Here is a 57,671-nt window from a genome sequence, read left to right on the forward strand (position 1 = left end):
TAGCTAAAATTTTACGTCTAAAATGTTCTGAATAACTCATTGCACCATTGTATTGGTTTTATAATGATTTGACTATATTTCAGCATTAAAGATCTATTGAATATCAAACAAGTATTATCTAATCAGATGCCTGAAACAGCCGGAACTTCTCGTTTTCAGTTTTGCTATGAAGGACAGCAATGGCGATGGTCTGAAGAGATTAACTTTAGAATTCTGGCACCCCGGCAGCAGCAGTTAAACACATCAAACTTCAATAAAAATGACCGCTCTTGTGTGGTGTATCTGCAAGTCAAAAATGCCGGACCGTATCAAAACTTTTTATTGATGGGAGATGCGGGCTGGGAGACTGAATATCAGCTGCTTCAAGACTATCCCGAACTTCAGGTCGATGTGCTGGTACTCGGCCATCATGGCAGTCAGCACAGTTCAGCCTATCAATTTTTACAGGTTTTGCAGCCTAAACTGGCGATTGCATCGGCTGGGAAATTTAATCGCTATGGTCACCCAAGCCAACTGACTCAGCAACGGTTAAAAGCTCTTAATATTCCTTTATTGACCACGGCAGAACAGGGCAGCATGCACTTTCAGCAACAAAACTCAAAGCTGGTGCTTTCTACCGAACGACATGGATGGCAATGGCTATATCGTCAGCCTTTAACTGAATGATTCTATTACAGATGAAGCTTCATGAGCATCAGTATCTTGTGTTCTTAAGGCATTTACTTTGCTCAAGGCTTGTTCATGTTCAAGTTTATAAAGATTGCCTAAATCTTGATGTGCGTTAAAGCGTTTATAACTCCAGTGATAATGTTCAGGATGGCGACGAATTAAATTTTCAATACTATTAATAATAACTTGGGTACCCTGATTGGCATTACCACTATAAATTTTTTCATCAACCGTTTCGATAAAGATATCAAATCCATCATCAGTATTACGTAGAGCATATAAAAACAGGGCACGCGCTTTGGTCTTTTGGATCAGCTTAGCACTCAAATTACTCGTAGCCAAGGGTACACCGAAATAGGGAATATATTCACCGCCAATATTCGGAGTATGATCAGGCAGGATCACAGTGGTACCCCCCTGTTTTAAGGCTTTAAAAATCTGACGGACGCCTGATTCATCGGTTGGTACCAAATGTGCTTTTTCCCGGCTACGGGCGGCACGTACAAATTGATCCGCAGCCTGATTTTTCACAGGTTTGTACATGATGGTCATCGAAGTAAACTGGGCAACATAGGCATTCATAATTTCCCAGGTGCCAAAATGCGGCACAATTAATACCAAGCCTTTATTTTGTGCCAGTGCATCATGAAGTAAATCTTCACCAATCACGCGATGAATGCGTTTGATATTTTTTTGATTGCTTGAGCCCCAAATGGTAAAGAACTCGAAATATGACATTAATTCATTACGCACTGCAGCACGGTTAATCTGTTCACGTTCCTGATCGGGCAGGTCGGAGAGACTGATTTCAAGGTTCAGGCGAATAACTTCCGAAGTTTTAGTGACTTTAAAACTGTTCACAATAAAGGCCAGCATACGGGCCATCCATCGAGAAACCGGAAGCGGTTGGCGGCTAATATATTTGAGTAAACCGTAAGCTGAATTCCGTGAGCCCTGTTTCGTCATTGATTTAGTCTAAGTACAAAAAAAGAGAACAAAATTTATTATAGGCGAAAACGTTTTGTTTAGACAGAATTACCCGATTCAGTGTATATAATGGGTTCAATATAAATCAATTTATTGGATTATTTATGTCCGATTGGCCACCAAAACCTGAAAATCAAATACAAAATACGCAACAGCCAATTCAGCCGACTGGTCCTGAGTGGAAACTACTGGAAAAAGCAGTTTTAGCTTCGGTTGAAGAACAGCGTCGTGCACGTCGTTGGGGGATTTTCTTTAAATTTCTGACGTTTGCGTATCTACTTGTCGTTATTCTGGCATTAGGTAAAAGCTGTAGTTCTGTTTCTTCAGATGCCAGTGCTGGTGCAGGTTCTCATATCGCAGTCGTGGACATTGTGGGTACGATTGCAGCCGACAAACAGAGTGTGAACAGTAGCAATACCATTAAATCACTGAAAAAAGCCTTTGAAAATAAACAAAGTAAAGCGGTGGTGCTGAATATCAACTCACCTGGCGGCTCACCGGTACAGTCCGATGAAATCTGGCAGGAAATTCAGTATCTTAAAAAACAGCATCCCGGTAAAAAGCTTTATGCTGTGATCGGTGATACCGGTGCATCAGGTGCCTATTATATTGCCTCGGCTGCAGATGAAATTATTGTCAATCCTTCCAGTTTGGTGGGTTCTATCGGTGTCATCATGCCAAATTATGGTGTGAGCAATTTAATGAAAAAACTTGGTGTTGAAGACCGCACCATGACTTCAGGCGACAATAAAGCCTTGCTGTCGATGACCCAGCCGATTGATCCTGCGCAAAAAGCACATGTACAGGGTGTTCTGGATGATGTACATCGTCACTTTATTAATGCCGTGAAAGAGGGCCGTGGCAATAAGTTGAAATCAAACGACCCTGCGATTTTCTCTGGCTTGTTCTGGACGGGCGATCAGGCAGTAAAACTTGGCATTGCTGACCGGATCGGAAGTTTAAATACCTTGAAGCGTGAACTTAAAACGGATAAAGCCTTGAATTACACGATTGAATATAGTCCATTCGACTCAGTACTGGGCCGTATGGGAGCATCGATTGGTAATGGAATTGCTACTTCGGTTGCACAGAAACTTCAGTCAGAAAACAGTACGACACTGCAATGAAACCATTGATTCATTTCGCGCACGCCAATGGCGTGCCATCAAAAGTCTATCAAAAACTATTTGATGGACTGCAAGAGAATTACGATATTATCTATGTGCCGTTATTAGGGCCTGATAAGCGTTATCCAATTGATAATCATTGGAAAAGCCTGACCCAGCAAGTGATCGATAGTATTGTACGCCAGTCTCAAGGCCGACCCGTGATCGGTTTGGGACATTCGTTGGGTTCCGTATTAACGTTTCAGGCTGCTTTACAGCGTCCGGAACTGTTTTCACAAATGATCATGCTGGACCCGCCGATGATTATGGGCAAAGAAGCCTTTGCCTTGCATATTGCAAAGACTTTTCGCTTAAAAGCATTGGATAAAATGTCTCCGGCCGGTCTGTCCAAACGCCGCCGTGATCATTGGGACTCACGTGAGCAGGCAGCGGAATTGTTGCGCCCTAAAGGCTTTTATCAGGATTTTGATGCGGATTGCTTCCAGGCTTATATTGATTATGCCTTGCGGGAAGATCCCATCCGGGGTGGCGTAGAGCTTACTATCCCTAAAAGGGATGAGGTCGCAGTCTTTAGAACCAATCCGTCACTCTGGTGGTTGCCTCAGGCCAAACCAAAAGTCCCGGTGCATCTGGTCGTTGCCGAGAAAGGTCCATTTCTGGCTCGCAAGTTCCCACAGCAAGTGCAAAAGAAATTTGGTATTCCTTTTACTGTGGTCGATGGGGGGCATATGTTCCCATTAGAACAACCCAATCAAGTAGCGGACTTGGTCAAACAGCTAATTCAGCAACAGTCTGCCTGAGTCATTGGGGTATTTTGGAAATAAAAAAACGCATCCGAGGATGCGTTTTTTTATATCTAATTTTTTTTTAGAACTTGCAGAATTGAACAGGCGCTTGCATTTTCTCATTCCGATACAGTACACCATCGTCAGTATGTTGGATCGTACCGCTACAAATCCATTCTACAACTTGTGGATAGATTACATGCTCGAGATTATGCACACGCATTGCCAAACTTTCTACCGTATCATGGTGAGAAACCTTGAGAACACCTTGAGCAAGCGCTTGGCCTGCATCAAGCTCAGCCGTGACATAATGCACTGTACAACCGTGCAGAACATCACCGGTATTGAGTACACGCTGATGCGTATGCATGCCTTTATAATGAGGCAATAGGGAAGGATGAATATTCAACATTTTCCCTTCCCAGGCTTTCACAAACTTTTCACTTAAAATTCGCATAAAGCCGGCAAGTACCACCAGATCTACATCCCAGTCCAAAAGCTGTTGATGCATCACATCATCAAAAGCCTCACGATTTGGATATTGCTTGTGTTCAATAATTGCAGTCTGAATGCCTGCATGCTGTGCACGTGTTAAAGCAAAGGCTTCAGGTTTGTTGGAAATCACGCCCACAATTTGCCCCGAAAGATTGGCATCAATCAAGGCTTGCAGATTTGATCCGCTACCTGAAACAAGTACAGCAATTTTAATCATGCGAAATTACGCGAAGATCACACGAATTTTTTCGTCTGCACCTGCAACCGATTCAGCATTGTCTTGAATCTGACCCATTGCCCATGCTTTTTCGCCAAGCTTGTTGAGTAATTCAACAGTTTTGTCTGCATCAGCTGCATCAACAACCAGTACCATACCAACGCCACAGTTGAAAGTACGATACATTTCAAACTGTTCTACGCCGCCTTCACGTTGTAGAAGCTTGAATAGCTCAGGCCATTCCCAAGAAGATTCATTTACCAGCGCTTGAGCACCGTTTGGAAGTACGCGCGGTAAGTTACCTGGTAAACCACCACCGGTGATGTGTGCCATCGCATGTACATCAACGTGTTTTAACAGTTCAAGAATTGGTTTTACATAAATGCGTGTCGGTTCCATTGCAACATCTGCAAGTGGGCGACCATCCACGATTTGATTTAGATCAACGTTTTTTACGTCCAAGATTTTACGAAGCAGTGAGTAGCCATTTGAGTGTGCACCTGAAGAGGCCACACCAATTAAAACGTCACCCGCTTTGACTTTAGAGCCATCAATAATTTTGCTTTGCTCAACAACACCGACACAGAAACCTGCAAGATCGTAATCTTCGCCTTCATACATGCCTGGCATTTCAGCAGTTTCACCGCCGACCAATGCACAGCCCGCAAGCTCACAACCAGCGCCAATACCAGTAACTACATTGGCAGCAACCTCAACATTTAAATGACCAGTTGCGTAGTAGTCGAGGAAGAACAGTGGTTCAGCACCACAAACAAGAAGGTCATTCACACACATTGCAACCAGGTCTTGACCAATCGTGTCATGACGGTTCAAATTCAGTGCCAGACGTAATTTTGTACCAACACCATCTGTGCCAGATACGAGAACAGGTTCTTCATAACCTTTAGGAATTTTACAAAGTGCACCAAAGCCACCTAGACCGCCCATGACTTCAGGACGTGAGGTACGCTTGGCGACAGATTTGATACGATCGACTAACGCGTCGCCCGCCTCAATGTCGACACCTGCATCTTTGTAGCTTAAACCAGTGTTTGGGGTAGAAGTTGAGTTGCTCATAATGAAGTCTCCGCATTCGCGGGTGCGATTATAACCTGAATATGTAAAACTCTTATGGTATTTGTGGCCTAAAATGCTATCTTTATTAAAATATTTTAATTTTTATAATGATTAATAGAGAAAAGGCGAAACTTTATGGTAGATCGCACATTGCGTCGCGTGTTTATCCTGGCTGGGATAGCTTTATTGCTATGGATTTTATATTTACTAAAACCCGTTGTAATTCCATTTGTTGCAGCATTTTTAATGGCGTATCTGTTCAGTCCTCTGGTAGATAAACTGCATGATATGGGTTTGCCGCGCTGGCTCTCTATTAGTATTGTTTTTATCGGGATCGGGGTTATCCTGACCCTGGCGACCTGGTATCTGATTCCGCTAATCTGGCAGCAGCTGGTGTATGCACGTGACAATATATCCGCGATAATTGGATGGATTAATTCAACCTTTTTGCCTTGGTTGTCTCATACTTTTAATGTCGTCGAAATGGAAATTGATACCAATCAGATTTCTGATGTAGTCATGGATTATGTACAAACCAATTATAGTGCAGACAGTATCCAGACATTCTTGCTACGTCTTGCGCAATCTGGCATCAACTTTCTTCAGATTGGCGGTACAATTGTCTTAATTCCGATCATTGCCTTCTATTTCCTGCTGGATTGGGATCGTATGCTGGAAAGCTTGCGTCGCCTGATTCCACGTCCTTATGAAGAAAGCACCTTAAGAATTGTAGGTGAATGCCACAGTGTGCTGGGCGCCTTTGTCAAAGGACAGTTTCTGGTGATGATTCTGCTGGGAATTGTTTATGCAGTGGGCTTACAACTGATTGGTCTTGAAGTCGGTTTGATTATCGGTATGGTGGCAGGCCTGGCCAGTATTATTCCTTATCTGGGCTTTGCTGTCGGTATTATTGCGGCTGTGATTGCAACTTTCCTGCAGTTTGGGATTGACTGGTGGCAACTGGTTCTGGTGGGTGTGGTCTTTATGGTCGGTCAGGCTGTAGAAGGTTATGTACTGCAGCCATTCCTGCTTGGCGATAAAATTGGCTTATCACCAGTAGCGGTTGTATTTGCGGTACTGGCGGGTGCTCAACTGGCGGGTTTCATGGGGATGCTGATTGCATTGCCGGTTGCAGCCGTCATTGTGGTTCTATTGCGACATGCACGTGAATATTACGAACACACACACTTTTATGGAAATCAGGCTGTCATTATGAATGATCCGGCAACGGGTTCGATCAGTGTAGAAACAGAAGACTTAGATGTTGATATTGAAATGAAAAGGCCAAGAGTAAAACCCCTGCAAGAGGAAGAGAAATCCAGTAAGATTCATGATCCTCATCGTAAAGACTGATAAGGTCCAAGAATTCCTATGCGTCAATTACAGTTAGATATAGAACCTCAGCTTGATGCCCGAATCAGTGATTTTTCAGGGCCGGGCTGGGGACATGTGATTGATGCTGTCCGTCAATTACATGCAGGGCTGATCAGCCGTTTTTATGTCTATGGAGGAGCCGGTACAGGTAAGAGTCATTTGTTGTCTGCCATTTGTGACTCTTATTTGGAAGTAGGTAAATCTGCGATTCAGGTATCCTTGCTTGAACTTCTAGATGCACCGACCGAGGCGATTACTTCGCTGGATCGTTTTGATCTGGTCGCACTTGATGATATTGAGGCAATTAGTGGGGTACCACATTGGCAACGCGCCGTCTTTCACCTGATTAATTATAATAATGAAGGGGGTGGCCAGTTGGTATTTTCCTCACGCTTTGCCCCTATCGAACTGAAGCTTGAATTACCTGACTTGCAATCCCGCCTCACTCAGGCGGTTAGTACCCGGGTTCCGAGCGGCAGTCTGTATGCTGATCGTTATGCCTTGATTTCATCAGTTTTAGATCGTCGTGGTATTCATCTAGATCCTCAAATTTTTGATTATTTACTGAATCATGGACCACATCAAACTTCGGTACTTTTACAGAGATTAGAGCAGATTATTCAATTGCTTAAAGGGGAAAAACTGAAGGTCAGCAATGCCAATTTGCGACAGATTTATGCCTTGATTGACGAATATCGGTAAACTATAAAAAATCTTGAGTAATTACTCAGTCTATGCCACAGTAAGGCAAAATAATTCGTTGTTGCAAGGATTCTGCAACTTTAGAAGAAAAAGAAAGAGATAAAAATTAAGGAGAAGGTTATGCTCAAGAAGAGCATAGGCATAGCTTTGCTATGTATAGCGGGGCAGGCATATAGTGCAGATATTATTGTAACTACTACAGAAGATATTGAAAAAGATGACAAGGAATGTTCACTTCGAGAAGCGATTGAATATGTTAATCGTGGCTTAGCCAAAGCCGGTTTTATGGGGTGCGGCGGGGAAAACTCATCCAGTACTATTATTTTAAAAGAAAAAAATACCTATGTGCTAAACAAGCATATTGCGATTAAAAAATCTCTTACAATCCGTGCGCTCGCAGAAGTTGATGGGGAATTCAGTACGGAAGAAAAAGCATTAGGCTTACATAATGCTCATATTCAAATGAAAGGGACTGATAACCTATTTAGGGTCAACAGTACAGACACACTGATTCAGTTAAACTTGAAAGAACTGGATCTTGAAGGTTGTGGGAAGGCCAGTTGTACTGAACAAGGCGGCTTGATTTATAATAAAGGACAGTTGATTTTAGAATATAGTCGTCTTTTTAATGCTGCTGCCAACTTGGGTGGCGCAATTTATAATGCTGGAAAGTTTGGCCAGAACCTAACCAGCCGTGTAGAAATTAAAAACAGCCTGATCGAAAATAATAAAGCGCAACGAGGCGCGATCCTGTATAGCGAACTACCGGCATTCCTTATTTCTCAAAGTGTACTTAAAAATAACCAGACACTAGATAATTCAGCGACCAATATTTTTAGTGCTGGACAATTTGCTAACACCAGTAAAGAGCAAAGTATTAGTGGAGAAGTATTAAGTAGCACCATACTCAAAAATAAAGGGATACTCATCAATGTCATGGATGGAATGGGGCTAAATAATCTCACCATGGTTGACAATGAAGATACTGCTTTGCGTATCTATGCCCCGAATGGTAGAGCCTATGTCGCTAACAGCATTATTTTAAGAAATGGCACACAGGATTGCCAAATAATAAATGGTGATAAGGCCTTGTTGCAAAACAATCTTCTAAGCTCATCCTGTGGTTTGGGGGATGCCGTGGCACCGAATCAGTTCTGGAATGATAGGCAACTTTTTGCGGAGTCTTCGGATAAAAGTGAAGGTATGTGTCAAACCCTGAATGAAAATAGTACAGCTATCCTTTGTCCATATAGCGTGCCTAAAGGACAGTTTCTCGGATATATGCGTCCCCGAATTTTATTGAACTATATTCTTGTGAACGAATCACCGATCGTAAATAGAGGCACAGTACTGAATCTGGCAAATCCTACCGTTGCATGTGAGGCTGCTGATCAACGCGGGATCAACCGTTTGATGGATAATTTATTTTGTGATCGTGGAGCTATTGAAATCACGATTCCAACCTCGGGCAGTCTGGTTGGACAAGACCTGTTAAAGGGAGAAATTGCCAAGTTTTCAATTGAACCTTATCTGGGAGATAGTGATTTAATTCCAAAACAGTACTGTAATGCGATTGTGGGGCAGAATCCTGATGATCAATCTTGGCAAGATGGCTGTTTGAAAATCATACCAACCACAACAGTGGCTAAGGGTAAAACAGTCATCGATATTCATGGCAATGTTGTTTATACCCCGGATTCTACCTGGCATGGGGCAGATATTTTTGAAATGCAAGTGGTGACCTCATCGACACGGTTTAATAAAAGTAAACCTTATTTGACCATTACTACTCAAGTTGTTCAGGCGCCAAAAAATGAAATGGAAGACAAAGCAGTCAAAACGTCAGGCGGCTCATGGGGGGTGGTGGACTGTTGATATTACTCGGCTTAATGGGTTTACGCCGTAAACTAAAAGATTAAGGAAAAATCATGAAAAATTATAAAAAAGGACTGCTTGCGGCCATGATTTTATCTGCCATGAGTTTGATGGCAGCCGAAGATAAAACAATATATGTCACTACTTTTGTCGATGAAGACGGCGAGAATAATGAAGCCTGTTCTTTACGAGAAGCAATTAAAACTGCAAAACTGGATAAATCTTATGGTGGCTGTAACGTAGGACGTACGCTTCGACTGGACGGTTCGGCCCCAGATGTAATTCAGCTTGAAGCAGGTGAGTACAAACTGGATCGAGAGCTTATCGTAGAGTCTGCCCTCAAAATTTATGGAAAAACACCATTTAGCTATACCCGTCGTAGTCCGATTACGAATTTATACCCAACTCGAGAAGCTTTAAAAACTACAATTTCAGGCCAGAAAAAAACCCGATTATTTAATAGTATGGCCAGTCAGTCTAGCTTGGAGATTCATCATCTGATTTTAAAAGATGGCTATGCAGCAATAAATGGATTGGATAAAGGCAATGGTGGTACTTTCTATGTAGCGGGACCTCTAAGCATTAATACCAGTGAAATAGTGAATTCCCGAGCAGCCGCAGAAGGGGGAGCTATTTATAGTGTGGCAATGAATACAGAAAAAAATATTACCATTCAGGATTCTTTGATTCACCAAAATCAGGCGAATTCATATGGTAGTGTTCTGGCGATGGACTGTCAGGCAAATTTAGGTGCGACTCAAACCAATGTGAAAATCAATTCTAGTAGTATTACTCGAAACGGTTCAAGTCTTACGAACAGTATTCTTGATTTTTGTGGCTATGCGACAGTAGAAATGGTGAACTCAACTATTGCGAAAAATACTGCGAGTGCCACTGGACATATTGTGCGTATGACGAATCAGGTTAATCGTCCGCTCAGTGCCTTTTCCAGTTTAACAGCCGCGAGTAATACCATTGTCGAAAATACAGCCAAATCTACGCTATTTTATGACAATGTAGGCTCTAAAGTTTTTGGGTTTAATGTCCTGGCATTCAATCAGGGCTTATCTTGCGAATATGGCTTGAATCAGGGGAATCCAACCAAAGAACAACAAGTCAAATTTTACACAACACAAAATGCAATTCAAAGCACTGGCCCTTCGCGTTGTGTACTACCTCCCTTAGAAGAAAATGCCACTTCAAATAATCTGGATGTCTCGAGTAGTACGTTCAGCAGTTTATTAACCGATTATCTTGAGCCTGCGATTGATAATCGCTATTTGGGGCTGTATTACCCGCGGGATAATAAGACGGCAACAGATTTGGTAGATATTGGTGAAAGTGGCTGTATCGAACAAGACCAGCGTGGTGTTGATCGTGTGATTGGTTCCACATTAACATTTGATCCAGATGCAAAAAATACCTGTGAGATCGGCTCAGTTGAAATCCGACGTTTAACGGCCGCAGATATTACCGATTTGAAAAATACAAATTTGGTGGGACTTAATGATTTTTATCAAACAAATATAGATGATATTAAGAAAATTATTGCAGATAAAAATACACCGACAGATGAGTTGCCCGGATTAAAGGAAGAATTAAAAGAGTACGAAGACCTGCTTAAATATACCAAGCAATATCAGAAATACCGTGCAATTTATATCAATCCATTTGTTTTGGCTATGCCGCAGGAAACCTTATCTGGCAATATCATTCAAACTAAAATATTTAACTCAAAAAATTATGATATTAGTGTGAGAGCTCTGGGTGTAGGTAAATTAACTGGTACTGGTAATTCGGCCAGTGTAGAGGGAAACCCAAATGATCCAAATCTTAAGTGTGAATGGAAACCAGATTTGAACCGGATCATGATGTATCGTACTGATGCTAAGGACACCAGCTCGGTGGATATGGAGTTCTGTAATTATACTCTTAAAGACCGAGCAACGGGTGCGAGCAGTACAGGTCTTTTAAGAGCAGCTTTTACCAATATTGCACCTATTGTAAAGAATGATGAATACCAGATTAGCCCAGAGAATAATCTTACGGTGACTGTAAATCCGCTTGAAAATGATAGTGATGACGGGGACGGACCATTACCATCAGGAAAGTCGGCTTTTTATCATGATAAAGATGGTAAAGAGATTCCGATTCGTATTCTCAAGCTTCCTGCAGGAGTTTCACTTAAAGCTGAGCGACAAGGAGCTTGTCCGGATCCCTATCAGAACCAGACTTGTTATGGTGGAAAGCTGACATTTAGCGTGAGGAATAACTTAAGCCAGGCAAATTACAGCATGGAGTATGCAATTTTTGACGCAGATGCAAAAATCTCAGAAACAGCCACGATCTTGTTACGTAATACAGTTAAAAATACCAATACTTCCTCCAGTGGTGGGGGAGCAAGCGGTATTTGGGCGCTACTGGGATTATTGGGACTGGCAGCTTATCGTCGTTTAAGAAAATAAAATACGATTGAAGTTATAAAAAAGCCTCTATTCTATATGGAGGCTTTTTTTATCTATATCGCTTAATGTGAGGGAGGTTGTTGAGTCACTTGCTGATATTTGAGAATGTATTCTTCCCGAATGGCGAGACGCTCTTCCGGTGTCGCTTTTTGCATACGTGTACCCAGTTCCTTACGCTCTTGGCTGCTCATCATTTGCCAAGTTTCACGCATTTTTTGTTTTTCTGCATCAGGAAGTTGGGTAAACCAGTCCATACGCTGCTGTAAGCTGACACGTTGTTGTTCTGGGATTTCTTTTAGGGATTGATAACGTTTAATGAGTGCCAGTTGTTCGGCATCAGAAAGATTATCCCAAGTATCGGTAACTTGGGAATTAGCATCTTTGGAAAATAGCCAAAAACGTTCAAATCCTGCAAAGCTAGTTTGTAGAAAGCCGAGTGCACAAAAAACAATTGCCAACTTTTTAGCTGCCATGTGGAACTTTGTCCTCACCTAAAACCATTAACATTTCTAAATCTTCAAGCATTTGCGGAGACAGTTTTGGTACTGAAACCATTTGAGTTTGCGGCTCGTTGTGGTCCGAAAGATTCGGTAACACTACCACGCCTGCAATCGCAGCTGCCAACGCAAATCCGGACATTTTTAGAAAGGCAAAGCGTGAATGTTTTGCATCCTGAATTTCTTCAAGAACATGATGCATGACCACAGGTTTATCTTTATGTTGCTGTGCCAGCCCGTCAAGTTTGGAAGTTACTTGTTTTAAGAAATCATCTTGATTCATTCTGATGACCCTCCCAGATATGGATTTAAATGTGCTAAAGAGGCACGTAAGCCTTGAATGGCACGGTGATAATGGGTTTTTACACTGCCTTCGGTGCAGTTCATAATTTGTGCGGTGGTATGGGTGTCGAATCCTTCCCAGGCTCTTAGCATAAATGCCTGTTGCTGACGCACTGGCAATTTTGCAATCGCTTCCTGGATTTCTTCAGCAGTCACTGCCTGATCGAGAAATTCCAGAGGTGTAGGTGTTGATTCATCGACAACATCATCAAATTCAATTTCGTCATCATCGAGGCTGACTTTTTTGAAAAATGAAAACATTTGACCACGTCGTGCTTCTTTGCGACGCCAGTCCTGTAACTTGTTGTTCAGGATCGTATAAAAAAGCGGATACCATTCTTCAGTCGTCTTTTCTGCATAGGATTTATGCAAGGAAATGAAGGCTTCCTGAACCAGATCCATGGCAATACCATGCTGACCTTGGGTTGCACTTTCCATCATCACCAAAGCCCGTCCCGTCACATCCTGCATGAAATTCTTCAGACGTGCTTCGGCCGTACTCTTTAGAATACTTACATCCTGTGACTGCAACTGTTTTGGTGCTAAATCCATAGAGATGGAAAATCCTGTCATTGGACACCCACCATTATTCCCAAGTTCATGATCACATAACGTTGGGAGTAACGGTTTGGTTGACAATTAAGTTTATTATTTTTGTAGTTTAATCTATTTTATACACGGGCAGGGTCGTATTAAAACACTGTAACCTAAATCCCTAATTAGATACGTTGACGAACCATTTCAAAGAAGCAGATCGAACCTGCAACAGCGACATTAAGCGATTCCTGGCCCCCTGGTTGCGGAATCGTCACAGCTTCAGCATGCTGCATGGCATAATCCGATACACCTTGACCTTCATTACCCAGGATCCACACACAAGGTTTACGTAAGTCTTTTGAATACAGGCTTTCAGCGCGATGTGAGCTGGTTACATAAACCGGGATCTGAAATTGCTCAAGAATTTGTTCGAGGGCAATATTTTCAAAAGTTTGCAGTGTGAAGTGCGCACCCATGCCGGCACGTAAGACTCTTGGAGACCAGAGAGACGCAGAGCCTTTGGTACAAACAATCTGTTCAATACCGGCTGCTGCTGCAGAACGAAGCAGAGTTCCAACATTTCCTGGATCCTGTACATTTTCCAGAATCAAGGTATCTGCCTTGAAATCAAGAGCGTAGTTTGCTGTGGGTAGAGTCACCACAGCCAAACAGGCCAATGATGTTCCTAAAGTACTTAAATCTTTGTACAAGGATTCGCCCAGAACAAAGACTGTACCTGTATATTTTGCAAGAATTTTCTCGAAATCAGGGTGGGAAAGTGCTTGTTCAGTGGTGAAAATCGAATCAATTTTACGGTTTTCATGCAGCCAGGCGAGAGACAGATGTGTACCTTCCAGGACAGTCTGGCCCTGTTTTTTACGATAGGTATTCTGTTCAATCAAACCACGTAAGTGTTTAATCTTCGGGTTGTCTTTAGAGTCAAGAAAAAAAGTTGCCATGGGAGATATAATCCACGGCAGCCGATTCAATATCAGCCGCCGCTATAAAAAATTAGTTGTGGTAGCTGGTCACAAGATCAACTTCGTTTTTAGAACCAATGATCACAGGAACACGCTGATGTAAATCAGTCGGTTCGATCTCAAGAATACGCACGCGACCTGTAGTTGATGCACCGCCAGCCTGTTCCATCAGCATACTCATTGGGTTAGCTTCATACATTAAACGCAGACGGCCTGCTTTAGCCGGATCTTTAAGATCATATGGATACATGAAGATACCGCTACGGCAAAGAATACGGTGAATATCGCCCACCATACAGGCAACCCAGCGCATATTGAAGTCTTTTTCACGAGGACCGGTTTTACCAGCTAACAATTCATCAATATAACGCTGTACTGGTGCTTCCCAATGACGTTGATTCGACGCATTGATCGCATATTCTTTGGTATCTGCAGCAACCTGAATACCTTCAGAAGTCAGCAGGAATTCTTTGGTTTCAGGATCAAAGGTAAAGAACACTACGCCTGCACCTACTGTTAATGCCAGCATGGTAGATGGACCATAAAGCACATAACCGGCAGCCACTTGGTTTACACCAGCCTGCATGAAATCTTCTGCCTGAGTCACAGCATTTTTCGCAGGAAGAATCGAGAAAATAGTGCCGACACACATATTGATGTCGATATTGCTAGAGCCGTCTAGTGGATCGAACAATACCAGAAACTGGCCATTTTCTTGTGCCGGGGTGAATTCATCCAGTTCTTCTGAGGCTAGACCGCCCACATCTGGATGTTGCTGCAGGGCATCAATCAGATAATCATTAGAAATGACATCCAGTTTCTTTTGCTCTTCGCCTTGAACGTTTTCATGCTGTGCACTTCCCAATACACCAGCCAAAGCACCTTTTTGCAATAACTGATCGATATCTTTGCAAGTATTTGCAATCGTTTCAATAACTTGTGAAAGTTCTGGGGTGAGGTTTCCGCTTTGTTGTTGTAGAAACTGGGATAAAGTGCGGTATGACATAGGGGGGAAACTCCAAGACTTAAAATCGGGAAAAAATGATCAAAACGATATGCGGCTATATTTTAGATGAGAACGTCTGAAAAGGACAATTAAACTGGGTTATTTGTTGTGATTTTGCCCTTGCAACTCCTGTGGAAAGTGCTATGTTGAATGCAATGGAACAGTAAAAATAGGAGCACAGAGATGACAACATTGAAGTTTGATGCGACTCCAACCCCAAGTGAAGCAATTAATCTCGATGAAATTTCTGAAGACAAGATGAAAGAAGCGTGGAAGGATTACGAATCTAAACCTGAATACAAGAAATTCAATAAACACGACATGATTGAGTCGATGCAAGCTCATGAGGAAGGTGAGGAGAAGGAATAGATTATTCCTTGCACTTTCAAAATTTGCTCATAAAAAAGCACTCAAATGAGTGCTTTTTTATGAGCAAATTATTGTTGAAGCAATTATTTATTTCAACAATGGTGGAACTGCTTCATAATTGATTTCTACACGGCGATTTTCTTTCCACGCGTTTTCATCGTGGCCCGGGTTAATCGGCATTTCTTTACCATAGCTGACAGCTTCCAGCTGACCTGCATTGACCCCTGAAGTGGTCAGGAAACTTTCAACTGCTTTAGCACGACGTTCGCCAAGTGCCATGTTGTATTCGCGTGTACCACGTTCATCCGTATGACCAGTTAAGGCTACCCGTGAATTGGCATTGGCCATCAGGAACTGGGCATGTGCCTGCAAAGTACGAATATCATCATTGCTCAATTCGCTACTGTCATAGTCAAAATGAACCACACGTTTTGCCAGATAGGCCTTATTTTCTGCAGTAACACCTTTGGCTGATGCGCCCGCCAGGTTTTGTGCATTTAATGCTGCATCTTCGCTCAGACCCTGAGTGTTAACCGTAGTCGTACCGGTCGTATCCAGATTACCCGTCTGAACTTCAGCAGCAGGTTTACGGCTGGCGCAACCTGTCATGACCACAGCGGCTGCAAGCAAAGGCAATGCAAATAATTTTACTTTGTTCATTCTTCATCTCCATGAAGTTGATTATGGGTTAAAGCGGTTTTAAGTATTCAACTATTATTTTGGTGCCCAAGCGGGTTCACGAACTTCACCAGTTTCGCTTGGCAGATTCATACGGAAACGACCATCTAACGACATAATGGATAATAATCCACGATTACCTTCGCGTGTGGCATAGACCACCATCTGACCATTTGGCGAGAAGCTTGGTGATTCATCCAGGCTGGTCGGAGTCAGGATGTTGGTCACACCTGAGCTAATATCCTGTACGGCCACTTTATAATTACTGCCACTTGGGCGATGAACCAGTGCAAGTTTCTTGCCATCTGCGCTTAGAGTCGCACGGGCATTGAAGGCACCGCGGAACGTCAAACGTTTGGTACTTTCACCATTAAAATCATAACGGTAGATCTGTGGAGAACCACCACGATCTGACGTAAAAATAAAGGATTTGCCATCTGGTGAATAACGCGCTTCGGTATCAATGGCACTGTCATTGGTCATGCGTTTTAACTGGCGTGTCTCCAGATTCATCTGGTAGATCTCCGGGTTGCCGTGCATGGAAGCAGTAAACAGCATGCTCTTGCCATCTGGCGAGAAACTCGGTGCGCCGTTTAAGCCACGGAAACTGGCCAGCTTTTCACGTTGACCGGTCGCCAGATCCTGTACATAAATGGCTGGACGTTTGGTTTCAAAAGATACATAGGCAATCTTTTTCGCATCCGGTGTCCAGGCTGGTGATAAAATCGGATCACGGGAAGTCAAAATTGTTTTTGGCTGTTCACCATCCGTATCGGCAATCTGTAGGGTATAACGTTGCTCAGGGGTTGCCGGGTTACGCAGCACATAAGCAATCCGACCGCTAAAATCTCCAGGAATACCGGTTAATGCCTGATAAATGGCATCACTGATCATATGCGCTGCCTGACGGGTGCGCGAAGCCGGCACAGTCAACAGTTCATTGAGCAGATACTGTCTTTTTTCCACATCATACAGTTGATACTGAATACTAAAAGAGCCATCGGGATTGGTCTTGGAAGAACCGGTCACTACATAGGGAACACCTGCGCTTGCCCATGCTTCTGCATTCGGAGTATTCATTGCGGCAGTAGCAGGCAGATTTTTTGAAGCGCTGGTAAATCTGCCAGAACGATTCAGGTCATTTTCTACAATAGGGTAAATACTCTGGTCCTGGCTAAAAGGCACAATGGCAATTTTCGGCGCAGCTTCCGGCGCTTTGGTAATTTCCAGATGTAGCTGAGCCTGTGACTGGGTAGTAATGATTATGCCCAAGCTGGTTAGGACTGCAAGGCAGAGCAGGTGTTTGCGAGTTTTTTCCATCATTCGTTATTTACTCAAATCAACGGAGTTATTCTATAAGTGATCGGGCTACATCATCGCATGAATTGATACGAACAAAACCCAGAATTTCTCACTCAACTGTTATGACACTATGAAAAGTGAATATTGTTTAAGCTATTTCAATTGAAGTTTAACTTAAAAAATCAGCCATAACACCTGTTCTTGATGACGGCTGGTTTTTTTATTGAGCTGTAAAGGTTGAAGTAAAACTTCGTGCTTCACGGCGGGCATCCGGATCGGAAGGCATTGGATAAGGAGCAGCAGCACGTACTGCAGCTTCTACACTGGCTTTCATGTCCGGGTCACTCGAATTCACGATGACAGAAACCACAGAACCATTATCGCTTAGGGTGACACGAGCAGTCGCTTTCTGACCTGAAGAACCTACTGGCGTATCCCAGGCACGTTTGATTTTATTTTCAAAATCACGTTTTGCGGTGGATGCAATCCGTTTCGATTCCGCTTTTTTCTGTGCCGCTTCTTCAGCAGCCTGTTTGGCAGCGGATGCTTTGGCCTCTGCATCTGCCTTGGCTCGCGCATCGGCATCCGCTTTAGCTTTGGCTTCTGCATCTGCCTTACGTTTAGCGTCTGCGTCGGCTTTAGCTTTTGCAGCGGTATCCGATTTGGCCTTCGCATCAGTCTCTGCCTTACGTTTGGCATCCGCGTCAGCTTTGGCTTTAGCTGCTGCATCGGCTTTGGCTTTCGCATCAGCGTCCGCTTTGCGTTTCGCCTCTGCATCATTTTTAGCCTTAGCTGCCGCGTCAGCTTTGACTTTTGCCGCTGCATCGGCTTTAGCTTTAGCGGCTGCATCCGCTTTGGCTTTTGCATCAGCATCTGCTTTACGTTTCGCTGCTGCATCATTATTGGCTTTTGCTGCAGCATCGGCCTTACGTTTGGCCTCAGCCTCTGCTTTGGCTTTCGATGCAGCCTCTGCTTTTTGCTTGGCAGCTAAATCGGCTTTTTTCTGTGCTTCCAGTTTGGCTTTTTGTGCAGCATCGGCTTTGCGCTGTGCATCCAGTTCAGCTTGGCGTGCAGCTTCGGCTTCCGCCTTGGATTTTTGCGCTGCCTCTGCTTTAGCTTTGGCTGCTGCCTGTTCAGCGGCTTGGGCACGTTTTGCTGCTTCAGCTGCTTGCTGCGCAGCCTTGGCTTGTGCTGCCTCTGCCGCTTTCAGTTCCTGCTGGGCTTTTTGTGTATCGACTTTTGGCGCAGGTGGAGTCACAGGTACAGCAGGGGCTGCAGTTGGAATGACAGGAGCGGGTTCTATACTGGGTTCTGCCGTTTGAGTGATTTCTTCTGCAACATTGTTATGGACAGTCTCCTCAAATTCAGTTTCTTCACGAGTGACCGGCTTGAGGTCCTCTGGCTTGATCAGAACAGTTTTAATCTGTTTCGGTGGTTCAGGGGGTTTACTCATCCCTAGAAAAAGCAGGCCCACCAAAGCCACTGCATGGATGCCGAGCGTAAATCCAATCGCAATTGCTTTTTTTTGAAAGGGAGGTTTCTGATAATTTTTCATACTTTATTCTAGGGGTTTGGTCAGTAAACCGACCTGAGAAAGGCCAGCATCTTGCAGGCTCGACATCAAGGCCATGACCTCACCATAAGGACGGGTATTATGGCCATTGATCACGACATTCAGCACCTTGTTTTCATTTTGTGCCTGGGTTTGTGCATCAACAAGCGTACGGGTTAATTCTTCCAGTGTGACCGGACCAGTCGCCTGATTTTTATATTCTAGATAATATGAACCATCTTCTTTGAGTGTGACAATTGTCGGCGCATCCTTGGATTCGATCGGCAAACCGTTGGCCTGAGGCAAATCGACCTTGATGCCGCTGGTAATCATCGGGGCCGTGACCATAAAGATCACCAGAAGTACCAACATGACATCGATATACGGCACCACATTCATGTCACTTTTCAGTGGCTTTTTAATACGCTGAAAGCGTCCTGAACCTTGAATCGCCATTAGTCTTTGTCCTGAGTTACGCCCACAGACTGACGTTGCAATAGCGCTACCATTTCTTCGGCAAACAGCGCACGGTCAGAGTAGACCGTTTCACCTTTGGCCGTAAAATGGTTGAAAGCCAATACCGCTGGAATAGCTGCGAACAGACCGATCGCTGTTGCAATTAGTGCTTCGGCAATACCGGGTGCGACTGTGGCTAGCGTTACCTGATCGACATCTGCCAGGCCAATAAAGGCATTCATAATGCCCCAGACTGTACCGAACAGACCGACATAAGGCGCGACCGAACCAATACTCGCCAATGCGCCCAGACCTTGTTCCAGATGACCTTGGTCACGGCTTAAACCGACACGCAGAATACGTTCTGTTCCTTCAATCGACTGGGCAGTTGGCGCATGGCGTTTTTTCAGTTTCAGGAATTCGCCCAGACCCTGATAGAAAATATCTTCAAGGCCGGTACGTTTAGAATTAAGTTGTGCATTGTTATACAGAGTATTCAGTTCAGCACCAGACCAGAAGATTTTCTGGAAATGTTCATCATCGGTCTGGGCTTTTTTATAACTCATGTAGAGCCTGGCAATCAGATACCAGCTATATATTGAGGCTAACAGCAGAGAAAGCATCACCAGTTGTACGACAGGGCTTGCTTGTAAAATAAGATCTGAAACTTGAAGAGATGATTCTAACTGAGTCGCCATAGTTGTTACGTGTGCCAATAAATTTTTTTAGTCTTGTTCCAATTCTTTTTGAATTAGTTCGCGGATTTCATCCGGGAGTCGACGTGGTCGCATCTCTGCACTGATACATGCCAACTCAACCTCACCTGATGCAAGCATGATTTCACCACGATAAATATTTTGTTGCAATACAAATGATGAAGCTTTACATGAAATAACACGTGCTGTAACAGTAATTAAGTCATCCATCAGGATCGGACGCATATATTTAACATTAATTTTATGCACCACAAAGTTGTAGTCTGTCTGATGCCAGTAATGGCTCACTCCAGCGGCACGTAACCATTCGGTACGGGTACGTTCCATATAGCGAATATGATTGGCGTGATAGACAATGCCACCCGCATCAGTATCTTCAATATAAACGCGGATATTGAATTCAAAGTGATTCGCCATAGTTTTGTTCCATGCAGATTTTCGAAATTTTTGCTTGTTTTTTTAGATGCAGGAGGAGGCTTAGAATTTGCCGGATTCCTGCCAAAAGTCAAGCAATTTAGCGGCTCAAAGTTTAGCATTGTGAGTTTTGAGACCAATGGCACAAGATGTCAAATCTGGATGAAAGTGGGTAAGTTAGGGTAGAGCGCAATTAACAGCTCATTTATGAAACAGCAGCAGATACTAAAATGCGCGAGTCTATTGAGCCGCGCATTTTTTGTAGCAGAGGATTAACTTTTATCTTTCTGTTTCCAGTTGGCCTGAACCTGCTCGGCCACTTTTGGATAGTCCAGAATAAAACGGATATGGCTTTCGACACCGGTTTTCAAGGTCGCATCATCGACAATGAAATTCGGGTTGTGGTTCGGTGCGGCTTTTGCCTGATCCTGATCTGCTGGCGTGGCACCGACAAATACGAAGAGCGATGGCATAAGCTGGCCATAGTAAGCAAAGTCTTCACTGGCGCTGGCATTGTTATCTAAAACATGCAATTTATCTTCACCATGCACGCTCGCCAATGTCGGGCGCATTAATTCAGTCAAGGTTTTATCATTGGTGGTTACCGGTGCATAAGGTGCAATTTCGACTTTCACCTTGACGTCATTGGCAGCGGCATTGTGTTCCAGCATTTTTGGCAAGTCTTTTAAAATGCCCTGACGCACATCTTCACTATTGGAACGGATGGTACCGACCATATTGACCTGATCTGGAATGACGTTACCGGTGGTGCCACCCTGAATACTACCGATACTCACCACCCCCATCCCTTTGGTCAGGTCAGCTTTACGGCTGATCAGACTTTGTAAATTGGTCACCATCTGGGCAGAAGCGTAAATCGGGTCTTTACCTGCCCAAGGCATGGAACCATGTACCTGACTGCCATTGACCTGAATACGTAGATGATCGGCACTATTCAAAATCGCACCATCTTTGTAGAAGATATTGCCACTTGGCATGCCTGCCATTACATGCATCCCGAAAATCACTTCAGGTTTTGGACTGTTCAAGGCACCATCGGCAATCATTTTGCGGGAACCAATCTGATCGCCATGAGTAAAGTTATCAATATCTGCACCACCTTCTTCAGCCGGCTGGAATACAAACACCACTGTACCCGCAATTTTATCTTTATTGGCGGCCAGCACTTTGGCTGCACCCAATAACATGGCGGTATGCGCGTCATGGCCACAGGCATGCATCACATAAGATTCTTTGCCTTGATAAATCGCTTTTTGTTTACTGGCGAAAGGCACGGGTGCAGTTTCTTTAATTGGTAAGGCATCCATATCTGCACGTAAGGCTATCACAGGGCCGGGTTTTGCACCTTTTAATACACCGATTACACCGGTTTTGGCATAGCCTTTACGTACTTCAATACCGTAGGATTTTAATTCTTTTTGGACCAGTTCCGAGGTTTTGAATTCCATGTTGCCCAGTTCAGGATGCTGGTGGATATGCTGGCGTAATTTGATGGTGTGTGCTTCAGCAGCTTGTACAGCATCATCAATCCAGTCGGCCAGGCTGAACTGGCTACAGAAAAGAAGAGGGAGACAAAAGGAGATCTGCTTATACATGTTCATACTTCGGGAGAACCTTAAGAATTTTAAACGGTTAAAGTGATTCTTTAGGATGGCATACTGATCTAAATTCAAGCAAAACCCTCTAAGTATTTTTTGATACTTTAAAGGTATTCTGGATGTTAATAGCTGTTCTCAAAGAGCTTTATTTGCTCTTTTACATTGTAAAGATATGTATCCAAATTGATTTTTTATATTTATAAGGTATGAGACTAATAAAAATAACCACATGAAAAATGATTAGGAAAAAGAAAAAATGATTCCATTTATATCTATAGCCTGGATGAAGTGAAGATTTTTTAACGTCTTAAAATAATTTTGGCATTTAGATTGCATTCACTCTTCCGTAATATTTTTTATGACGGAAATTGAACACATGTTAAAACCTTTGGCTTTATCTCTGGCAGTGGCTTCAAGCTTAAGTTTTATTTCGACAAGCATATGGGCTGAAGACTTTAAAATACTAAAACAGCTGGAAAATAAACCGACATTACTCAAAAGTGGTGAATATAAAGGTCATTATTATGTGCCGAGTACCTTGAATACGATTACGTGGGGTTATCTGCCAAATAAAGATGCAAAACCTGTTTTAACTGTCCCTTCAGGTAGCACAGTTACTTTCGATACAGTTTCACATGAAGGGCTGCTAGAGGATCAGGGCCGTAATGCAGAGAAATATTTCACCTCAAAAGGTGTCAAGCCTGAGCATGTATTGGACGAAGCCAAGCTGATCACGAATTCCAAGTTAAAACATGATTTCCATAAAGATGGACCACACATTATTACCGGGCCTGTCTATGTAGAAGGGGCAATGCCGGGCGATATTCTAAAGGTAGAGATTCTAAAAGTTGAACCGCGTGTGCCTTATGGCGTGATTTCAAACCGTCATGGCAAAGGAACCTTACCCGAATTTCCGAAACGTCAGAAACATGAGCATGCATCTCCAGCCAATCCTGAGGCTTATGGCAACGTGTCCATTTTTACCCCAATTGAGAAAAATGCTGATGGCGTATGGGAAGGCGTTTTAAAAACTGAATCTGGCAAAGCGATACGTTTCCCGCTGAATCCGTTTATGGGCACGATGGGCGTTGCACCAAATACCAGTGAGCCTGTGCACTCTGTGCCGCCATCATTTTATGGCGGGAATATCGACATTAATGAATTAGGAGCAGGGGCTACGGCTTATTATCCTGTACAAGTGCCAGGTGCTTTATTCTATACAGGCGATAGTCACTTTGTACAAGGCGATGGCGAGGTGGCTTTAACTGCCTTGGAAGGATCGGCGCGTGCGACTTTAAAATTCACTTTGCTTAAATCTGGAAAAGACAAAATTCCGGGTGCAGAGATTAAACAGCCTCTGGCTGAAAATGCTGAATTCTGGATCACACCGGGTCTGGATGAAGATTTGGACGAAGCTATGCGTAAATCCACCCGTGAAGCGATTCGTTTTCTGGTCAATGAATATGGCATTTCTGAAGAAATTGCCTATGCCTACTTAAGTGCAGCGACTGATTTTGAAGTGTCTCAAGTGGTCGATCGAACCAAGGGTATTCATGCGATGATTCGTAAAGCGGACTTTAAGGAGTTTAAGGAAGACACAAAATAAGTCTAAATAAAACTTAGAAAAAATAGAGTTGTGCTTTTGCCAACTGATTTAGACATGGTCAGTTGGCTTTTTCTTTTGTAATGATTTGAAAATGTTTAGAATGCGAGGGGTAAATAGTCGATTTAAAACAAGAAGGGTCAATTGTGGCAGTAGAAGAAAAACAAGCAGTCATTTTAGAACAGCCTAAAGATCAGAAAGTATATTTAGATTTACAACATTCGACAGATTGGGTTGTTGCAGCTTCAGTTTTTGTATCGGGTTTAATCAGTCTGTTTGGTTTTATAGTGACGGTTTATGTGGTGAGAAAATCTACAGAAAGTCAAATTAAATCTACTGGGGATTTAATAGAAAGCCAAAGAGATCATTTGGAAAAAGAGTTAGCATTTAAAAATAAACAACTTATAACTCAAAATATTATTCAGTATGCTTCCAAATTTATTAGTGGGCAAACTAATCTCATTATAAAGATAAGGGACTTTGGCGTGTTTTATGGATATGCTGATCAGAAAGACAAGTTAGATAGAGCTTCGCATGTAGGCCAGTTATATCAAGAATTAAGAGGTATCTCAAACCAAGTATTACAAGACTATCATGTCTTAGAATTATTTTTACTGAGTAAAGGTAGAGCTATACCAAATCTAGAAGTGAAAAATAGATTATTTTTTAACTTCTTGTGGAGATATTTGGAGCTTTTATTAGATCAAGTTGGGTCAGAGACAATGTTGAAAAATCAAGATACAACAATAGTAGAAGTGTTAGAACACAGCGAGTTTAAAAATATAGGCCTAGAGCTTAAGAAGGCTTTGGGCGAAGATAACCTTACAATCTACTTAATTTTAAATGAACTTAATAGACAGATGAGTAAGATGATTAAAACTGAAATAAAAAAAGCAGCCTAAGCTGCTTTTTATTTATTTATCTTTAGGCTCAGGCGGCGTCATCCCAAACTGCAAATACGCCATATTGGTGGCAATACGACCACGCGCGGTTCGCATCACATAACCTTGCTGAATCAGATATGGCTCAATGACATCTTCAAGCGTGCCTGAATCTTCCGCCATGGCAGCAGCCAAGGCTTCAACACCGGCAGGACCGCCATTAAAACGCTCAAGCAACATCGACAAGTAACGACGATCGAGTGTGTCTAAACCATCTTTATCGACTTTGAGCATATCTAAAGCACGTTGGGCCATATCCTGATTGATTTCCCCCGTTCCTTTGACCTGAGCGTAATCACGAACTCGACGTAACAATCGGTTAGCAATACGCGGTGTACCTCGTGAGCGACGGGCAATTTCCTTTGCGCCATCTCCAGTCATCGGTACATCCATCAAGTTGGCTGAACGTTTGACAATATGGGTTAAATCTTCAACCGAATAAAACTCTAAACGTTGTACGATTCCGAAACGGTCACGCAGTGGAGAGGTGAGTAGACCAGCACGTGTAGTTGCAGCTACCAAGGTAAATGGCGGTAAATCCAGTTTAATCGAACGGGCTGCAGGGCCTTCACCAATCATGATATCGAGTTGATAATCTTCCATCGCCGGATACAGGATTTCTTCAATCACGGGTGAAAGACGGTGAATCTCGTCAATAAACAGGACATCGCCTTCTTCCAGATTCGTTAGCATGGCTGCTAAATCACCGGCACGTTCTAGTACCGGGCCAGAGGTTGACTTGAGATTGCCCCCCATTTCACGGGCAATAATATTGGCCAATGTCGTTTTACCCAAACCTGGCGGGCCAAAAATCAAGGTGTGATCGAGGGCTTCTTCACGGCCACGGGCTGCACCAATGAAAATCTCCATCTGCTCACGGACCACTGGTTGACCGATGTAGTCATCGAGGGATGTCGGGCGGATGGCACGATCAAAATGATCTTCGGGTTTTTCAGAACCACTGATAAGACGGTCTTGCATATCTATTAACTTAATCTCTTTATCGAAGCTGTTTGATGCTGCGGAAACAGCCTCAAATAATGATTTGTGTTTAGCTGCCATTGAGTCGGCATGCTCTTACTTTTGACTGGGCAAAAGTAACAAAACCCATTTGTTAAACTGATGCTACGTCCTGATCGCACAGTTTAGAAGGCGACATCCATGTCGCTAGGCAGATTCTGATACTGGCATAAATTCTATATCCAGTATCTGTGCTATTACTTATTCATCGACTTTAATGCAGCGCGGATAATATCGCTGGCTTCAGTAAATTCACCTTTGGCAGCATTCACCAGTTTTTGTGCTTCAGCAGGTTTATAGCCCAACGACTGTAATGCTGCTTCCGCTTCAGCCACGGCTGAATTACTCATAAACTGAATTTGTGGTGCAGTTGAATTACTTGGTGCAGCACCTGAAGCCATGGCTTTAAAGCGGTCACGTAATTCAATCATCAGGCGTTCTGCAGTCTTTTTACCCACCCCCGGAACCTTGACCAGAGTATTGATATCTTCATGTTCAACGGTGTGGATCAGCATTTCCACACTTAAAGTGGAAAGGATACCAAGCGCCATTTTCGGACCAACGCCGTTCACCTTTAATAAGGTACGGAAAATGGTTTTTTCTTGCGCATTGATAAAGCCATAAAGTAACTGGGCATCTTCACGAACAGCCAGATGGGTCCACAGGGTAATTTTCTGGCCTTTTTGCAACTGACAGAAAGTGGTTAAAGGGGTGTCAATCTCATAACCTACGCCGTTCACATTTAATAAAACAGTCGGTGCTTCCAGCGCCAGCACTTCCCCAATCAGGCATCCAATCATTTTTTATATACTCAAATTTAATACAGGCATAGTAGTCAGCATTTTTGATAAAGGCAAAACTCTATCAGTTAAAAGCAGTGATTTTGCTGAGATTTTCATCAGGCGCTCGTTCGCATTAGAGTAACCCGGCTTTATTGCCATGCAGTTCCTGCGCCAGATTATAAGCCTGATGATCCGAGAACTTGGAGACAATATCTAGCACCTGCATAATGTTGTCATAATGATCAGCGCTAAACTGCGCACCCGAGCGTTTTAAAATAGCCATTAAACGCTGCTCTTTAAAGCTTAAAGTTTTGTGCGGCGTGGTCAGTGGAATAAAGGCATCCAGAATCGTTTGCAGACTTTGATGCGCGATAATTTCCAGACCGGCTTTTTGCGGATGTTCGAAGATCTTGTCTCGCGCCAGTTCTTTGGCCCGGTTAATGCCAATCTCAATGTCGGCACTACAATAACCCAGCAATGAGCCTTGCAATTGGCCCATCAGAATTTCCTGCTGATGTCGGGCAAAGGCTGTGGTGACTTCATCTACCAGACGTTTCATGACCCGACCACGTAAGGCGGCAATTTTTTGTTGCCAGGTGGTATTAGGCAGATTGATTTCTTCAGGTGTGCCATATTCTCCCAGCAAGTTCAGGAAAACTGGCTCGACTTCGGTGTAACTGAGCATATTCAGGCTAATACCATCTTCCAGATCAATCAGGGCATAGCAGATATCATCCGCAGCTTCTAGAAGATAGGTCAGCGGATGACGACAATAATGATATTCACCAAGCTGGATTAATCCTAGCTGTTCAGCAATTTCCTGCAAAATCTCTTTTTCAGACTGGTAACAACCAAATTTAGGACGTCGGCTGGCAGGGGTGTTGCCAGTCGGGTCAATCGCCTCAGAGAGCCACGGATATTTAAGATAGGCACCGAGCGTGGCATAGGTCAGGCGCATGCCGCCATCATAAGGATGGTAATCGATCTTGGTCAGCAGGCGCAGGCCTTGGGCATTGCCTTCAAACTGGCGTACATCGGCTTCCTGTTCAGGACTCAAATCTTTTAAAAAGTCGGTATGAGATGCATCGTCAAACCATTCCCGAATGGCGTATTCACCGGCATGCCCAAAAGGTGGATTACCGATATCATGTGCCAGACAGGCGGCCTGAATGATGGCACCGACATCAGCCGGAGAAATCCAGGCAGGTAAATTATCTTTGATTTTCTCTGCAGCCAGCATACCGAGTGAACGGCCAATACAGGAGACTTCTAGCGAATGGGTCAAACGGGTATGAATACCATCATGCTGGGTCAGTGGATGGACTTGGGTTTTGCGGTTTAATTGCCGGAAGCTTTGCGAAAAAATAATACGGTCATAATCTTTATGAAACGGGCTGCGTGCCAGTTCAGTGCTCTGCTTTTTACTACCAATCCGAACTGTCGAAAGCAGTTCTAACCAACGCATTTGAGTCATTTATCATTATTCAGTGATCCACTATTTGCATCATGCCAAAAAACTGGTTCGGGCACTAGGGCAGTGCGACATGAATTGTCATGCTGCATATGGTTATTTTAGCCAGCTGTAAAAGACTGAGAATTAAAAATTGAAACTATCAAATGAACAATAAAAAAGCAGGCTATTAAACCTGCTTTTTATACGGTAAAGAATCAGATTAGCTCTTTACCATTCTTCTTGGCCTGTTGTGTGTCTTTATAGACATTCAGGCAAATCGTGAACAGGACCAGGCTTGCCACCAATGGCCAAAAAAGTACATATAGGGTCAATAATTGACTTGTCATCTGAACTCTCCTTATTTACTTTTCTCAGATAGCTGGTGAAATTCAATCACCATCTTATTGATTTGTTTAAAATCAAATCGTTCTTTACTGTAGACCAGCGTCAACACAGTACATACCAGCGCACTACTGCCATACGCTGTCAGTGAGCTTAACAAGGTGCCGTATTCACGCAGAAAACCGATGGTCCATGGCATGAAGCCAATACTGGCCAATATGCCAACGACCAGACCCACTTTCTTGCCAAAGAAACCAAAGGTCATCAGACCCAGCACTACACCAATCCCTAGGGTCGCAACGAGTTCAAAGCCAAGTGCGATCATTCCCTGAATCGGAAGCCATTCAAAACGTACAATCAGAAAGCTGAAAAATGCGAGGCCCACTGACCAGTTAAAGGCCCGGGCATTCACCTTGTCCCAATACAGGCTGACAATCACAGGGAATACAATAGAGCCCCAAAGCGCACCCACAAAAATCAGCATCGATAAAATGTCAAACTTCAAGGTGGCAATCAAAATTCCAAGCATGGTGGCAACGATCATGGTCATACGGCCAATAAATAGCATTTTCTTTGGATCAGGGCGGTTTTTCGCAATCTGTTTGCCATAAATGTCCGTCATGACAATCGCAGACAGAGCAGACAGATCCGAGTCAGCGGTAGAAGACAGGGCTCCAATCACCATGATGAATAACAGCGCGACCATAAATGGCGAAAGATAAGTCGCTGCCATTTGTGGAATCAGGTTATTCAGGTTGCCATCAATGGGTTGAATACCTGCAAATAGTGCCAGTAATCCAAGCATGCCTAGACCAATGACAATTGCAGCATAACCAATGGTTGCAGTGATAAAACTCGGTTTGATCAGGTCTTCACGGACTGCAAACAGGCGCTGGGCAATGGTCTGATTACCAATCGCATAGGCCAATACGGCAACAAAAAATGGTGCGCCTTGTTCCAAAAAGGCTGTTTTAGAGAAAAAATCCAGCTGTTCCGGTTGCAGGTGATGAATTCCGCTTTGAAACAGGGATGGCCCACCTAAGGTAAAGAATAAGGTTGGAATAATAATCACAGCCGCGACAATCATTGCCACCAGTTGACCAAAATCGGTAAAGACTGAGGAACGGAACCCCGACCAGAGGGTATAGGACAGTACACCGATACCAGTAATCAGCACGCCATGGATAAAGCTTAAAGGAGATAAAATTTCAACCAGTGCCCCGGCAGCGGTAAAGTTCACCATCAGGCTGATCACGCTACCCACAATATTGGAACCTGCCAGAATCATCTGACTTTGATTGCCATGCCGGGCATGCATGATTTCTGCCAAAGTATGTGCATTAGGTGCCAGTTCACGAAAGCGCTTGCCAAAGGGATAGATAAATAAAATCATCAGCGCACCCCACAAACCATAGTGGAGGGCACCAGACACGCCGTATGTATATCCGGATGAAGCTGCTGCATAAAACGAGGCAGCCCAGATCCAGGTGGCGGTCATACTGGCAGCAGACATTCCAAATCCGATGGAGCCATTCGAAACCATGTAGCCATCGACATTTTCATTTTTCTGTTTAATGCGTAACGATAGTAGAAAGGTGATGCCATAGAAAAGCACCATCAATAGTACAGTTGCTGTACTAGTGAACTGAAACATACATACTCCTTAAGCGGGTCACCTTTTGTTTTTGAAAGTTAAATCATTGGTGACAGATTAAGGCTCTAAAATAGACAGAGCAGTGAAGCTATAGAACATCAAAAAGTGAGTGTCCGAATATAGAATTTATATTCATCTCTACAGCAGAAAGGAAAAACCATTGCCAGGCCCGGAATTTGGACGTTTTCTCAGCAATGGAGCAAGAGCCTAACATAAAATCATCAAATTTACTGATGAAGTATCTATTTTGTAAGATTTCTGGCTGATATAGAGATGTAAGCTCGTTACTCTTACCTTTGAATAAAAAAATATTTTTTTGTCATTTTTTTAGCAATTACAAATATTTATTTTAAAATTTTTGAGTTAAATAAAAACTGAGAATACGGATTAAATAAAAAAGGTAACAAAATTTTATTATTAATCATTTCTTCATTATTTTTTTAGATAGTCCTCATAATTACTGGTAAATTTTTTCATAAATACGAGTGGTGTTTTGCTATTTATATTGTGCTTTTTACGCATAATAGAACTAATGAATAAGTGATGAAATTTCAAAATATTGGATATGATGGGGTAATTTTATCGATATAATCTTTGGTCTTTTAGATCAGTAAATTTTACTTAATTATGATCTAAGAAGATAAACATCAAATATGAAAAAATAAAAGGATCAAATAAGGAATTTTATTTTTATTCTTTTAGAAGATGAGAATAGATGTTCGGTTTTTGTTCTGAAGATTATATTAAATTAAAATACCACTCAGTATTAATTATTCGTTTATAGAGGGTGGTAATTTGCCTCTAGTGCCCTAATGGAGGAGATGGGCAGAGAACTGTTCCTTGTAGTGCAGAACGGCAGAAGACCTTTAACCAATTTTCTAATCTTGAGGGTGAAAGGTGAGAGTCAATCAAAATAATTAAAAACAGCGTGCAAAAATAGAACTTCATGAAAAACCTGGTTCTTAAGTATTTTATTCTGTTTTATACAGGAGTTTTGGCAAGTTATAGCCATACAATCTGAACAAGAATTTGTCATGATTGTTGTTGAAAAATAATACAATTTTTATATATAAAATTATTCTGAACTGGTTTTGATTTTTCTTTAAAAAAATGTGATAACCTGTGCGACTACATTCAATTTTCCTGACTGAAAATAAACAAAATTTTTTAAAAGTCCAGGGTATTTCAGCTATAGTTTTCTGATTTGGCATCTAGCCGATTTCCTTATTTCACAGTAGAATATGCGCTCTCTCAAGTCACATTGTGGCATGGTTGTTCAGACCATCCCGTGGAGCCAAAATCAGCATGTTTATCGTTGCCGGTGCACCCGCACATTCTTCTTTTAAGAAAACTCAACTATTATCGCGTTTGACGTCAATTAGTTCTGTTCAATCAATTGAAAGTCAATGGGTCTACCTCTTTGACCAAGCGCTCAGCGAGCAACAACAGCAATCAGCTTTACAGCTTCTCAACGATGGTCAATCTTTTGAATTGCACCAGGCTGCAAGTGATGAAATCCAGATTTTAGTCACACCGCGCGTCGGCACCATCTCTCCTTGGTCCTCTAAAGCAACGGATATTTTCAAAAACTGTAATACGCCGGTTCATCGTTTAGAACGCGGCGTTTTATTTACTTTGAAAGGCACAAAAGAGCTTTCCAAAGAGGCTCTACAGGTACTGCACGACCGTATGACTGAAAGCGTATTCAACGCGATTGAAGATGCAGCGGTATTATTTGTGGAAACGGCGCCAAAACCATTGAACTCCATTGATATTCTGGGGGAAGGTAAAGAGGCGCTGGTAAAAGCCAATAATGAATTTGGTTTCGCATTATCAATGGATGAAATTGATTACCTGACTGAAGCTTTCATCAAGCTGGGTCGTAATCCGAATGACATTGAACTGATGATGTTTGCACAAGCCAACTCTGAGCATTGCCGTCATAAAATCTTCGGTTCAGAATGGACGATTGATGGTGAAGTTCAGCCATTGTCATTGTTCCAGATGATCAAGAATACGTATAAAGAGTCACCAACAGACGTATTGTCAGCTTATAAAGACAACGCTTCAGTGATTGTGGGTTTTGATACGCAACGTTTCTATCCAACCCTGGAAAATAGTGGACAACACGTTTATAAGTACAAGAGTCAGGCTGCACATATCCTGATGAAGGTAGAGACGCATAATCACCCGACTGCGATTGCACCATTTGCCGGTGCTGCGACAGGTTCAGGCGGTGAAATCCGTGATGAAGGCGCAACTGGTCGGGGTGGTAAACCAAAAGCAGGTTTAACAGGTTTCACTGTTTCTAACCTGAATATTCCAGGCTTTGAACAGCCTTGGGAAGAAAACTACGGCAAACCATCTCGTATGGCATCTCCACTTCAAATTATGATTGAAGGCCCATTGGGTGGTGCAGCGTTTAACAACGAATTTGGTCGTCCTGCATTAAACGGTTACTTCCGTACCTTTGAACAAAACGTCAATGGCGATGTTAAAGGTTTCCATAAGCCAATCATGATTGCCGGTGGTTACGGGAATATCCGTCCGGATCACGTTGAAAAAGATCCGATTCAGCCGGGCGATTTATTGATCGTTCTTGGTGGTCCAGCCATGCTTATTGGTTTAGGCGGTGGTGCAGCGTCTTCTGTAGACAGCGGTAAATTGGGCGAGAACCTGGACTTTGCTTCGGTACAACGTGAAAATCCGGAAATGGAACGCCGTTGCCAAGAAGTGATTGATACCTGCTGGCGCATGGAAGATCACAACCCAATCGTGTCGGTGCATGATGTAGGCGCGGGTGGTATTTCCAATGCCATGCCTGAACTGGTGAATGACCACGAGCTTGGTGCAGTGCTGGATCTGCGTAAGATTCCATCGCTTGAGCCAGGTATGTCTCCAATGGAAATCTGGTCAAACGAAGCGCAAGAACGTTATGTTTTGGCGATTCGTCCATCTTCTTTAGAATTATTTGAATCGATCTGTGCGCGTGAACGTTGTCCGTTTGCAGTACTGGGTGAAGCGACTGAAGCACGTCATTTAACCGTTGAAGATCCATTGTTCGGCAACAAGCCGGTGGATATGCCAATGCAGGTGATGCTTGGTGGTACGCCACGTATGAGTCGTTCATATGAAACGATTGAACGCAAAGGCGATGACTTTGACGCGGCTAAAGTCACTGATCTGAAAGATGCAATCTACCGTGTTATCAAGAATCCAACTGTTGCTTCTAAATCGTTCCTGATCACCATTGGTGACCGTTCAATTACCGGTATGGTTGCGCGTGACCAGATGGTTGGTCGCTGGCAGGTTCCTGTCGCGGATGCTGCTGTGACTACAACAAGCTTGGTGGGTTACACCGGTGAAGCAATGGCAATGGGTGAACGTCCACCAGTAGCCTTGTTGAATCCTGCTGCGTCTGCACGTTTATCAGTTGCTGAATCGATCTCGAACATCATGTCTGCGAAGATTGAAAAAATCAGCGATATCAAACTGTCTGCAAACTGGATGGCGGCTGCCGGTCAACAAGGTGAAGACCAGGCATTATTCGAAGGCGTAAAAGCTATCGGTATGGAAATGTGTCCGGCTCTGGGTATTGCAATTCCGGTGGGTAAAGACTCATTGTCTATGCGTACCACCTGGAATGACGAAGGTGAAGACAAATCTGTTACTTCTCCAATGTCAGGCGTAATCACCGCATTTGCACCAGTGACTGATGTGCGCAAGACATTGACGCCTGAAATGAAAGATATTGAATCTGTACTGGTTCGTATTGATCTGTCTAAAGGTCAGTTCCGTTTAGGTGGTTCGATTCTGGCGCAGGTATACAAAGCGATTGGTTCGGTTACGCCTGATGTTGATAGCTTTGATGACTTCAAAACATTCTTCACATTGATTCAAGAATGGAACAACCGTGGCTTGATCAAGGCGTACCATGACATCGGTGATGGTGGCTTATTGGCAACTGTTGCAGAAATGATGTTCGCTTCACGTCTTGGTGTCGCACTTGAAGAGCAATCGGTTGCAAGCCTGTTCGCTGAAGAAATTGGTGCAGTGCTGCAAATCTCGAAAGCAGATTGGGAGGTATTACAGGCTGAAGTTGCAGCATCTACGCTTAAAGATGCAATTACAGTGGTGGGTACTGTCAACAATACAGATACTTTAACTGTAAATGGCTTGAGCTTAGATCGTGCTGATCTACAAGTGGCCTGGACTGAAGTATCACATCAAATCCAGCGCCTGCGTGACAACGTGGAAACGGCGGATCAGGAATTTGCGTTAATTACTGATAAAGCACACCAAGGTATTATTGCTCAACCGACATTTGACCTGAACGAACCTGTTGAAGCGCCTTTCATTAACTTGCGTCGTCCAAATATGGCAATTCTGCGTGAGCAGGGTGTCAATGGTCATGTAGAAATGGCTGCAGCATTTGATAAAGTCGGCTTCAATACGGTTGACGTACATATGAGTGACTTGCTGGCAGGTCGTATCAGCCTGGATGATTTTGAAGGCTTGGTAACTTGTGGTGGTTTCTCGTATGGTGACGTGCTGGGTGCAGGCGGCGGCTGGGCAAAATCAGTCTTATTCAATGCCAAGTTACGTGACCAGTTTGAGAAATTCTTTAACCGTCAGGAAACTTTCTCATTAGGTATCTGTAATGGTTGCCAGATGTTGTCCCAATTGGCTCCACTGATTCCGGGTGCTGAACACTGGCCTCGTTTCTACCGTAATAAGTCAGAAGTATTTGAAGCACGTGCAGTGAACGTACGTGTAGAAAAATCGAATTCTGTCTTGTTGCAAGATATGCAGGGTTCGATTCTACCGATCGCTGTGGCGCATGGTGAAGGTCGTGCGGTTGCAACTGCGGAAAACTTTGCTGCACTGAATGCATCGAATCAGGTCGTTTTACGTTATGTCGATAGCCATGGCAATGCAACTGAACAGTATCCATTGAACCCGAACGGTTCACCAGAAGGTATTACTGGTGTAACGTCGCAGGATGGTCGTGCAACGATTATGATGCCACATCCGGAACGTAACTTCCGAGCGATTCAGCATTCTTGGAAACCGGAAGACTGGGATCAGGATGGTGCCTGGTTACGTATGTTCCGTAATGCACGTAAGTTTATTGGTTAATCCATTTTAAATTTCAAGAAAGGGTCGCAAAAGCGGCCCTTTTTATTGGAATATCCGCTTTCAGAGAAAGCTGAATGATTTATTAATTATTCTACTGAATATATATAGATAGGTTACAAATTAACCATAAGACTATCAAAAATCATAAATATAAAAAGGCATGAGAAGAGTAAGCTATTTGTTAAAACTCGAAAAATTAAAAACCCTGAGGGTCCACAAGATGAAAAGAATAAATCTGTTTTGTTTAACAGCGACTTGTGTATTTCTAGCTGCTTGTGCGATGACACCCGAGCAAAAAGCGGAGCGTGCACAAGAAAAAGCGAAAAAACGTTTAGCTTTACAAGTACAAATGGCTCAGCAATGTGATCCTGTAGCAGCTAAACTTATGTCTCAGCTACCTACCATTAGCCAGCTACCTCCAGCACAACGTACCCAATTTGACCAGCAATATGAGGCGCGTGTAAATAATCCAACTTTCCAGTCATGTTATAACATGGCGTTTAAGGCATATAACGAGCAGCAGCAACTGAATCTGGCAGAATTGGAATGGGATACTGATGCAGGCTGGTTTAATAATTCACCATTTAACTGTGAATTCCCGCGTCCAGAAGGACCATTTTGGCGGGCCTGCTAATACTTTACTTAGGTAAGATGATCTAGTAGAAATACTTATAGCTGGATAATATAAAGATTTTTATTTAGACTAGCTTCATGAATTGCCACCTTTGGGTGGCTTTTTGTTTTTTAAATATTTTGATTTTTTAATCTTACTTCTCCCGCTGATCTGGTTTGAATTTTGCTTTCATATGATAGATAAAGTGTTAAGGTATATTTTATGCACAACTTTATTGCACTATAAAAGAAAGATGGAATAGATCGGTTCAGTATCAATTCTCAAGTATGAGGTGATGACATGATAAAGACATTTAGAATAATGGATAGGGCGACAATGCGTCAGAAAGGTTGGTGGTTGTTTGGCTTTGTTGTTAGCCTACAAATATTGTTTGTACTCGGCAGTTGTTTGATGCAGGGTTCTTGATATTTAGATTTAGAAAAAGCCACCGAGAGGTGGCTTTTTACGTATGGTGTGTAGATAGAATTGTTACTTTGAAGGATGAGAAATATATTCCGTAAAGTAACCAAAATTCTTTGTCAGACTGATGGAACGTCCATGTCTTACAGTCTGACGGGCGATATCCATATCGTAATGTAGGTAATTAGATTTAATCTTTGAAAATAAGGTATATTTATAATTTGTTATAAGTGTTTGAACTAAAATAAATTTAGGTTGATTAAATTGAAGAAAAATATCGTTTGGGGACTTATTGTTGCCATTTTGGGTATGGGGAGTAGTTTATGGCTTCTTATCGATCTTGAGAAACTTTCAGGAGCTGAGTTTGTTACTTTATCTCTAGGATTTGCCGCAATAGGATTAATAATAGCTTTTGCTGCTGAGGTCCAGGAGTTCTCAATTGTAGGGAATGGAGTTAAGTTAAAAGAATTAAGATCAGAAGCTGAGAAAACAATTGAAGAATTAAGAAAAGGTCGTACAGAGTTATTTCGCATTTTAATTCAAACAAGCACTGAATTGTCAGGAGGGTTAGCAGGTCCTTCAAAGGTAGAAAGTAGAGCTAAAAAGTTTATTCATATCTTTAAAGAAGTTGAAAAATTTGATTGTATAAAAGAATTAAAAGCTGATTTAGAAAAATCTTTACAAGTAATAGTGATTGCTCAGTATAATAAATTAAGCTTTATTCATAAAAAACAAAAAGAATTTAATAATGAGTTTACTGATTGTGAAAAAGCGACTTACTTATATATTGCCTTGAGTGATGATGTAATTAGAGATAGTTACACAAATAGAAGACCAGAGCCAGATTTTCAAACTGAGAAAGATGACATTATCAAAGCGATAGATGTATATGCTGAACTTTATGAGATAAAACTTAAGTTAGAAGAGGCTTGAATATAAAAAAGACCATCTTTCGATGGTCTTTTTTATCAAATTAAACAGTTAATTGAACCAGCTTTAATACCGCTTTCAACGTATGTTCATAATCAAAAGCATCATTAGTATTGTCCTGATAACGCCAAGCTACATAACCATCTGGACGAACCAGGATTGCACCAGATTCATGAATTTCAGACTTTGCATTCCAGGTGCCATACACATCACGATAGTCACGTGAACCAATCTGAATCACATCCAGATATGGCAGTTTCAATGCTTCAGCCGCCTGTTTCCAGCCTTTGCCAGATAAACCCGTCAGGAGAGTAAAACGACCTTTACCAGTAATATCTAGCGTGGACTGCTTTTGACCTTTGGCATTGATCAGCCAGGTATGCGGCACTTTGGCACCCGGGCGCGTTGTTGCTTGCAAATAAAGCTGCTCATCTTTTTCAAAAGCTTCAGGCTCAGATTCTGCAATCACCGCATTTGAATTATAGCGCTGGTTCAGCTCTACACCTTGGGCATTAAATTCGAAGTTTTTAATTTCCAAAGCTTCAAACAGTTTTTTGCGGATTTCAGCACCTTGCTCAGTTTCAGCAAAAATACGTTCCAGCATTTGTTTTTGTGTAGTTACACCATTGTCAAAACCAAAGACTTCTTTCAGGTATTTATAATCAAAACGTGACTGGTTCGCTCGCGCCACAATCTGCTTACCCACCGGTGCACGTTCAGCCGTATAGGAATCCAGCAGGGCAGGCACAGCCCAGCCTTTCACAGCATATGCCAGTTTCCAGCCCAGATTAAAGGCATCCTGCATACAGGTATTTGAACCTAATCCGCTTGAAGGTGGATGACGGTGCACTGCATCACCTCCGCAGAATACACGGTCTTTAGAATATTCAGTTGCCCAGGTCTGGTTCACATACCAGTATGACAGTTTCTGAATCTCGACTTCTTCAACTTCAGTACCGACGAAGGCATTCAGGCGGGCACGTACCTGTTCCTCAGTCACTTGTGGTTCGCCTTTGGAAATGTCAAAGCCCCAACCCATAATCCATTCATTCCATGGCGTAATAGCACGTAACAATCCCATACCGAGGTCGCCAAAGCTGGCTTCGGGATTGACAATCCATTGTAGAATCGCAGGGCGGTGTTGCACGTATTGAGAAAGATCAGCTTTAAAGGTCACATACACTGTGCCGGCTCGTGCCATTATACCTTCAAGAGGTAAATCAAGCTGTTCCAGCACACGAGACTTCGCACCATCCATTCCCACCAGATATTTCGCTCTCAAGCTAAATTCAGTGTTGGTAATCCGGTTGAGGAAAGTGGCTGTCACGCCAGCTTCGTCCTGCACATGCGACAGATATTCAGTATTAAAATTATAAATCGCACCACGCTCAGCAGCATTCTTAACCAGCAAGGCTTCCATTTTGGGCTGGATCAAATCAACTAAAGGACATGGGCTACCTTTTATATAATCGCCATGACGTTCATCGCCCGTACCCCAGGCACTTAAACGGGCAATTTCTTCACCGACCAGACTGGTGGTAATCAGGCTTTCACCCATCTGCTCCCAAGGTGTAGCGATCTCTTTGACCTGCTCTTCAATACCTAAATCACGCAATACTTCCATGGCACGCTGATTGGTAATATGCGCACGGGGGCTATTGGCCAGCCAGCTAAACTGGGTAAATAGCTGTACTTTGATGCCATAATTGGCCAGGGCCAGACCTAATGTTGAACCTGCAGGACCGGTACCAATCACCAAAACATCGGTGTCATATTGCTGTGCCATTACATACTCCATGAATGTCGCTATTACATGAACAATCTATCTATTAGCTGAGGAGTCTAGGCAAAATTCAGCGCAGGCTATAGAGCTATTCATATAAACTATCTGCCTATAGATATTTTCACTGCATATACAAATATGACGTGGTGTTTTGGATAGAGCAAGATATGGAACTTCGACATTTACGCTATTTTATCACTGTGGCGCAGCAACAAAGTTTTACCAAGGCTGCCGAAAAACTGTTTACCGCCCAGCCGTCCTTAAGCCAGCAAATTAAGGATCTGGAGCAGGAAGTAGGCATCATGCTGTTTGATCGCTCATCCAGAAAAGTCAAACTCACCGATGAAGGGCAGGCTTTTCAGATCTATGCCGAAAAAGCACTGGAAAATGCCAAACTGGCAGTAGCAGCAGCGCGTCAGGTTGCACAGCAGAAAAATAATCAGATTCATATTGGTTTTCTGAATGTGGCAGAAATCAAAGTCATGCCTCAGATATTGGCGCAGCTTAAAAAAAACATGCCGGACTTAAAAATCCATCTGCATAGCCTGACCTGTATGGAACAGATTCAGCGGCTAAAAAATGCTGAACTGGATTTGTGTATTACCCGCTTTCATATGGACCATCCAGATTTTGAGAATATTCATTTATTAACCGAGCAAATTTATCTGATAGCCGCTCAGCACTTACATTCTACAGATCGAATCCTGAAATTACAGGAACTAAAAAACCATAATGTAATTATGTGCGAGCAGAATGCTTCACCCGTATTTTATGAAAAGCTGGATAAACTACTCTGCATTGATCAGCTTGAGCATGAACAGGTTTTATGGGTGACCAATGTGTTGCAACATATCAATCTGACCAATATGGGGATGGGCTTTAGTTTTGCACCTGAATATTTACTTCGTTTTATGAATGATCATGTAAAAGTGATCCAGACTGACCAGGTGCTACCAAAACTGGATTTATATGCAACATTTAACAAGAACTCTCAAAATCCTGCATTGAAGATGATTGCCCAAGCCCTTAACAATATGAGTAATATCTGAATTTCAGGAAAAAATACATGTTAAAGCTGATTTATTACGTACCAGACGAAAACCTGGAAGATACCAAGAATGCGATATTTGCAGCAGGAGGCGGCGGCATTGGGGAATATACAAATTGTGCCTGGCAGGTTTTAGGAACCGGACAGTTTAAGCCGCAGAAAGGTGCAGATCCTCATATTGGTGAAGTCGGCCAACTGGAACAGGTAGAAGAATGGCGGGTAGAAATTCTGGTGCCGGATGAAAAGGCGGTCGAAGTGGCCAAAGCACTGAAAGACAGCCATCCTTACGAAGAGCCGGCCTTTGAATTTATTCAGCTTCTGGATATCAAAGTCTAAAGTTACATTATTACTGCTTTATCGGCGTGTTCGACTTGACGCGCCGTTAGTCCAGATTCAAAAAATGGCCAAACTGCTTTTGTTATTATCATTTCTGCCAGAATAATCCATAGAAAAAATACAATAAGGAAAATAATAATGTCATGGCTTAAACCGCTGAGCAGCGTCTGGAAAAATACGCTCAGTAAATCCATTCAATACGGTACAGAAATCCTGCATAGCCGTATTCCGTATTCGCCGGACAATCCCTATCTGGAAGGTATATTTGCACCCGAGCGGCAGGAACATTTTTCTATAAACTTGAAAGTTGAAGGGCAGATTCCTGCAGAACTGGATGGCGCACTGATGCGGATTGGTCCGAATCCTATTAACGTCAAAAACCCACGCAACTATCACTGGTTTACGGGCGATGGCATGTTGCATGCGCTCAGACTGAAGGGTGGTGAGGCACATTGGTATAAAAGCAGTTATATCGGTTCCGCCAGTGTGCAGGAAAAACTTCACCGGCCACAGATTCCCGGCAAAACCCGGAGTGTCGCAGATGCTGTCAACACCAATGTCATCAGCTTCGCCGGGAAAATCTGGGCACTGGTTGAAGCAGGAGCATACCCAGTTGAATTGAATGCTGCACTGGAATCAAGACGGCATCATTTATTTGAAGATGATCAGGATATGCCATTTACTGCCCATCCGCATATTGATCCTGAAACCGGCGATATTCATGCGGTTTGTTATGATGCTTTAAGTCAGAATAAAGTTTTTTATCTGCAGATAGATTCAAAAGGTAAATTGAAACATCAGGTCGAGATTCCAGTGAAACATGGTCCAATGATTCATGATTGTGCCATTACCAAATCTCAGGTGCTGATTCTGGACCTGAATGTAAATTTCTCGGTTCGCAGTGCTTTAAAAGGTTCAATGCTGCCATATCAATGGAATCCAAAACGGCAGGCGCGTATTGGCATATTGCCATTTGGTGGTAAGGCAATTGATATTCGCTGGTATAAGATTGATCCCTGTTTTATTTTCCATACCGTAAACGCTTATGATCTGGATTCCGGTAATGTGGTGATGGATGCAGTCGTGCACTCCAAAGCATTGGTCAGTTCGATTCAGGGACCGATTGAAGATCAGGATATTCGGCTGGAGCGTTTTATATTTGAGCATGGCACGGGAAAAGTGTTTCGGACAGTATTATCCGGGACGAAACAGGAGTTTCCACGGATCAATGATGCTTATACGGGGCGGAAGCATCGGTATATTTATAGTATTTCCTTTGACGAGTTTGATGATCCTTATCATGTCAGCAGTAATATGCTCTTGGGTCATGATCTGGAAACTGGCCATTCAGAAAGCTATTCCTTTGGTGAGAACTGGGTGACAGGCGAAGTGATATTTGTCGCGCGGGAAGGTACTCAAGCTGAAAATGATGGCTGGCTCATGTCTTATATCCATGCTCTAGATGGAAGTCCATCCAGAGTGGTGATTCTGGATGCACAGCATATGATGGCAGGACCGATTGCAACCATTTATTTACCTGTACGTGTACCCGTCGGATTTCATTGTAACTGGATTGATTATCGGAAACTAAGAATTAACTATTCTTAGGTTTGAGCTTAAAAACTTGAAACTTTGTCTTGGTGATTAAAAGGCATTAACTTAGAAAGCTCGAATAAGATTCATATCTGATGGTAGGCGGATATTACTTTGAGGAATGAGAAATATATTCGCTAAGGCAATCAAAATCTGTTGTTAGGCAGAAGACTCGTCCCTGAATCTCAGCCTAACATTGACCTCTATACCGCTAATCATAGAGCAGATGAAAGATTTAAATTTGAGATACTGCTTACATCTTCTGAATAAACAGTTCACGATCAAAACGATACTGCGGGAAGAATACGCCATCTTTGGCACGTTCACCTGCACCAATCACCATGACCGGATACTGTTCGCCATTTAATTCAAGAATTTCACGAACCATCGGCTCATCAAAACCTTCCATCATACAGCTATCAAAACCATAAGCACGTAAAGCCAAGACCAGATTTTCACAAGCCAGTGCCGTCGTTTTGGTTGCCCACAGTTTTGCATCAGCCGGACTGAAAGCAGAGACTGGCATTTGCTTGTCTAGTGTACGTGCAACTTTGAAAGCGACTTTCTTAAAGTTACCGAAGGCATTCAGATAGCCCGTTTTGTAGTTGTATGGAATATATTTATAGTATTTTCTAATCGCTGGTGGTGCTTCTGGGAATGGAAATTCATTCACATTACGCTTTGCCATTTCATCAATACGGTCGGTACGTGCCACGCAAACAATCAGCTCGGAAGCAGTTTTTGCTGCCAGTTGACCCATGCAGGCTTTAACCAGACGTTTTTTCCTGCCCGGATTTTGTACCACATAAAAAGTCCAGGGCTGCAGATTGGACGAGTTCGGTGCCAATAGTGCCAGATCCAGACAGGCATCCAGAACCTCATCAGGAATTGGTTTCTTGGTAAATTTACGTACTGAACGGCGGCTTTCAATGACTTTGCGAAAATTTTCTACATCTATATCCTGAGGAGCTGGTTCGTAATAGCGTTTTTTGTCAGGATTGACGCTATCAGACGTTTGATGAGATTTATCATTCAAATTTTCAGTAGACATATTCTTTATTCTGGCAAGTAAAGGTATCAAGAAGGCAGTTTAAACTACCTCATTGACATCCTGAGTTTGAAAATTAGTTGAATTGTGTGAAATCAGGTTTCCGTTTTTGCATAAAAGCCTGAACTGCTTCCATCATTTCGGCTGAACCAACACGGTTCATAAAGATTTCTGCCTCATGATCAATCCATTCAACAATTTCATCCAGATTATGTTTCATCAAAGCTTTGCTCTGCTTCAGAGAGGCCAATGGTAAAGCTGCCAGAGTTTGTGCCTGTTTTTGTGCAGTAGCATAGGCATCTTCTTCGATACTGTTCACCAGACCTGCGCTCAGTGCTTTTTCACTATTGAATTTTTGTGCAGTCAGCAATAATTCAGCTGCTTTATGATAGCCTGCTTGTTGAATCAGTAATTTGCTTGACGCGCCTTCAGGCGATAGACCCAGACTGACAAATGGAATCTGGAACAGGGCTGTATGGTCACTATAAACCAGATCACAATGCAGTAAGATCGTCACCCCAATCCCAATGGCGACGCCACGCACAGCAGCAATTAAAGGCTTGGAAAATTTTGCAGCAGCTTTTAATAAAACAAATGGAGGGCCATCCTGCGGACGAATCTGGTCCTTATTGGCTGCAGATTTCATAAAATCCTGCATATCATTGCCTGCACTAAAGTCAGCGTCCTGACCGCGTAAAACAACTACACGCACTTCAGGTGCCTGATCAGCTTCATCCAGGGCTTTCGCAATCCATAAATAAAGCTCGCTGTATAATGCATTTTTAGCTTCCGGGCGATTGATTGCCAAAGTGAGTACACCATGTTCTAAATTCGCATTCAAATGCTCATGAGGTTGTTGAATACAGCTCAGTGTCATCGTACTATCCTTGCTTTAAACTTGATTTGATTTTATGGGAATTATTATGTCGCATATTTATTGGAGCGGCACAACTCATGAGTCATAAAAAACTGATCCCTTATGAACTATACATTTGATTATCTGGTTTTCATTGGCCGCTTTCAGCCTTTTCATCTGGCGCACATGCAAACCATTAAGATCGCCTTGCAGCACAGTCAGAATGTGATTTTGGCTCTTGGTTCTGCACAAAATGAACGTAATATCAAGAATCCATTTTTGGCTTCGGAGCGTGAAGCCATGATCCTGTCAAATTTTAGTGCTGAAGATCAGGCGCGCATCAAATTTGTAGAAGTCATAGATGTTTATAATGATGAAAAATGGCAAAAACTGGTGAAATCGCTGGTGAATCAGGTCATTGAACCGGATGCCAAAGTCGGGCTGATTGGGCATTTTAAAGATGATTCTTCCTATTATTTAAAATTTTTCCCAGAATGGGAAATGGTCGAACTTGACAGTCTTGAAGGAGCCATATCCGCCACGCCGATGCGTGAAGCTTATTATCGTGGTGAAATTCAACGGGATAAATTCCCACAAGGCACGATTGAATTTTTAGAGCGCTTCCAGCATACAGAGACCTATCAACAGCTCAGTGAAAAATTCGCCCGGAATGATAAAACCAATCTGGTTTAAAACTACAAGTTCAATACAGGTTGATTCATGGCAGTTTGAGCATGCTGCCTTAAACATTCACTTAAAATCTCCAGGGCAGGAGATTGTTCTTTCCAGTGATGCCAATACAGGGGGACTTCAATGCGTAATTCCCTTGAAAGTTCAAGCAGTTGACCTGATGCCAGCAAATCTCGGGCCTGATAGTCCGGTAACCAGCCATAGCCCAGTCCCATCACAATTGCATCAAAAAATGCATGGGTCGATGGGATGAAAAAGTGAGGGTATTGAACAGGATTCAGGCCGAATTCTTGCTGGATAAACTGGGTATGCAGCTGGTCTTTTTCATTAAAAAGAATAGCAGGAGCAAGACGTAGCGCATTCCGATGTACGCCTTGATGAAACCAGTTTCGGGAAAAGTCAGGGGTGGCAACGAGACGGTATTGCATCTGTCCGATCAATTCGGCCCGGCAACCTTTCATTGCCTTAGCCTCTGTACTCAAACAGGCATTGACGAGACCTGCTTCTAACAGATGATGAGTCTGTGATTGGTCATCCACCTGAAAATGCAACACAATTTTATGCCGGATCAGCTGGTCTTGTAAGGTCGGTAAGAGCCAGGTCGCGAGCGAATCAGCATTGGTGGCAATATTCAGACAATAGAAACCCTCTTGTTGCAGCTGTCCACCCAGATCCTGCATCAGATTCTGTTCTAGCAAACGTTGATGTTGTAAATAATGCAATAAAGTTTGCCCGGATTGAGTCACGCGGCAAGGCCGATCTCTGACCAACAGCAGATGTCCCAATTGTTTTTCCAGACTTTGAACACGAAGAGTAACTGCTGAGGCAGTAATGTTTAACTGCTCCGCTGCAAGATCAAAACTTCCGGTTTTTGCAACTGCATAAAAAGCATCACATTGTTTCGCATTCAGCATCTTTCTTATCTAAATAATATTTAGTTAATCTGATATTAACTTAGTTTTAATTAATCTTGCCGATTTTATTGAATAATGCCTTTCTTTAAAAAGGGGAAGATGATGTTCAGTTATATGGTGAGTGGCTTTGCTGTAGGAATGAGCCTGATTGTGAGTATTGGTGCACAAAATGCCTTTGTTCTAAAACAAGGTTTAAAACAGCAGCATGTGTTCTGGGTCTGTGTAATTTGTGCTTTATCTGATTCTATTTTAATTTTGCTGGGTGTCTTTGGATTCGCGCGTGTCATCGAGCATTACCCGCATATTGTTATGTTTTCTAAATATATTGGTGCAGGATTTCTGTTTTATTATGGTTTGCAACATGCGATTAGTGCGTTTAAATCTACAGAGGTATTGGCATTGAGTGATCAGGCAACAGAGCATTTTGTACAGGTGCTGATGATCTGTTTGGCTTTTACCTGGCTGAATCCGCATGTTTATTTAGACACCGTAATCCTGATCGGATCTATTTCAACCCAATACAGTCTGGGGAAAGAATGGTTTACGCTAGGCGCAGTCCTTGCTTCTTGGTTTTTCTTTTTTTGTTTGGGATATGGCGCAAAAATATTGACGCCGTGGTTTCAACATCCAAAATCATGGAAAATTCTGGACGCTATTATTGCCTGTACCATGTGGGCGATCGCATTGTCATTAATAGTCAGCATTTGATTTACTTATAACCTTGAGAGACTGTTTCAGAATGAAGCCAGGGTAGGATTTAAGATATTTATCAATGATTTTTAATATTTTTTTCAGCTTGAAACAGCAAATTCTCTGTTATATAAAAAGTGGCTAGAACATAAAGTTGTAAGATCAAAACAGTTCTCTGCTGGACAGACACGACTCCTGAAGAAAGAAATCAGGACGATTATTCTGTCCATTAGTCATGAATGATTTTACAAAAACTTCAAAAAACTGATATAAAAATAACGAAACCATGTGGGAACACACAACAAGAAAATTTAATTTCAGATTAAGCCGTTGACTTAAATCCGATTAATAAGAAATTAAACAAGGTGGATTTAAAATTGAAAACAATAATAAAAACCGGGCTTCTTAGCTTGGCGATCTGTCTAGCTTTAATCAGTCAGTCTTTTGCAAGATCATGGACCCTAACCCCCAAAAGCGATGTAGGGTTTGAGATCAAGTCCATGGGACTTACTATGGTTAAAGCCAAGTTTAATCAGGTTCAATCCACGATGCAGTTTGATGCCAATGCACCGCAAAACGCCTCAACCCATCTGGTCATGGATGTAGAAAGTTTAAGTTTTAGTAAACCTGTATTTAAAAATATGATTTTGGGCGAAGACCTGTTTTATGTAGCAAAATACAAGACTGTAATTTTTAAAAGTATTCAGTTTAAAGACCTAGGCAATGGCAAATACAAGGTATTAGGACATTTAACCTTGCGTGGTGTAACCAAGCCCGTGATTTTTGAGACAACTTTTAAGCCGAGTATGTCGGATGCCAATTTGTTGGATGTTCAGGCATCTGCCGTGATTAATCGCAGTGATTTTGGTATGAAAAAGGGAATTGCAGGTATAGGAGACAAAGTGAATCTTCATCTTTCAGGTCAATGTGAAGTCAATTAAGAAAGTATTCACTTATATGTCATCATGCCTGATGATCCTGCATCATAAAATTTTTAGAATGCTGCGTGCTTATCATTTTCAGATTTAAATCTTTATCAGGTAAATATAAAATATATGCTGCTATATAAAACCATTAAAAAAGCTCGAATATTCGAGCTTTTATGCCTAGGTCTTAGCAGGTAATCAGGCCACTTGTAAGGCTTTCAAGTCTTCCAGAACTTGTTCTGCATGGCCAGCTGCCTTGACCTTACGGTATTCTTTGACCAGTTGGCCGTTATGGAAAATAAAAGTTGAACGTTCAACTCCCATCACCTGTTTACCATACATATTCTTTTCTTTGATTACATCAAAGTGATGACACAACACTTCTTCTTTATCACTGATCAGGTTAATGCTGAGATTCTGCTTTTCAGTAAAATTCTGATGGGCTTTCACCGAATCACGGGATACCCCGAGAACTGTAGTATTTAAAGCCTCGAACTGGTCTTTTAAACAGGAAAAGCCAACTGCCTGAGTGGTGCAGCCCGGCGTAGAATCTTTAGGATAAAAGTAGATGACTAGCCATTCTGTATCTAGCTTGGTTAAATTGATCTCGCCTGTGGTCGCAGGAAAATTCTGATCAATTAAACTAATTTCAGACATAAAAACTCCTGTTTTATTTAAATTTTTTCAAAAAAATAAGCCACATTATAGTGGCTTATTTCATTAAAGAATAAGAAAAATTGGATCTTATTTCTTTGGTGCCGCTTGAGCTGATTTCATTGCTTCTTCAGTCAAAGTTTTCAGTTTACCGGTTAACTGTGGACCAAAACACGCTTGAAGATCTTTATTCTGCTTTTGTACAAAAGCTAAACTACCTGGGCTTTTTTTCTGGTTAATGGTACTTTGAATTTCCCATTTTTGCGCATTGGTTAATTTACCATCTGCTTCAACCGCACAAGTACAATATTTACTGACTTCAGCAGAAGTTAATTTCTTGCTTTTGCCAGTTTCATCTTTACAAACATTGATCAATGCAGCTTTCACATTGGTGCTTTTATAAGCTTGTTGTAATTTGTCATCAGCTGCTTGAGCTGTAGTGGTGAACATCGCAGCAGCTGAAACAATTGCTGAAAGTACAATGCCTGATTTTAAATTCTTCATAAACTCTACCTTGTTATTACGGTATATAACGTGTCGGGTCTTCAACACCTGCGTCCGCAAAACCCTGTTTACGTAAACGACAACTGTCACATTTACCACAGGCACGTCCTTGGTCATCTGCTTGATAGCATGACACCGTTTGACTGTAGTCTACGCCATGTTCCATACCTAAGCGAATAATATTTGCTTTGGATAAATGTAACAAAGGTGTTTCAAACTTGAGAGCTTGGCCCTCTACACCAACCTTGGTTGCAAGACGAGCCATGTTGGCAAATGCCTCGATAAATTCCGGACGGCAATCCGGATAACCGGAGTAATCGACCGCATTAATTCCGATCACAATTGCTTCAGCTTTGAAGACTTCTGCCGCAGCTAGAGCATAAGACAAGAAGATGGTATTACGTGCAGGAACGTAAGTAATCGGAATGCCGGCCTGTTCGTGATCAGGTACCTCAATACTATGATCGGTAAGGGCTGAGCCACCCAGATTACCCAGATCAATATTGATCACTCGATGTTCTACACCCGCACGTTCAGTTAACGCTTTTGCTGCATCCAGCTCGGTGGTTGAACGTTGACCATAGCGAAAACTGAGTGCGATACATTCATAGCGTGCCTGTGCCCAAGCCAGACATGTGGTTGAGTCTAAACCGCCAGATAACAGGACAATGGCGCGAGGGCGCATAAGCTGATTCTCCAAATAATACTTTACAAAAAATTAACGACCAGTTTCATCATTCCATAACAACTTGTGCAGTTGTAACTGGAAACGAACAGGGAGATGGTCTTCTAAAATCCATTGAGCTAAGTCACGTGCCAATTGTGGTAAATGAACTGCACCTTTTTCTACCGCAAATGCAGGCGAAAACCAAACTGTACTGACTTTCTCTTGAAGTTGATACTGTTCAAGCTGCTGCTTTGACCATTCATAATCCTCACGATTGCAAATGACAAACTTGATTTGATCATGTGCAGTTAAATGATCGAGATTAGCAAGCAAATTTCGTGCAACTTCACCTGAAGTGGGTGTTTTTAAGTCGAGGACTTTGGAAACACGTGAATCCACCTTGGACACATCTAAAGCCCCACTGGTTTCAAGTGAAACCTGACATCCTAAATCTGCCAGTCGCTGCATCAGGGGCAGGGCATTGGGCTGTGCCAGAGGTTCGCCACCAGTCACACAGACATAAGGTGTTTTAAAATCAAGCGTAGTCTGGATAATATCTTCCAGAGACTGACGCTCGCCACCTTCAAAGGAATAGGTGGTGTCACAGTAGCTACAACGTAGTGGACAACCGGTTAAACGGATAAATACCGTTGGCAGTCCTGCGGCATTGGCTTCACCTTGTAATGAATAGAAAATCTCCGTAATGCGTAAACCCGCAGACGGATCAGAAACTGGGATTGCAGAAGATCGAAGCGTATTCATAACAAAATTAACCAATGAAAAATAAATAACCGGGTATAAAAATAAAAATCCCTACGATTATTACTAATCGTAGAGACGAGGAGCGGTTGAAGCTCCGATGAACACAAATGTGTCCTCTAAGTTAAGACATCTTAGTCTTCGCGTAATAGATCGTTCAAGCTTGTTTTAGAACGAGTTTGTGCATCAACTTTTTTCACGATAATGGCAGCATACAGGCTGTAAGTACCACATGTAGATGGAAGGCTACCCGCAACAACAACCGAACCTGCTGGTACGCGACCATAATGGATTTCGCCAGTTGCGCGGTCATAAATCTTGGTCGACTGGCCAATGAATACACCCATTGAAATTACCGAGCCTTCTTCCACGATTACGCCTTCCACGATTTCAGAGCGTGCACCGATAAAGCAGTTATCTTCAATAATGGTTGGATTTGCTTGAAGTGGCTCAAGAACACCACCAATGCCCACACCACCTGACAAGTGTACATTTTTACCAATTTGCGCACATGAACCGACAGTTGCCCAGGTATCTACCATTGTGCCTTCATCGACATAAGCACCAATGTTGACATAAGAAGGCATCAAGATCACACCTTTAGCCTGGAAAGAACCCTTACGTGCTACTGCAGGCGGTACAACACGTACACCCGCTGCCTTGAATTGTTCTTCAGACCAGCCTGAGAATTTAGTATCTACTTTGTCATAGAAACGAAGATCACAAGCTTCCATTGGTTTGTTGTCGTTTAATTTAAATGATAACAATACTGCTTTTTTAATCCATTGATGAACAACCCATTCACCATCGATTTTTTCAGCAACACGTAAAGTACCATTGTCTAGACCAGCAATTACTTCCTCAACTGCTTGACGAATTTCAGCAGAGCAATCTGCAGCTGTAAAATTTGCACGGTCTTCAAACGCCTGTTCAATGATTGTTGAAAGCTGCGACATGATCTTCCTTCCAGAAAAAAATTTTCTAGATTTTACACTATATTGCAGGAAAAATAGTTGAAAGCACCAAAAATAGGTGAAAAATAACCAAAACTATAGAAGAGGTAAAATTATTAAAGTGATAATTATTATTTTCCATAAAATTAAAGTGTAGGAGAAGTGTTAGAAAACGCTTGCTTCTAAACAAGAAAAATTAATTTGTATCAAAAAATAACAAAAGATTAGCAAAATGTGAATAAAAAATATTTTTTAAGTCCTTTATATTGAGCCTATCACGAATAACTAATGATCAAAAATAAGTTCTTTTGAGGAGAGAAATAATGAAACCTTTAAATAAAATTTTAGCAGTATCTATTTTAGCTATAGCCGCTAGTTCTGCTATGGCCGCAGATGAAATTATCGTAACAGATGAGGGCGTTACTGAATTTTCTTTCTTTAAACCAGCTTCTGTTCGTGCTGAAGTAGGTACTACCGGTTACGGTGGTGCAATTTCCTGGAGTGCTAACCCATATGTAGGCGTCACTTTAGGTTATAACGGTGGTGATATTTCCTGGTCTGATGATTTATCTATCAATGGAACGAAGTATGACTTGGATCTGGATAACAACCTGACTTACTTGAATGCTGAAATCCGTCCTTGGGCAAACTGGTTCTATATGGCAGCTGGGGTAGGATATACAGATAATGATTATGGCTTAGAACGCCGTCCGGGTACAAATGCCTCATTTACAGTAGATGGTTCTCGTTTTAGTAATCCAAGTGGTGCAGATGTTCGTATTAAAGGCGATGTATCATATAAGAATAGTATCGCTCCTTATGTAGGGATTGGTTTCTCACCAGCTATTACCAACCGTTGGGGTATTTTTGGGGAAATTGGCGCCTATTACAATGGTAACCCAGAAGTAAACTTAAGAGCTAATCCAGAAGCTCTACTTGCTGTACCACCAGGAGATGATGGTCGTACTTTAGCTGAGGCTATTAGAGATGAAGAGGACAAAATTCGCGAAGATAACAAGTATGAATGGTTCCCGGTAGCGAAACTCGGTGTAAGCTTCCGCTTCTAAGATTTGATCTTAAAAAAAACGAGCTTCGGCTCGTTTTTTTATGCATTTTTAAAAGTATTTATAAAATCTTAAACTGGTTTTAAGTCTAGGACACTCTCATAAAAAGCAGTTTATAAATCTATAAGCCTTGTAATAGGCCTATGTGGTATAAACGCAAGCTTTAAAATTTTTTATTAGATTGGCCTGTTACTACATCCTAAGTTACTTACATCTGTTAGAGAGGTACCACTCTAATATTTGAACTGGTATCTGGATTGAATGTTGCCCTCGGAGTTCCCGTTCCAGAATTTTATAACAAAGGTTTGTACGAATTGTTATACCTGACAGCTGATTTCAGGTTCAACCCAAGCAAAGAGAACTTCAGGTGTAATGAATTTTTCAAAATTAATATTTTCAATGCATATCTATATAATAATAAAGAGGCCGCTTAGCCTCTTTGATCAAAAACTGAAAATCATGCACTCTATTCGTCTGGATAAGCCACTTTTTTCAGAGCTTTAATATCCGCATCTGGCGAGCAGAGTGAAATAAACTCGTAGCCATAACCACGCAGTAAATGACCTTTACGTACTGCAATCCAGGTGGTATTTACTCCGAAAATATCAGTTTTAATCTGTCTTAAACGGTAATCACGCTCAGGGTCATAAGCCACATCGTTAACGATGCCGACGCCCATATTCATTTCTACATAGGTCTTGATCACATCAGCATCAAGAGCAGACATCACAATATCTACATCAAAACCGGCCTCTTCAAAAGCGGTGTCAATCTTAGAGCGACCGGTAAAACCACCATGGTAGGTAATGATCGGATAATTTGCCAAGTCTTCGATAGTGACTTTTTCTTTCTGGGTCAGAGGATGATTCTGTGGGGTAATAATACTGTGCTGCCAGTTATAGTAAGGCACACTGGCCAGATTATCTTCAGTGGTGAGTGCTTCAGTTGCAATACCGATATCCGCCTGACCTTGCAGCAGCATTTCCGTGATTTCAACCGGGCTTGCCTGTTGTAAAATCAGGTGAACTTTGGGGAATTCTTTTTTAAACTGACTGACAATCGGCGGCAGCACATAACGTGCCTGCGTATGCGTGGTCGCTATGGTCAAGGTGCCTTCATCGACTTTGTTAAAATCATCAGCCAGACGTTTGATATTGTCAGCATCAACCAGCATGCGTTCCACAATCCCTAAAAGTGCCTGACCTGGCTCGGTTAAGCCTAACAAACGTTTACCCTTACGGATAAAGAGCTGCACCCCGAGTTCATCTTCCAGATCTTTAATGTGCTTACTTACCCCAGACTGTGAGGTATAAAGTGCAGCTGAAGCTTCAGTTAAGTTAAAGTTCTGTCTAACTGTTTCTCGTATAATTCTTAATTGTTGAAAATTCATGATTTTCTTTACCCTTTAAGAGGATGGGGTATTTTAAAACCCCATCTTTTGATCTTAAGCGACCTGGTTTTCAAATAAATGCAAGTTAACTGCACTTAACCACACGGTTTGATTTGGGCGGAATTGATGCGCTCTCGCTTCATCAGGTGTCAGTAAAATTTCAATCAGGTTGCCTTGTCGATCATTCAGTTCTGCAACCACTTTGCCAGCAATCCACAATTCACGAATAAAGGTGGCCTGAATTGCATTGTCATGTGGCTGTGCATGAATGCGTAAGTCATCTGGACGTGCGAATAAAATAACTTCGCCTTGAGCAGCATTTTTTGCACCCTCAAACTGGATGCGGTCTTCACCAAGCTGGATGAGGCCGCCATGATTCTGACCTTCAAAACGATTTGCCTGACCCAAAAAGTCAAATACAAATGGCGTTTTCGGTGTTTCATAGACTTCACGTGGTGAACCGATTTGCTCCACATCACCTTTGTTCATCACTACGATCTGATCCGCAACTTCAAGTGCTTCTTCCTGATCATGAGTTACAAAGATCGATGTAATATGCAGTTCATCATGCAGGGTACGTAACCAGCGACGTAGCTCTTTACGGACTTTGGCATCCAGTGCACCAAAAGGTTCATCCAGTAATAATACACGTGGTTCAACTGCCAGAGCACGTGCCAGTGCAATACGTTGACGCTGACCCCCAGAAAGCTGGGCTGGATAACGATCGGCCAGGAAACCGAGCTGAACCAAGTCGAGTAAACGTGTCACACGTTTTTTAATTTCCGCTTCTGATGGACGGGTTTTACGTGGGCGCACACGCAGGCCAAAGGCAATATTGTCAAATACCGTCATATGGCGGAACAGGGCATAGTGCTGGAATACGAAGCCGACTTCACGCTCCCGTACATGCACATTGGTAGCATCTTCGCCCTCAAGAATGACCTGACCGCCATCTGCCGATTCCAGACCAGCAATAATACGTAGTAGGGTGGTTTTACCACAGCCTGATGGACCCAGTAGAGCCACTAACTGACCATCCGGGAAATCTAGTGAAATGTTTTTCAGTGCATGGAATGCACCAAAGTGTTTTTCAATATTTTTAACTTGAATACTCATGTGGGCATTCCTTAAGAAACTGTTAAATCATCATTACGTTTGTCTTGTTTTTCCTGGCGCAGTTCTACCCAGGTTTTTAGAACCAAGGTTACAATTGCGAGGAGAGCCAGAAGTGAAGACACGGCAAACGCAGCACTGAAAGTATATTCGTTATAGAGAATCTCGACGTGGAGCGGCAAGGTATTGGTTTCGCCACGGATATGACCGGATACCACCGATACTGCACCAAACTCACCCATAGCACGTGCATTACATAGAATTACACCGTAGATCAGGCCCCACTTGATGTTTGGCAAGGTCACTTTCCAGAAAGTCTGCCAGCCGGAAGCACCGAGTACAATTGCCGCTTCTTCTTCTTCAGTACCTTGTGCTTCCATTAACGGAATCAGCTCACGAGCAACAAAAGGTACGGTAATGAAGACGGTTGCCAGAACAATCGCAGGCACCGCGTACAGGATCTTGATGTCATTGTCCATCAGCCAGGAACCCATCCAGCCTTGGGTACCAAAAATCAGTACCAGCATTAACCCGGCAATTACGGGGGAAACCGAGAAAGGCATATCAATCAAGGTGGTGAGGAATGACTTGCCACGGAAATTAAACTTGGCCACTGACCATGCAGCAGCAATACCAAATACGACATTGAGTGGTACTGCGATTGCAGCAGTCAACAGGGTAAGTTTCACTGCCGATAAGGTATCCGGATGTATCAGAGCCTGGGTATAAACGCCTATTCCCTGTTTAAAAGCTTCTACAAAAACCAGAATCAGCGGCAGAATCAGACAGCTCAAAAAGAAAATCAGTGCAATGGTAATCAGGGTATAACGGACCCAGGTTGGCTCGCGGGTTGCATCACGGGATTGCAGCTTTTCAGCCAGCGCATTGCTGTTGGTATTTAAACTCATCGTGCAGTTCTCCCGGTACGGCGGCTTGCCCAGGCTTGCAGTAAGTTAATCAGAAACAGCAAGACAAAAGAAATCAGCAACATCACTACTGCAATGGTGGTTGCACCTGCATAGTCATATTCTTCCAGGCGAGAAATAATCATTAAGGGGGCAATTTCCGTTTCAAAAGGCTGGTTACCAGCAATAAATATCACGGAGCCATATTCACCAACACCGCGGGCGAAGGCCAAAGCGAAGCCAGTGATCAGCGCAGGCAGAAGGATTGGAAAAATCACTTTGGTGATAATCTGAAAACGGTTGGCACCCAGTGCAGAAGCTGCTTCTTCCAGTTCGGTTTCCAGATCACTCAGTACCGGTTGGACGGTACGCACCACAAAAGGCAGACCAATAAAGATCAGCGCTAATGTAATACCAATCGGGGTATAGGCGACTTTGATGCCCAGCGGTTCTAGATATTGACCAATCCAGCCGGTCGGTGCATATAAAGAGGTCAGGGCAATACCCGCAACCGCGGTGGGTAAGGCAAATGGCAAATCTACCAAAGCATCGACAAGACGCTTGCCCGGAAAGCTGTAACGTACCAGACACCAGGCCAGTAACAGGCCAAATACTACATTTACCAGTGCGGCAAAAATCGCTGCGCTGAAACTGAGTTGCAGTGATTTTTGGATACGTTCAGAGCTCAGGATCTCCCATAAGCCTTCCCAGCCAATGCCTAGTGATTTAATAAAAACAGCAGACAGGGGGATCAGAACGATTAATGACAAATACGCTAGGGTAAAGCCTAGAGAAAGACCAAATCCTGGCAGCACTCGGGATCGCTGCGACATGATTACTCCTCAAAAGAGAGAATGCTGGTTAAAAATAACCAGCGAAATTAGAAAATAAATTTGGCACAAGCATAGTTTGCAGCGACTAAAATGCAAATTTAAAATAATACTTGCTATCATCAACTTTGCTGATATATGGCATAGCGTTTTCTGAAATTAAATATTGTTCAATTTCAGGAAAAGGACCGAAACCTGAAGCGACATTGACATGACCGACTGCACCCAGATTAACCGGTTTGATTTTCCAGGCCTGGGCCAGTAAGTGCGCATCTTCAAAGCTTAACCATGGATCATTTTCACTGATTAATAATTTGGTAGGTACTTGAAGCTTGAGCTGTTGAAAATAGGCGCTGTAGTCTGTTTGACTATCAAGCGCAAAACCATTTTCCCCAAAGCGTGCCGGATTAGCCGGCGCCACCAATAGCAGATTTTTTACTTTTGCATTGAGTTCCGGATGTTGGGCAAGGGCAGCTACACTGGTCAGACAGCCAAAGCTGTGCGCCACAATCTGCACGTCCTCTGGAATAGCTTGCAGCATATTGACAAATTCAATGATCCATTTCTGCAAAACCGGATGATTCCAATCCTTTTGTTGCACACGAGAGCATCGAGTTAGCCGTTGTTGTAACCATGTTTGCCAGTGATTGTATTCGCTACCACCGACACCTGGAACAATAAGCGTATGGGTCATATCAATGCTCCTCAGAGATCAGCTGTGAATTACTTCGCGCTGTTTGCCTTTACAATTTGATCAAACACGCCACCATTTTCAAAATGTGTTTTCTGGACTTTATCCCAGCCACCAAATTCCTGATCAATGGTGACAAGTTTTAATGGCTTAAATACCTGGCTGTATTTGGTCAGAACTTTGGCATTACGTGGACGATAGAAGTTACGTGCTGAAATTTCCTGACCAAGGGGGGAATACAGGAAGTTTAAATAACCCTGAGCCAGGTATTTGTTGCCTTTTTTAGCAGCATTTTTTTCTACAATCGCAACCGGCGGCTCAGCCAGAATCGACAGTGATGGGGTTACAATTTCAAACTTGCCCGGCTGTTCACGAAGGGCAAGATGCGCCTCATTTTCCCAGGCCAGTAAAACATCTCCAATCCCGCGTTCAGCAAAAGTCGTGGTTGAGCCACGCGCTCCAGAATCCAACACTTTGGTATTTTTATAGATTTTACGGACAAATTCTTGCGCAGTTTTATCGTTTCCACCTGCCTGATGCTTGGCCCAAGCCCATGCAGCCAGATAATTCCAGCGCGCACCGCCTGATGTTTTCGGGTTTGGCGTAATGATCGCTACACTGGGTTTAACCAGATCTCCCCAGTCTTTAATCCCTTTGGGATTGTTTTTGCGCACCAGGAAAACGATGGTTGAAGTATAGGGTGTCGAGTTATTGGGTAAATTCTTTTGCCAATCTGCAGGTAACAGTTTGGCTTTCGCTTCCAGTACATCAATATCAGCGGCCAGAGCTAATGTCACGACATCTGCATCCAGTCCATCAATTACCGCGCGAGCCTGTTTGCCTGAACCGCCATGCGATTGCTTAAAATTGATTTTTTGACCGGTACGGCTTTCCCAATATTTGCCAAAATTCTTATTTACATCTTCATACAGTTCACGGGTCGGATCATAGGATACATTGAGAAAATCACGTGCTGCTGCACCAAATGAGGTTGCCGAGATAACAGCTGCTAAAACCCCAAGTTTTAATGTGTTTGAAATGCTCATCTGGACTGAATCTCTGATATGTTCTGTAACATAAGCGCAGAATAAACTTATTCTTTATGCATAAAAAATAATT

The 57,671-nt window shown here is 42.7% G+C and carries 54 protein-coding genes and 2 pseudogenes; 21 read left to right on the top strand and 35 right to left on the bottom strand.

Translation table 11 applies throughout. From position 1 onward, the window contains the following. Nucleotides 1-75 precede the first annotated feature (75 nt). Nucleotides 76-666, top strand: a pseudogene (locus tag VXP95_RS06065) (ComEC/Rec2 family competence protein); the annotation flags it as partial. On the opposite strand, the gene VXP95_RS06070 reads toward VXP95_RS06065, so the two are convergent. Continuing rightward, nucleotides 655-1,635, bottom strand: coding sequence for a lysophospholipid acyltransferase family protein (locus VXP95_RS06070; RefSeq protein WP_416680807.1), 981 nt, complete (start codon nucleotides 1,633-1,635; stop codon nucleotides 655-657). The pseudogene VXP95_RS06065 and the gene VXP95_RS06070 sit on opposite strands and share 12 nt — an antisense overlap. 125 nt (nucleotides 1,636-1,760) lie before the next feature. Between VXP95_RS06070 and sppA the strand changes: the two genes are divergently transcribed. Continuing rightward, a complete protein-coding gene (sppA, locus tag VXP95_RS06075) occupies nucleotides 1,761-2,783 on the top strand; it encodes a signal peptide peptidase SppA (RefSeq protein ID WP_416680808.1) in 1,023 nt (340 codons plus the stop codon). Further along, complete coding sequence (locus tag VXP95_RS06080) at nucleotides 2,780-3,583, top strand: alpha/beta fold hydrolase (RefSeq protein ID WP_416680809.1); 804 nt, start codon at nucleotides 2,780-2,782, stop codon at nucleotides 3,581-3,583. Before sppA ends, VXP95_RS06080 begins: the two co-directional genes overlap by 4 nt. Nucleotides 3,584-3,650: 67 nt before the next feature. Here VXP95_RS06080 and purN read toward each other — a convergent pair whose 3' ends face one another. Together purN and purM are read right to left on the bottom strand one after the other, a co-directional pair. Further along, on the bottom strand, nucleotides 3,651-4,280 hold the full coding sequence (gene purN, locus VXP95_RS06085; protein ID WP_416711676.1) for a phosphoribosylglycinamide formyltransferase: 630 nt from the start codon (nucleotides 4,278-4,280) through the stop codon (nucleotides 3,651-3,653). Nucleotides 4,281-4,286: 6 nt separating this feature from the next. Continuing rightward, the gene (gene purM, locus VXP95_RS06090) at nucleotides 4,287-5,357 is read right to left on the bottom strand and encodes a phosphoribosylformylglycinamidine cyclo-ligase (RefSeq protein ID WP_064096264.1); all 1,071 of its coding nucleotides are present in this window, start codon (nucleotides 5,355-5,357) and stop codon (nucleotides 4,287-4,289) included. 135 nt (nucleotides 5,358-5,492) lie between these two features. Between purM and cxpE the strand changes: the two genes are divergently transcribed. The 4 genes and pseudogenes from cxpE (at nucleotide 5,493) to VXP95_RS06110 (ending at nucleotide 11,773) form a co-directional block, all read left to right on the top strand. Beyond that, nucleotides 5,493-6,710, top strand: a complete 1,218-nt coding sequence (cxpE, locus tag VXP95_RS06095) for a chloramphenicol efflux transporter CxpE (RefSeq protein ID WP_416711677.1) — start codon at nucleotides 5,493-5,495, stop codon at nucleotides 6,708-6,710. Nucleotides 6,711-6,728: 18 nt separating this feature from the next. Then, complete coding sequence (gene hda / locus VXP95_RS06100; protein WP_064096262.1) at nucleotides 6,729-7,433, top strand: DnaA regulatory inactivator Hda; 705 nt, start codon at nucleotides 6,729-6,731, stop codon at nucleotides 7,431-7,433. A gap of 120 nt (nucleotides 7,434-7,553) precedes the next feature. Beyond that, nucleotides 7,554-9,352 (top strand): annotated as a pseudogene (gene rbtA / locus VXP95_RS06105) (rhombotarget A). A 9-nt stretch (nucleotides 9,353-9,361) separates the two neighbouring features. Beyond that, nucleotides 9,362-11,773: a CSLREA domain-containing protein gene (locus VXP95_RS06110; protein WP_416711678.1), complete on the top strand. Its 2,412-nt coding sequence runs from the start codon at nucleotides 9,362-9,364 to the stop codon at nucleotides 11,771-11,773. A 62-nt stretch (nucleotides 11,774-11,835) separates the two neighbouring features. Here the strand turns inward: VXP95_RS06110 and VXP95_RS06115 are convergent, their stop codons facing one another. The 5 genes from VXP95_RS06115 to VXP95_RS06135 form a co-directional block, all read right to left on the bottom strand. Further along, nucleotides 11,836-12,246, bottom strand: coding sequence for a DUF3106 domain-containing protein (locus VXP95_RS06115; protein WP_064096259.1), 411 nt, complete (start codon nucleotides 12,244-12,246; stop codon nucleotides 11,836-11,838). Then, entirely contained in the window at nucleotides 12,236-12,553 is a 318-nt protein-coding gene (locus VXP95_RS06120) for a hypothetical protein (RefSeq protein WP_064096258.1), read from the bottom strand. Before VXP95_RS06120 ends, VXP95_RS06115 begins: the two co-directional genes overlap by 11 nt. Continuing rightward, complete coding sequence (locus VXP95_RS06125) at nucleotides 12,550-13,164, bottom strand: RNA polymerase sigma factor (RefSeq protein WP_064096257.1); 615 nt, start codon at nucleotides 13,162-13,164, stop codon at nucleotides 12,550-12,552. The genes VXP95_RS06120 and VXP95_RS06125 overlap by 4 nt, the downstream gene beginning before the upstream one ends. Before the next feature lie 167 nt (nucleotides 13,165-13,331). Further along, complete coding sequence (locus tag VXP95_RS06130) at nucleotides 13,332-14,108, bottom strand: TrmH family RNA methyltransferase (RefSeq protein WP_064102805.1); 777 nt, start codon at nucleotides 14,106-14,108, stop codon at nucleotides 13,332-13,334. A gap of 52 nt (nucleotides 14,109-14,160) precedes the next feature. Continuing rightward, nucleotides 14,161-15,135 carry a class 1 fructose-bisphosphatase gene (locus VXP95_RS06135; protein ID WP_416680816.1) on the bottom strand — a complete coding sequence of 325 codons (975 nt, stop codon included), beginning with the start codon at nucleotides 15,133-15,135 and terminating at the stop codon, nucleotides 14,161-14,163. Nucleotides 15,136-15,318: 183 nt separating this feature from the next. Between VXP95_RS06135 and VXP95_RS06140 the strand changes: the two genes are divergently transcribed. Beyond that, entirely contained in the window at nucleotides 15,319-15,504 is a 186-nt protein-coding gene (locus tag VXP95_RS06140; RefSeq protein ID WP_416680817.1) for an NF038105 family protein, read from the top strand. Between the two features lie 87 nt (nucleotides 15,505-15,591). Here the strand turns inward: VXP95_RS06140 and pal are convergent, their stop codons facing one another. The 7 genes from pal to VXP95_RS06175 all read right to left on the bottom strand — a co-directional run bounded on the left by pal (nucleotide 15,592) and on the right by VXP95_RS06175 (nucleotide 22,244). Next, on the bottom strand, nucleotides 15,592-16,164 hold the full coding sequence (gene pal / locus VXP95_RS06145) for a peptidoglycan-associated lipoprotein Pal (RefSeq protein ID WP_064096253.1): 573 nt from the start codon (nucleotides 16,162-16,164) through the stop codon (nucleotides 15,592-15,594). A gap of 54 nt (nucleotides 16,165-16,218) precedes the next feature. Then, entirely contained in the window at nucleotides 16,219-17,502 is a 1,284-nt protein-coding gene (gene tolB, locus VXP95_RS06150) for a Tol-Pal system beta propeller repeat protein TolB (protein WP_416680860.1), read from the bottom strand. 202 nt (nucleotides 17,503-17,704) lie between these two features. Then, complete coding sequence (gene tolA, locus VXP95_RS06155) at nucleotides 17,705-19,039, bottom strand: cell envelope integrity protein TolA (RefSeq protein ID WP_416711679.1); 1,335 nt, start codon at nucleotides 19,037-19,039, stop codon at nucleotides 17,705-17,707. A 3-nt stretch (nucleotides 19,040-19,042) separates the two neighbouring features. Further along, on the bottom strand, nucleotides 19,043-19,492 hold the full coding sequence (gene tolR, locus VXP95_RS06160) for a protein TolR (protein ID WP_064096250.1): 450 nt from the start codon (nucleotides 19,490-19,492) through the stop codon (nucleotides 19,043-19,045). Next, a complete protein-coding gene (gene tolQ, locus VXP95_RS06165) occupies nucleotides 19,492-20,190 on the bottom strand; it encodes a protein TolQ (RefSeq protein ID WP_416680819.1) in 699 nt (232 codons plus the stop codon). The genes tolR and tolQ overlap by 1 nt, the downstream gene beginning before the upstream one ends. Before the next feature lie 27 nt (nucleotides 20,191-20,217). Beyond that, on the bottom strand, nucleotides 20,218-20,625 hold the full coding sequence (gene ybgC / locus VXP95_RS06170) for a tol-pal system-associated acyl-CoA thioesterase (protein WP_004645668.1): 408 nt from the start codon (nucleotides 20,623-20,625) through the stop codon (nucleotides 20,218-20,220). 269 nt (nucleotides 20,626-20,894) lie between these two features. Continuing rightward, a complete protein-coding gene (locus tag VXP95_RS06175; RefSeq protein ID WP_416711680.1) occupies nucleotides 20,895-22,244 on the bottom strand; it encodes an amidohydrolase in 1,350 nt (449 codons plus the stop codon). 373 nt (nucleotides 22,245-22,617) lie between these two features. Between VXP95_RS06175 and VXP95_RS06180 the strand changes: the two genes are divergently transcribed. After that, the gene (locus VXP95_RS06180; protein ID WP_416711681.1) at nucleotides 22,618-23,847 is read left to right on the top strand and encodes an acetamidase/formamidase family protein; all 1,230 of its coding nucleotides are present in this window, start codon (nucleotides 22,618-22,620) and stop codon (nucleotides 23,845-23,847) included. Between the two features lie 143 nt (nucleotides 23,848-23,990). Further along, the gene (locus VXP95_RS06185; RefSeq protein ID WP_416711682.1) at nucleotides 23,991-24,746 is read left to right on the top strand and encodes a hypothetical protein; all 756 of its coding nucleotides are present in this window, start codon (nucleotides 23,991-23,993) and stop codon (nucleotides 24,744-24,746) included. A 12-nt stretch (nucleotides 24,747-24,758) separates the two neighbouring features. Here the strand turns inward: VXP95_RS06185 and ruvB are convergent, their stop codons facing one another. From ruvB to VXP95_RS06210, 5 genes are all read right to left on the bottom strand, one after another. Further along, complete coding sequence (gene ruvB, locus VXP95_RS06190; protein ID WP_416711683.1) at nucleotides 24,759-25,766, bottom strand: Holliday junction branch migration DNA helicase RuvB; 1,008 nt, start codon at nucleotides 25,764-25,766, stop codon at nucleotides 24,759-24,761. A 236-nt stretch (nucleotides 25,767-26,002) separates the two neighbouring features. Continuing rightward, a complete protein-coding gene (gene ruvA, locus VXP95_RS06195; protein ID WP_064096246.1) occupies nucleotides 26,003-26,605 on the bottom strand; it encodes a Holliday junction branch migration protein RuvA in 603 nt (200 codons plus the stop codon). Between the two features lie 115 nt (nucleotides 26,606-26,720). Next, a complete protein-coding gene (locus tag VXP95_RS06200; RefSeq protein ID WP_005106412.1) occupies nucleotides 26,721-28,061 on the bottom strand; it encodes a deoxyguanosinetriphosphate triphosphohydrolase in 1,341 nt (446 codons plus the stop codon). Nucleotides 28,062-28,255: 194 nt separating this feature from the next. Next, entirely contained in the window at nucleotides 28,256-28,387 is a 132-nt protein-coding gene (locus VXP95_RS06205) for a putative transporter small subunit (protein ID WP_212839209.1), read from the bottom strand. Nucleotides 28,388-28,398: 11 nt separating this feature from the next. Further along, nucleotides 28,399-30,036 carry a sodium:solute symporter family transporter gene (locus tag VXP95_RS06210; RefSeq protein ID WP_416711684.1) on the bottom strand — a complete coding sequence of 546 codons (1,638 nt, stop codon included), beginning with the start codon at nucleotides 30,034-30,036 and terminating at the stop codon, nucleotides 28,399-28,401. Nucleotides 30,037-31,341: 1,305 nt separating this feature from the next. Between VXP95_RS06210 and purL the strand changes: the two genes are divergently transcribed. The 4 genes from purL to VXP95_RS06230 all read left to right on the top strand — a co-directional run bounded on the left by purL (nucleotide 31,342) and on the right by VXP95_RS06230 (nucleotide 37,141). Beyond that, a complete protein-coding gene (gene purL, locus VXP95_RS06215) occupies nucleotides 31,342-35,175 on the top strand; it encodes a phosphoribosylformylglycinamidine synthase (RefSeq protein ID WP_064102799.1) in 3,834 nt (1,277 codons plus the stop codon). A gap of 220 nt (nucleotides 35,176-35,395) precedes the next feature. Beyond that, complete coding sequence (locus tag VXP95_RS06220) at nucleotides 35,396-35,809, top strand: hypothetical protein (RefSeq protein WP_064096241.1); 414 nt, start codon at nucleotides 35,396-35,398, stop codon at nucleotides 35,807-35,809. A gap of 279 nt (nucleotides 35,810-36,088) precedes the next feature. Then, nucleotides 36,089-36,214, top strand: coding sequence for a KGW motif small protein (locus VXP95_RS06225; protein WP_263600637.1), 126 nt, complete (start codon nucleotides 36,089-36,091; stop codon nucleotides 36,212-36,214). 258 nt (nucleotides 36,215-36,472) lie between these two features. Beyond that, nucleotides 36,473-37,141, top strand: coding sequence for a hypothetical protein (locus VXP95_RS06230; protein ID WP_416711685.1), 669 nt, complete (start codon nucleotides 36,473-36,475; stop codon nucleotides 37,139-37,141). A 40-nt stretch (nucleotides 37,142-37,181) separates the two neighbouring features. On the opposite strand, the gene VXP95_RS06235 is transcribed toward VXP95_RS06230, so the two are convergent. Next, on the bottom strand, nucleotides 37,182-38,924 hold the full coding sequence (locus tag VXP95_RS06235; protein ID WP_416711686.1) for an FAD-dependent monooxygenase: 1,743 nt from the start codon (nucleotides 38,922-38,924) through the stop codon (nucleotides 37,182-37,184). 164 nt (nucleotides 38,925-39,088) lie between these two features. On the opposite strand from VXP95_RS06235, the gene VXP95_RS06240 reads away from it, so the two are divergent. The 3 genes from VXP95_RS06240 to VXP95_RS06250 all read left to right on the top strand — a co-directional run bounded on the left by VXP95_RS06240 (nucleotide 39,089) and on the right by VXP95_RS06250 (nucleotide 41,913). Beyond that, a complete protein-coding gene (locus VXP95_RS06240; protein WP_416711687.1) occupies nucleotides 39,089-39,970 on the top strand; it encodes a LysR substrate-binding domain-containing protein in 882 nt (293 codons plus the stop codon). Between the two features lie 17 nt (nucleotides 39,971-39,987). After that, a complete protein-coding gene (locus VXP95_RS06245; protein ID WP_416680829.1) occupies nucleotides 39,988-40,305 on the top strand; it encodes an NGG1p interacting factor NIF3 in 318 nt (105 codons plus the stop codon). A gap of 138 nt (nucleotides 40,306-40,443) precedes the next feature. Further along, nucleotides 40,444-41,913 carry a carotenoid oxygenase family protein gene (locus VXP95_RS06250; protein WP_416711688.1) on the top strand — a complete coding sequence of 490 codons (1,470 nt, stop codon included), beginning with the start codon at nucleotides 40,444-40,446 and terminating at the stop codon, nucleotides 41,911-41,913. 238 nt (nucleotides 41,914-42,151) lie between these two features. Here VXP95_RS06250 and VXP95_RS06255 read toward each other — a convergent pair whose 3' ends face one another. Next, the gene (locus VXP95_RS06255) at nucleotides 42,152-42,949 is read right to left on the bottom strand and encodes a nitroreductase family protein (RefSeq protein ID WP_064102793.1); all 798 of its coding nucleotides are present in this window, start codon (nucleotides 42,947-42,949) and stop codon (nucleotides 42,152-42,154) included. A gap of 73 nt (nucleotides 42,950-43,022) precedes the next feature. Further along, nucleotides 43,023-43,823, bottom strand: coding sequence for an enoyl-CoA hydratase-related protein (locus VXP95_RS06260; protein WP_064096231.1), 801 nt, complete (start codon nucleotides 43,821-43,823; stop codon nucleotides 43,023-43,025). A gap of 102 nt (nucleotides 43,824-43,925) precedes the next feature. Between VXP95_RS06260 and VXP95_RS06265 the strand changes: the two genes are divergently transcribed. Further along, nucleotides 43,926-44,495 (top strand): nicotinate-nicotinamide nucleotide adenylyltransferase, encoded by a 570-nt coding sequence (locus VXP95_RS06265; RefSeq protein WP_416711689.1) that lies wholly within the window; start codon nucleotides 43,926-43,928, stop codon nucleotides 44,493-44,495. Between the two features lie 2 nt (nucleotides 44,496-44,497). Here VXP95_RS06265 and VXP95_RS06270 read toward each other — a convergent pair whose 3' ends face one another. Then, nucleotides 44,498-45,406 carry a LysR family transcriptional regulator ArgP gene (locus tag VXP95_RS06270; RefSeq protein WP_416711690.1) on the bottom strand — a complete coding sequence of 303 codons (909 nt, stop codon included), beginning with the start codon at nucleotides 45,404-45,406 and terminating at the stop codon, nucleotides 44,498-44,500. 102 nt (nucleotides 45,407-45,508) lie between these two features. Between VXP95_RS06270 and VXP95_RS06275 the strand changes: the two genes are divergently transcribed. Together VXP95_RS06275 and VXP95_RS06280 are read left to right on the top strand one after the other, a co-directional pair. Further along, nucleotides 45,509-46,114 (top strand): LysE/ArgO family amino acid transporter, encoded by a 606-nt coding sequence (locus VXP95_RS06275; protein WP_416711732.1) that lies wholly within the window; start codon nucleotides 45,509-45,511, stop codon nucleotides 46,112-46,114. A 359-nt stretch (nucleotides 46,115-46,473) separates the two neighbouring features. Beyond that, on the top strand, nucleotides 46,474-47,037 hold the full coding sequence (locus tag VXP95_RS06280; RefSeq protein WP_081406365.1) for a YceI family protein: 564 nt from the start codon (nucleotides 46,474-46,476) through the stop codon (nucleotides 47,035-47,037). Nucleotides 47,038-47,220: 183 nt separating this feature from the next. On the opposite strand, the gene VXP95_RS06285 is transcribed toward VXP95_RS06280, so the two are convergent. The 5 genes from VXP95_RS06285 to dapD all read right to left on the bottom strand — a co-directional run bounded on the left by VXP95_RS06285 (nucleotide 47,221) and on the right by dapD (nucleotide 50,562). Further along, nucleotides 47,221-47,679: a peroxiredoxin gene (locus tag VXP95_RS06285; protein ID WP_416705825.1), complete on the bottom strand. Its 459-nt coding sequence runs from the start codon at nucleotides 47,677-47,679 to the stop codon at nucleotides 47,221-47,223. A gap of 87 nt (nucleotides 47,680-47,766) precedes the next feature. After that, entirely contained in the window at nucleotides 47,767-48,180 is a 414-nt protein-coding gene (locus VXP95_RS06290; protein ID WP_064096226.1) for a hypothetical protein, read from the bottom strand. A gap of 16 nt (nucleotides 48,181-48,196) precedes the next feature. Then, nucleotides 48,197-48,865, bottom strand: coding sequence for a 7-cyano-7-deazaguanine synthase QueC (gene queC, locus VXP95_RS06295; RefSeq protein ID WP_064102789.1), 669 nt, complete (start codon nucleotides 48,863-48,865; stop codon nucleotides 48,197-48,199). A gap of 33 nt (nucleotides 48,866-48,898) precedes the next feature. After that, complete coding sequence (queE, locus tag VXP95_RS06300) at nucleotides 48,899-49,609, bottom strand: 7-carboxy-7-deazaguanine synthase QueE (RefSeq protein ID WP_064102788.1); 711 nt, start codon at nucleotides 49,607-49,609, stop codon at nucleotides 48,899-48,901. 131 nt (nucleotides 49,610-49,740) lie between these two features. Continuing rightward, on the bottom strand, nucleotides 49,741-50,562 hold the full coding sequence (gene dapD, locus VXP95_RS06305) for a 2,3,4,5-tetrahydropyridine-2,6-dicarboxylate N-succinyltransferase (protein ID WP_416711691.1): 822 nt from the start codon (nucleotides 50,560-50,562) through the stop codon (nucleotides 49,741-49,743). 320 nt (nucleotides 50,563-50,882) lie between these two features. Here dapD and carO point away from each other — a divergent pair, with 320 nt between their 5' ends. After that, the gene (gene carO, locus VXP95_RS06310) at nucleotides 50,883-51,626 is read left to right on the top strand and encodes an ornithine uptake porin CarO (protein WP_416711692.1); all 744 of its coding nucleotides are present in this window, start codon (nucleotides 50,883-50,885) and stop codon (nucleotides 51,624-51,626) included. A gap of 463 nt (nucleotides 51,627-52,089) precedes the next feature. On the opposite strand, the gene VXP95_RS06315 is transcribed toward carO, so the two are convergent. The 6 genes from VXP95_RS06315 to VXP95_RS06340 all read right to left on the bottom strand — a co-directional run bounded on the left by VXP95_RS06315 (nucleotide 52,090) and on the right by VXP95_RS06340 (nucleotide 57,598). After that, nucleotides 52,090-53,013 carry a CysB family HTH-type transcriptional regulator gene (locus tag VXP95_RS06315; protein WP_064102787.1) on the bottom strand — a complete coding sequence of 308 codons (924 nt, stop codon included), beginning with the start codon at nucleotides 53,011-53,013 and terminating at the stop codon, nucleotides 52,090-52,092. Nucleotides 53,014-53,067: 54 nt separating this feature from the next. After that, a complete protein-coding gene (locus VXP95_RS06320; RefSeq protein WP_064102786.1) occupies nucleotides 53,068-54,129 on the bottom strand; it encodes a sulfate/molybdate ABC transporter ATP-binding protein in 1,062 nt (353 codons plus the stop codon). Between the two features lie 11 nt (nucleotides 54,130-54,140). Further along, complete coding sequence (cysW, locus tag VXP95_RS06325; RefSeq protein WP_416711693.1) at nucleotides 54,141-55,034, bottom strand: sulfate ABC transporter permease subunit CysW; 894 nt, start codon at nucleotides 55,032-55,034, stop codon at nucleotides 54,141-54,143. Continuing rightward, nucleotides 55,031-55,864, bottom strand: coding sequence for a sulfate ABC transporter permease subunit CysT (cysT, locus tag VXP95_RS06330; RefSeq protein ID WP_416680834.1), 834 nt, complete (start codon nucleotides 55,862-55,864; stop codon nucleotides 55,031-55,033). The genes cysW and cysT overlap by 4 nt, the downstream gene beginning before the upstream one ends. 85 nt (nucleotides 55,865-55,949) lie before the next feature. After that, on the bottom strand, nucleotides 55,950-56,555 hold the full coding sequence (locus VXP95_RS06335; protein WP_064102785.1) for an RBBP9/YdeN family alpha/beta hydrolase: 606 nt from the start codon (nucleotides 56,553-56,555) through the stop codon (nucleotides 55,950-55,952). 29 nt (nucleotides 56,556-56,584) lie between these two features. Further along, nucleotides 56,585-57,598, bottom strand: coding sequence for a sulfate ABC transporter substrate-binding protein (locus VXP95_RS06340; RefSeq protein WP_416705822.1), 1,014 nt, complete (start codon nucleotides 57,596-57,598; stop codon nucleotides 56,585-56,587). Nucleotides 57,599-57,671: the final 73 nt, after the last annotated feature.

Origin of the sequence: Acinetobacter sp. 226, from assembly GCF_048147925.1 — a bacterium.
GTDB classification, from domain to species: Bacteria; Pseudomonadota; Gammaproteobacteria; order Pseudomonadales; family Moraxellaceae; genus Acinetobacter; species Acinetobacter pecorum.

Bases quoted from the DNA above. Each gene is read 5' to 3' on its own strand.
- VXP95_RS06070 (WP_416680807.1), bottom strand. From the start codon at position 1,635: ATGACGAAACAGGGCTCACGGAATTCAGCTTACGGTTTACTCAAATAT.
- sppA (WP_416680808.1), top strand. From the start codon at position 1,761: ATGTCCGATTGGCCACCAAAACCTGAAAATCAAATACAAAATACGCAA.
- VXP95_RS06080 (WP_416680809.1), top strand. From the start codon at position 2,780: ATGAAACCATTGATTCATTTCGCGCACGCCAATGGCGTGCCATCAAAA.
- purN (WP_416711676.1), bottom strand. From the start codon at position 4,280: ATGATTAAAATTGCTGTACTTGTTTCAGGTAGCGGATCAAATCTGCAA.
- purM (WP_064096264.1), bottom strand. From the start codon at position 5,357: ATGAGCAACTCAACTTCTACCCCAAACACTGGTTTAAGCTACAAAGAT.
- cxpE (WP_416711677.1), top strand. From the start codon at position 5,493: ATGGTAGATCGCACATTGCGTCGCGTGTTTATCCTGGCTGGGATAGCT.
- hda (WP_064096262.1), top strand. From the start codon at position 6,729: ATGCGTCAATTACAGTTAGATATAGAACCTCAGCTTGATGCCCGAATC.
- VXP95_RS06110 (WP_416711678.1), top strand. From the start codon at position 9,362: ATGAAAAATTATAAAAAAGGACTGCTTGCGGCCATGATTTTATCTGCC.
- VXP95_RS06115 (WP_064096259.1), bottom strand. From the start codon at position 12,246: ATGGCAGCTAAAAAGTTGGCAATTGTTTTTTGTGCACTCGGCTTTCTA.
- VXP95_RS06120 (WP_064096258.1), bottom strand. From the start codon at position 12,553: ATGAATCAAGATGATTTCTTAAAACAAGTAACTTCCAAACTTGACGGG.
- VXP95_RS06125 (WP_064096257.1), bottom strand. From the start codon at position 13,164: ATGGATTTAGCACCAAAACAGTTGCAGTCACAGGATGTAAGTATTCTA.
- VXP95_RS06130 (WP_064102805.1), bottom strand. From the start codon at position 14,108: ATGGCAACTTTTTTTCTTGACTCTAAAGACAACCCGAAGATTAAACAC.
- VXP95_RS06135 (WP_416680816.1), bottom strand. From the start codon at position 15,135: ATGTCATACCGCACTTTATCCCAGTTTCTACAACAACAAAGCGGAAAC.
- VXP95_RS06140 (WP_416680817.1), top strand. From the start codon at position 15,319: ATGACAACATTGAAGTTTGATGCGACTCCAACCCCAAGTGAAGCAATT.
- pal (WP_064096253.1), bottom strand. From the start codon at position 16,164: ATGAACAAAGTAAAATTATTTGCATTGCCTTTGCTTGCAGCCGCTGTG.
- tolB (WP_416680860.1), bottom strand. From the start codon at position 17,502: ATGGAAAAAACTCGCAAACACCTGCTCTGCCTTGCAGTCCTAACCAGC.
- tolA (WP_416711679.1), bottom strand. From the start codon at position 19,039: ATGAAAAATTATCAGAAACCTCCCTTTCAAAAAAAAGCAATTGCGATT.
- tolR (WP_064096250.1), bottom strand. From the start codon at position 19,492: ATGGCGATTCAAGGTTCAGGACGCTTTCAGCGTATTAAAAAGCCACTG.
- tolQ (WP_416680819.1), bottom strand. From the start codon at position 20,190: ATGGCGACTCAGTTAGAATCATCTCTTCAAGTTTCAGATCTTATTTTA.
- ybgC (WP_004645668.1), bottom strand. From the start codon at position 20,625: ATGGCGAATCACTTTGAATTCAATATCCGCGTTTATATTGAAGATACT.
- VXP95_RS06175 (WP_416711680.1), bottom strand. From the start codon at position 22,244: ATGAACATGTATAAGCAGATCTCCTTTTGTCTCCCTCTTCTTTTCTGT.
- VXP95_RS06180 (WP_416711681.1), top strand. From the start codon at position 22,618: ATGTTAAAACCTTTGGCTTTATCTCTGGCAGTGGCTTCAAGCTTAAGT.
- ruvB (WP_416711683.1), bottom strand. From the start codon at position 25,766: ATGCAAGACCGTCTTATCAGTGGTTCTGAAAAACCCGAAGATCATTTT.
- ruvA (WP_064096246.1), bottom strand. From the start codon at position 26,605: ATGATTGGATGCCTGATTGGGGAAGTGCTGGCGCTGGAAGCACCGACT.
- VXP95_RS06200 (WP_005106412.1), bottom strand. From the start codon at position 28,061: ATGACTCAAATGCGTTGGTTAGAACTGCTTTCGACAGTTCGGATTGGT.
- VXP95_RS06205 (WP_212839209.1), bottom strand. From the start codon at position 28,387: ATGACAAGTCAATTATTGACCCTATATGTACTTTTTTGGCCATTGGTG.
- VXP95_RS06210 (WP_416711684.1), bottom strand. From the start codon at position 30,036: ATGTTTCAGTTCACTAGTACAGCAACTGTACTATTGATGGTGCTTTTC.
- purL (WP_064102799.1), top strand. From the start codon at position 31,342: ATGTTTATCGTTGCCGGTGCACCCGCACATTCTTCTTTTAAGAAAACT.
- VXP95_RS06220 (WP_064096241.1), top strand. From the start codon at position 35,396: ATGAAAAGAATAAATCTGTTTTGTTTAACAGCGACTTGTGTATTTCTA.
- VXP95_RS06225 (WP_263600637.1), top strand. From the start codon at position 36,089: ATGATAAAGACATTTAGAATAATGGATAGGGCGACAATGCGTCAGAAA.
- VXP95_RS06235 (WP_416711686.1), bottom strand. From the start codon at position 38,924: ATGGCACAGCAATATGACACCGATGTTTTGGTGATTGGTACCGGTCCT.
- VXP95_RS06240 (WP_416711687.1), top strand. From the start codon at position 39,089: ATGGAACTTCGACATTTACGCTATTTTATCACTGTGGCGCAGCAACAA.
- VXP95_RS06245 (WP_416680829.1), top strand. From the start codon at position 39,988: ATGTTAAAGCTGATTTATTACGTACCAGACGAAAACCTGGAAGATACC.
- VXP95_RS06250 (WP_416711688.1), top strand. From the start codon at position 40,444: ATGTCATGGCTTAAACCGCTGAGCAGCGTCTGGAAAAATACGCTCAGT.
- VXP95_RS06255 (WP_064102793.1), bottom strand. From the start codon at position 42,949: ATGTCTACTGAAAATTTGAATGATAAATCTCATCAAACGTCTGATAGC.
- VXP95_RS06260 (WP_064096231.1), bottom strand. From the start codon at position 43,823: ATGACACTGAGCTGTATTCAACAACCTCATGAGCATTTGAATGCGAAT.
- VXP95_RS06265 (WP_416711689.1), top strand. From the start codon at position 43,926: ATGAACTATACATTTGATTATCTGGTTTTCATTGGCCGCTTTCAGCCT.
- VXP95_RS06270 (WP_416711690.1), bottom strand. From the start codon at position 45,406: ATGCTGAATGCGAAACAATGTGATGCTTTTTATGCAGTTGCAAAAACC.
- VXP95_RS06275 (WP_416711732.1), top strand. From the start codon at position 45,509: ATGTTCAGTTATATGGTGAGTGGCTTTGCTGTAGGAATGAGCCTGATT.
- VXP95_RS06285 (WP_416705825.1), bottom strand. From the start codon at position 47,679: ATGTCTGAAATTAGTTTAATTGATCAGAATTTTCCTGCGACCACAGGC.
- VXP95_RS06290 (WP_064096226.1), bottom strand. From the start codon at position 48,180: ATGAAGAATTTAAAATCAGGCATTGTACTTTCAGCAATTGTTTCAGCT.
- queC (WP_064102789.1), bottom strand. From the start codon at position 48,865: ATGCGCCCTCGCGCCATTGTCCTGTTATCTGGCGGTTTAGACTCAACC.
- queE (WP_064102788.1), bottom strand. From the start codon at position 49,609: ATGAATACGCTTCGATCTTCTGCAATCCCAGTTTCTGATCCGTCTGCG.
- dapD (WP_416711691.1), bottom strand. From the start codon at position 50,562: ATGTCGCAGCTTTCAACAATCATTGAACAGGCGTTTGAAGACCGTGCA.
- carO (WP_416711692.1), top strand. From the start codon at position 50,883: ATGAAACCTTTAAATAAAATTTTAGCAGTATCTATTTTAGCTATAGCC.
- VXP95_RS06315 (WP_064102787.1), bottom strand. From the start codon at position 53,013: ATGAATTTTCAACAATTAAGAATTATACGAGAAACAGTTAGACAGAAC.
- VXP95_RS06320 (WP_064102786.1), bottom strand. From the start codon at position 54,129: ATGAGTATTCAAGTTAAAAATATTGAAAAACACTTTGGTGCATTCCAT.
- cysW (WP_416711693.1), bottom strand. From the start codon at position 55,034: ATGAGTTTAAATACCAACAGCAATGCGCTGGCTGAAAAGCTGCAATCC.
- cysT (WP_416680834.1), bottom strand. From the start codon at position 55,864: ATGTCGCAGCGATCCCGAGTGCTGCCAGGATTTGGTCTTTCTCTAGGC.
- VXP95_RS06335 (WP_064102785.1), bottom strand. From the start codon at position 56,555: ATGACCCATACGCTTATTGTTCCAGGTGTCGGTGGTAGCGAATACAAT.
- VXP95_RS06340 (WP_416705822.1), bottom strand. From the start codon at position 57,598: ATGAGCATTTCAAACACATTAAAACTTGGGGTTTTAGCAGCTGTTATC.